General features: G+C 38.8%; 54 protein-coding genes. 31 read left to right on the top strand and 23 right to left on the bottom strand.

Annotated elements, in window-relative coordinates:
- The first annotated feature begins 232 nt into the window (after positions 1–232).
- The 4 genes from AKG98_RS14670 to AKG98_RS14655 all read left to right on the top strand — a co-directional run bounded on the left by AKG98_RS14670 (position 233) and on the right by AKG98_RS14655 (position 6,240).
- A complete protein-coding gene (locus tag AKG98_RS14670; protein ID WP_067047260.1) occupies positions 233–1,267 on the top strand; it encodes an efflux RND transporter periplasmic adaptor subunit in 1,035 nt (344 codons plus the stop codon).
- 1 nt (position 1,268) lies between these two features.
- The gene (locus AKG98_RS14665) at positions 1,269–2,384 is read left to right on the top strand and encodes an efflux RND transporter periplasmic adaptor subunit (protein ID WP_067047256.1); all 1,116 of its coding nucleotides are present in this window, start codon (positions 1,269–1,271) and stop codon (positions 2,382–2,384) included.
- Positions 2,384–5,446 (top strand): efflux RND transporter permease subunit, encoded by a 3,063-nt coding sequence (locus AKG98_RS14660; protein WP_067047253.1) that lies wholly within the window; start codon positions 2,384–2,386, stop codon positions 5,444–5,446. The genes AKG98_RS14665 and AKG98_RS14660 overlap by 1 nt, the downstream gene beginning before the upstream one ends.
- Positions 5,447–5,664: 218 nt before the next feature.
- The gene (locus AKG98_RS14655; RefSeq protein ID WP_198155539.1) at positions 5,665–6,240 is read left to right on the top strand and encodes a hydrolase; all 576 of its coding nucleotides are present in this window, start codon (positions 5,665–5,667) and stop codon (positions 6,238–6,240) included.
- Between the two features lie 93 nt (positions 6,241–6,333).
- Here the strand turns inward: AKG98_RS14655 and AKG98_RS14650 are convergent, their stop codons facing one another.
- Positions 6,334–7,230: a LysR family transcriptional regulator gene (locus AKG98_RS14650; protein ID WP_067047250.1), complete on the bottom strand. Its 897-nt coding sequence runs from the start codon at positions 7,228–7,230 to the stop codon at positions 6,334–6,336.
- A 198-nt stretch (positions 7,231–7,428) separates the two neighbouring features.
- Here AKG98_RS14650 and AKG98_RS14645 point away from each other — a divergent pair, with 198 nt between their 5' ends.
- The 4 genes from AKG98_RS14645 (at position 7,429) to AKG98_RS14630 (ending at position 10,026) form a co-directional block, all read left to right on the top strand.
- On the top strand, positions 7,429–8,016 hold the full coding sequence (locus tag AKG98_RS14645) for a cytochrome b (protein ID WP_067047247.1): 588 nt from the start codon (positions 7,429–7,431) through the stop codon (positions 8,014–8,016).
- Positions 8,017–8,077: 61 nt separating this feature from the next.
- Positions 8,078–8,665: a YceI family protein gene (locus AKG98_RS14640; RefSeq protein ID WP_067047244.1), complete on the top strand. Its 588-nt coding sequence runs from the start codon at positions 8,078–8,080 to the stop codon at positions 8,663–8,665.
- Between the two features lie 310 nt (positions 8,666–8,975).
- Entirely contained in the window at positions 8,976–9,593 is a 618-nt protein-coding gene (locus AKG98_RS14635; RefSeq protein WP_067047241.1) for a GDSL-type esterase/lipase family protein, read from the top strand.
- A 196-nt stretch (positions 9,594–9,789) separates the two neighbouring features.
- Positions 9,790–10,026: a TIGR02647 family protein gene (locus tag AKG98_RS14630; RefSeq protein ID WP_067047238.1), complete on the top strand. Its 237-nt coding sequence runs from the start codon at positions 9,790–9,792 to the stop codon at positions 10,024–10,026.
- Positions 10,027–10,121: 95 nt separating this feature from the next.
- Here the strand turns inward: AKG98_RS14630 and AKG98_RS14625 are convergent, their stop codons facing one another.
- On the bottom strand, positions 10,122–11,663 hold the full coding sequence (locus AKG98_RS14625) for a wax ester/triacylglycerol synthase family O-acyltransferase (RefSeq protein WP_067047233.1): 1,542 nt from the start codon (positions 11,661–11,663) through the stop codon (positions 10,122–10,124).
- A 588-nt stretch (positions 11,664–12,251) separates the two neighbouring features.
- Here AKG98_RS14625 and AKG98_RS14620 point away from each other — a divergent pair.
- Genes AKG98_RS14620 through AKG98_RS14610 form a run of 3 tightly spaced genes read left to right on the top strand, consistent with a single transcriptional unit; the run spans position 12,252 to position 13,738 of the window.
- Positions 12,252–12,479 (top strand): DUF6500 family protein, encoded by a 228-nt coding sequence (locus AKG98_RS14620; RefSeq protein WP_067047230.1) that lies wholly within the window; start codon positions 12,252–12,254, stop codon positions 12,477–12,479.
- A gap of 46 nt (positions 12,480–12,525) precedes the next feature.
- On the top strand, positions 12,526–12,963 hold the full coding sequence (locus AKG98_RS14615; protein WP_157534144.1) for a GNAT family N-acetyltransferase: 438 nt from the start codon (positions 12,526–12,528) through the stop codon (positions 12,961–12,963).
- Positions 12,964–12,997: 34 nt separating this feature from the next.
- On the top strand, positions 12,998–13,738 hold the full coding sequence (locus AKG98_RS14610) for a carbon-nitrogen hydrolase family protein (RefSeq protein ID WP_067047224.1): 741 nt from the start codon (positions 12,998–13,000) through the stop codon (positions 13,736–13,738).
- Here the strand turns inward: AKG98_RS14610 and AKG98_RS14605 are convergent.
- Entirely contained in the window at positions 13,735–14,562 is an 828-nt protein-coding gene (locus AKG98_RS14605; RefSeq protein WP_228140315.1) for a 4'-phosphopantetheinyl transferase superfamily protein, read from the bottom strand. The genes AKG98_RS14610 and AKG98_RS14605 overlap by 4 nt on opposite strands.
- A gap of 86 nt (positions 14,563–14,648) precedes the next feature.
- Between AKG98_RS14605 and AKG98_RS23015 the strand changes: the two genes are divergently transcribed.
- Positions 14,649–14,720, top strand: coding sequence for a hypothetical protein (locus AKG98_RS23015; RefSeq protein ID WP_228140332.1), 72 nt, complete (start codon positions 14,649–14,651; stop codon positions 14,718–14,720).
- A 66-nt stretch (positions 14,721–14,786) separates the two neighbouring features.
- Here AKG98_RS23015 and AKG98_RS14600 read toward each other — a convergent pair whose 3' ends face one another.
- The 7 genes from AKG98_RS14600 to AKG98_RS14570 form a co-directional block, all read right to left on the bottom strand.
- On the bottom strand, positions 14,787–15,677 hold the full coding sequence (locus AKG98_RS14600) for an energy-coupling factor transporter transmembrane protein EcfT (protein ID WP_067047218.1): 891 nt from the start codon (positions 15,675–15,677) through the stop codon (positions 14,787–14,789).
- Positions 15,678–15,706: 29 nt separating this feature from the next.
- Positions 15,707–17,401 carry an ABC transporter ATP-binding protein gene (locus AKG98_RS14595; RefSeq protein WP_067047216.1) on the bottom strand — a complete coding sequence of 565 codons (1,695 nt, stop codon included), beginning with the start codon at positions 17,399–17,401 and terminating at the stop codon, positions 15,707–15,709.
- 6 nt (positions 17,402–17,407) lie between these two features.
- Complete coding sequence (locus tag AKG98_RS14590) at positions 17,408–17,956, bottom strand: ECF-type riboflavin transporter substrate-binding protein (RefSeq protein ID WP_067047213.1); 549 nt, start codon at positions 17,954–17,956, stop codon at positions 17,408–17,410.
- 259 nt (positions 17,957–18,215) lie between these two features.
- Complete coding sequence (locus tag AKG98_RS14585; protein ID WP_067047210.1) at positions 18,216–18,911, bottom strand: LipL32 family surface lipoprotein; 696 nt, start codon at positions 18,909–18,911, stop codon at positions 18,216–18,218.
- Between the two features lie 287 nt (positions 18,912–19,198).
- The gene (locus AKG98_RS14580) at positions 19,199–20,407 is read right to left on the bottom strand and encodes a hypothetical protein (protein WP_067047207.1); all 1,209 of its coding nucleotides are present in this window, start codon (positions 20,405–20,407) and stop codon (positions 19,199–19,201) included.
- Between the two features lie 382 nt (positions 20,408–20,789).
- Positions 20,790–21,431 (bottom strand): TetR/AcrR family transcriptional regulator, encoded by a 642-nt coding sequence (locus AKG98_RS14575; RefSeq protein ID WP_067047204.1) that lies wholly within the window; start codon positions 21,429–21,431, stop codon positions 20,790–20,792.
- 9 nt (positions 21,432–21,440) lie between these two features.
- Positions 21,441–23,045: a wax ester/triacylglycerol synthase family O-acyltransferase gene (locus AKG98_RS14570; RefSeq protein ID WP_067047201.1), complete on the bottom strand. Its 1,605-nt coding sequence runs from the start codon at positions 23,043–23,045 to the stop codon at positions 21,441–21,443.
- Between the two features lie 496 nt (positions 23,046–23,541).
- On the opposite strand from AKG98_RS14570, the gene AKG98_RS14565 reads away from it, so the two are divergent.
- The 3 genes from AKG98_RS14565 (at position 23,542) to AKG98_RS14555 (ending at position 25,052) form a co-directional block, all read left to right on the top strand.
- Positions 23,542–24,030 (top strand): C40 family peptidase, encoded by a 489-nt coding sequence (locus AKG98_RS14565; protein WP_228140314.1) that lies wholly within the window; start codon positions 23,542–23,544, stop codon positions 24,028–24,030.
- Positions 24,031–24,033: 3 nt separating this feature from the next.
- Positions 24,034–24,576: an inosine/xanthosine triphosphatase gene (gene yjjX / locus AKG98_RS14560; protein WP_198155551.1), complete on the top strand. Its 543-nt coding sequence runs from the start codon at positions 24,034–24,036 to the stop codon at positions 24,574–24,576.
- A 212-nt stretch (positions 24,577–24,788) separates the two neighbouring features.
- A complete protein-coding gene (locus tag AKG98_RS14555) occupies positions 24,789–25,052 on the top strand; it encodes a hypothetical protein (protein WP_067047193.1) in 264 nt (87 codons plus the stop codon).
- 9 nt (positions 25,053–25,061) lie between these two features.
- Here AKG98_RS14555 and AKG98_RS14550 read toward each other — a convergent pair whose 3' ends face one another.
- Entirely contained in the window at positions 25,062–25,976 is a 915-nt protein-coding gene (locus AKG98_RS14550; RefSeq protein WP_083543977.1) for an EamA family transporter, read from the bottom strand.
- 153 nt (positions 25,977–26,129) lie between these two features.
- Between AKG98_RS14550 and AKG98_RS14545 the strand changes: the two genes are divergently transcribed.
- Entirely contained in the window at positions 26,130–27,572 is a 1,443-nt protein-coding gene (locus AKG98_RS14545; protein WP_067047190.1) for a PLP-dependent aminotransferase family protein, read from the top strand.
- 32 nt (positions 27,573–27,604) lie between these two features.
- Here AKG98_RS14545 and AKG98_RS22310 read toward each other — a convergent pair whose 3' ends face one another.
- Positions 27,605–27,745, bottom strand: a complete 141-nt coding sequence (locus AKG98_RS22310; protein ID WP_228140331.1) for a hypothetical protein — start codon at positions 27,743–27,745, stop codon at positions 27,605–27,607.
- Between the two features lie 78 nt (positions 27,746–27,823).
- Between AKG98_RS22310 and AKG98_RS14540 the strand changes: the two genes are divergently transcribed.
- Positions 27,824–28,411, top strand: a complete 588-nt coding sequence (locus AKG98_RS14540; protein WP_228140313.1) for a tetratricopeptide repeat protein — start codon at positions 27,824–27,826, stop codon at positions 28,409–28,411.
- A 76-nt stretch (positions 28,412–28,487) separates the two neighbouring features.
- Here the strand turns inward: AKG98_RS14540 and nrfA are convergent, their stop codons facing one another.
- Positions 28,488–29,927, bottom strand: coding sequence for an ammonia-forming nitrite reductase cytochrome c552 subunit (nrfA, locus tag AKG98_RS14535; protein WP_067047188.1), 1,440 nt, complete (start codon positions 29,925–29,927; stop codon positions 28,488–28,490).
- A gap of 636 nt (positions 29,928–30,563) precedes the next feature.
- On the opposite strand from nrfA, the gene nrfB reads away from it, so the two are divergent.
- From nrfB to AKG98_RS14495, 8 genes are all read left to right on the top strand, one after another.
- Positions 30,564–31,169: a cytochrome c nitrite reductase pentaheme subunit gene (gene nrfB, locus AKG98_RS14530; protein WP_067047184.1), complete on the top strand. Its 606-nt coding sequence runs from the start codon at positions 30,564–30,566 to the stop codon at positions 31,167–31,169.
- Between the two features lies 1 nt (position 31,170).
- Positions 31,171–31,857, top strand: a complete 687-nt coding sequence (nrfC, locus tag AKG98_RS14525) for a cytochrome c nitrite reductase Fe-S protein (protein WP_067047180.1) — start codon at positions 31,171–31,173, stop codon at positions 31,855–31,857.
- Positions 31,854–32,822, top strand: a complete 969-nt coding sequence (nrfD, locus tag AKG98_RS14520) for a cytochrome c nitrite reductase subunit NrfD (RefSeq protein WP_067047177.1) — start codon at positions 31,854–31,856, stop codon at positions 32,820–32,822. The genes nrfC and nrfD overlap by 4 nt, the downstream gene beginning before the upstream one ends.
- A gap of 81 nt (positions 32,823–32,903) precedes the next feature.
- On the top strand, positions 32,904–34,778 hold the full coding sequence (locus AKG98_RS14515) for a heme lyase CcmF/NrfE family subunit (RefSeq protein WP_067047174.1): 1,875 nt from the start codon (positions 32,904–32,906) through the stop codon (positions 34,776–34,778).
- Positions 34,768–35,322 carry a DsbE family thiol:disulfide interchange protein gene (locus AKG98_RS14510; protein WP_067047173.1) on the top strand — a complete coding sequence of 185 codons (555 nt, stop codon included), beginning with the start codon at positions 34,768–34,770 and terminating at the stop codon, positions 35,320–35,322. Before AKG98_RS14515 ends, AKG98_RS14510 begins: the two co-directional genes overlap by 11 nt.
- Before the next feature lie 29 nt (positions 35,323–35,351).
- The gene (locus AKG98_RS14505; protein WP_067047170.1) at positions 35,352–35,798 is read left to right on the top strand and encodes a cytochrome c-type biogenesis protein; all 447 of its coding nucleotides are present in this window, start codon (positions 35,352–35,354) and stop codon (positions 35,796–35,798) included.
- 310 nt (positions 35,799–36,108) lie between these two features.
- The gene (locus AKG98_RS14500; protein WP_067047167.1) at positions 36,109–37,050 is read left to right on the top strand and encodes a triacylglycerol lipase; all 942 of its coding nucleotides are present in this window, start codon (positions 36,109–36,111) and stop codon (positions 37,048–37,050) included.
- Between the two features lie 2 nt (positions 37,051–37,052).
- On the top strand, positions 37,053–37,931 hold the full coding sequence (locus AKG98_RS14495) for a lipase secretion chaperone (protein WP_067047164.1): 879 nt from the start codon (positions 37,053–37,055) through the stop codon (positions 37,929–37,931).
- Here AKG98_RS14495 and AKG98_RS14490 read toward each other — a convergent pair.
- Positions 37,915–38,814: a LysR family transcriptional regulator gene (locus tag AKG98_RS14490; protein WP_067047161.1), complete on the bottom strand. Its 900-nt coding sequence runs from the start codon at positions 38,812–38,814 to the stop codon at positions 37,915–37,917. The genes AKG98_RS14495 and AKG98_RS14490 overlap by 17 nt on opposite strands.
- 111 nt (positions 38,815–38,925) lie before the next feature.
- Between AKG98_RS14490 and AKG98_RS14485 the strand changes: the two genes are divergently transcribed.
- Entirely contained in the window at positions 38,926–40,056 is a 1,131-nt protein-coding gene (locus tag AKG98_RS14485; RefSeq protein WP_067047158.1) for an MFS transporter, read from the top strand.
- Positions 40,057–40,078: 22 nt separating this feature from the next.
- On the opposite strand, the gene AKG98_RS14480 is transcribed toward AKG98_RS14485, so the two are convergent.
- The gene (locus AKG98_RS14480) at positions 40,079–40,993 is read right to left on the bottom strand and encodes a LysR family transcriptional regulator (protein WP_067047155.1); all 915 of its coding nucleotides are present in this window, start codon (positions 40,991–40,993) and stop codon (positions 40,079–40,081) included.
- Between the two features lie 89 nt (positions 40,994–41,082).
- On the opposite strand from AKG98_RS14480, the gene AKG98_RS14475 reads away from it, so the two are divergent.
- A complete protein-coding gene (locus AKG98_RS14475; protein ID WP_067047153.1) occupies positions 41,083–42,021 on the top strand; it encodes a DMT family transporter in 939 nt (312 codons plus the stop codon).
- Between the two features lie 57 nt (positions 42,022–42,078).
- On the opposite strand, the gene AKG98_RS14470 is transcribed toward AKG98_RS14475, so the two are convergent.
- The 3 genes from AKG98_RS14470 to AKG98_RS14460 all read right to left on the bottom strand — a co-directional run bounded on the left by AKG98_RS14470 (position 42,079) and on the right by AKG98_RS14460 (position 47,350).
- Positions 42,079–42,462 carry a hypothetical protein gene (locus AKG98_RS14470; RefSeq protein WP_198155538.1) on the bottom strand — a complete coding sequence of 128 codons (384 nt, stop codon included), beginning with the start codon at positions 42,460–42,462 and terminating at the stop codon, positions 42,079–42,081.
- Between the two features lie 60 nt (positions 42,463–42,522).
- On the bottom strand, positions 42,523–46,044 hold the full coding sequence (locus AKG98_RS14465; protein ID WP_067047148.1) for a proprotein convertase P-domain-containing protein: 3,522 nt from the start codon (positions 46,042–46,044) through the stop codon (positions 42,523–42,525).
- A gap of 388 nt (positions 46,045–46,432) precedes the next feature.
- Positions 46,433–47,350, bottom strand: a complete 918-nt coding sequence (locus tag AKG98_RS14460; protein WP_067047145.1) for a DUF368 domain-containing protein — start codon at positions 47,348–47,350, stop codon at positions 46,433–46,435.
- A gap of 364 nt (positions 47,351–47,714) precedes the next feature.
- Here AKG98_RS14460 and AKG98_RS14455 point away from each other — a divergent pair, with 364 nt between their 5' ends.
- The 3 genes from AKG98_RS14455 (at position 47,715) to AKG98_RS14445 (ending at position 51,884) form a co-directional block, all read left to right on the top strand.
- Positions 47,715–49,052 carry a sphingomyelin phosphodiesterase gene (locus tag AKG98_RS14455; protein WP_228140312.1) on the top strand — a complete coding sequence of 446 codons (1,338 nt, stop codon included), beginning with the start codon at positions 47,715–47,717 and terminating at the stop codon, positions 49,050–49,052.
- Positions 49,052–50,011 carry a chromosome segregation ATPase gene (locus AKG98_RS14450; RefSeq protein WP_067047141.1) on the top strand — a complete coding sequence of 320 codons (960 nt, stop codon included), beginning with the start codon at positions 49,052–49,054 and terminating at the stop codon, positions 50,009–50,011. Before AKG98_RS14455 ends, AKG98_RS14450 begins: the two co-directional genes overlap by 1 nt.
- A 115-nt stretch (positions 50,012–50,126) precedes the next feature.
- The gene (locus AKG98_RS14445) at positions 50,127–51,884 is read left to right on the top strand and encodes a hemopexin repeat-containing protein (RefSeq protein WP_067047138.1); all 1,758 of its coding nucleotides are present in this window, start codon (positions 50,127–50,129) and stop codon (positions 51,882–51,884) included.
- Positions 51,885–51,949: 65 nt separating this feature from the next.
- On the opposite strand, the gene hxpB is transcribed toward AKG98_RS14445, so the two are convergent.
- On the bottom strand, positions 51,950–52,615 hold the full coding sequence (gene hxpB, locus AKG98_RS14440; protein WP_067047135.1) for a hexitol phosphatase HxpB: 666 nt from the start codon (positions 52,613–52,615) through the stop codon (positions 51,950–51,952).
- Positions 52,616–53,059: 444 nt separating this feature from the next.
- Between hxpB and AKG98_RS23010 the strand changes: the two genes are divergently transcribed.
- A complete protein-coding gene (locus AKG98_RS23010; RefSeq protein ID WP_369814930.1) occupies positions 53,060–53,440 on the top strand; it encodes a cupin domain-containing protein in 381 nt (126 codons plus the stop codon).
- Between the two features lie 460 nt (positions 53,441–53,900).
- Here AKG98_RS23010 and AKG98_RS14430 read toward each other — a convergent pair whose 3' ends face one another.
- The 4 genes from AKG98_RS14430 to AKG98_RS14415 form a co-directional block, all read right to left on the bottom strand.
- Positions 53,901–54,794: an alpha/beta fold hydrolase gene (locus AKG98_RS14430; RefSeq protein ID WP_067047132.1), complete on the bottom strand. Its 894-nt coding sequence runs from the start codon at positions 54,792–54,794 to the stop codon at positions 53,901–53,903.
- Positions 54,795–55,098: 304 nt separating this feature from the next.
- Positions 55,099–55,581, bottom strand: coding sequence for a hypothetical protein (locus AKG98_RS14425; protein ID WP_067047129.1), 483 nt, complete (start codon positions 55,579–55,581; stop codon positions 55,099–55,101).
- Positions 55,571–56,431 carry a transcriptional regulator gene (locus AKG98_RS14420; protein ID WP_067047126.1) on the bottom strand — a complete coding sequence of 287 codons (861 nt, stop codon included), beginning with the start codon at positions 56,429–56,431 and terminating at the stop codon, positions 55,571–55,573. The genes AKG98_RS14425 and AKG98_RS14420 overlap by 11 nt, the downstream gene beginning before the upstream one ends.
- Positions 56,432–57,161: 730 nt before the next feature.
- Positions 57,162–57,671 (bottom strand): methyl-accepting chemotaxis protein (locus AKG98_RS14415; protein WP_304438688.1); only part of this gene is annotated, 510 nt, incomplete at its 5' end.

Here is a 57,671-nt window from a genome sequence, read left to right as displayed (position 1 = left end):
ACACTCTGTTTAACATTGAGGTATTTTTGAATCATTTAATGGTTTCCATTGTCTGTATTAAGCATTTTATTAATCGACGTGATTTTATACGCTTGATATATGCATATGGTAGACAAGTCGTTGTAAATACTATTTACAAGGCTATTATTGAGTAAGAGTTTAATGTGACGCCTTGCCATGTTTTAACGTTACTTGAAACACGTAAGTGTCAGTGTTTTATTGGAGATAGTATATGAAGGGAATTTTAGCAACTACAGTTATTACCAGTTTGCTATTATCTGGCTGTAGTGAGGAACAGGTTGTAATACCTGAACCAGACTCAAGGCCTGTTAAGTTACAAGCGGTTGATGTCGGTATTAAAGATACATTTCGTACCTTTCCTGGTGTGGTTGAAGCCGACGATAAAGCGGTACTTGCATTCCGTGTTTCAGGTCTTTTATCATCGATGGATGCCAGCCCCGGCGACAATGTTGTAAAAGGGCAAAAGCTTGCTAGTTTGAACCAAGATGAGTTTTTATTACAAGTCGAACAGGCACAGGCAAATTATGAATTGGCTTCGGTACAGTTTAAACGTGATGCTAAATTGCGTAAAACCAATGTTGTTTCTGAATTAGCATACGATACCTCTAAGGCTAAGCGCAACCAAGCGCAAGCCGCGTTAAGCAAACAAGAATCCAACCTCGGTTATGCGACCTTGGTAGCCCCTTATGATGGTACCTTATCCTTATCCTTAAAGGAAAATCATGAATATGTAATGGCGAAAGAACCTGTGATGCATATTCAGCGTGCGGGTATTATCAATGTAACATTCCAATTGCCTGAACAACTACTTGCGCGTTTCAATAATGAATATAGTCGTAATCCTACCGTTATTTTCGATACGATCCCGGGCGAAGCATTTCCTGCTCAATTTAAAGAAATCGATACCGAAGCAAATGCAACAAATTCCAGTTATAAAGTAACCTTGTTTATGGACCGTCCTGAAGGCAATAACATTTTACCTGGGATGGCGGGTTCGGTTCGTATTGCGCTTCCAAAAGGCAGTGTTGGTACTATTTCACCGCAAGCGTTAATGAGAAAGGGTGATTCATATTTTGTATGGCAGGTAGATGATCAAGGCATTGTGCATAAGCGTGAAATCGAATTAGATGAAAATAGGCGTGTCACGGAGGGCTTGAACGATGGTGATAACGTTGCGATCTCGGGTGTAAATCAATTGCGCGAAGGTCAGAAAGTGAGACCGTGGATCAAGGAACGAGGACTGTAACATGAAAAAGCTTCTCTCTATTGTTACTGCGCTGAGTGCGATAACAATATTACAAGGTTGTGAAAAACCAATTGTTGAGCCAAGACAAAAAGTGCAGTTAGTTAAAGTAGATACCGTGCAATTAGCGGAAGAAACGGCGAAGTTATCGTTTCCTGCGGTTGCGGTTGCGGCGGATAAATCAAGTTTGTCTTTCCGATTGCAAGGCGAGGTTACATCGGTGACGGTTCGTCCCGGTGACCGAGTAACTCAGGGGCAAATACTTGCTCAAATTGATCCGACGTATTACCGTTTAGAGGTTGACGACGCAAAAGCTGAATACGCCATTGCAGATAGCCAATATCGTCGTTCGGCAAAACTTGTTGATCCAGGTTATATTGCGCCGTCTCAATTTGATGAGCTTAAAGCGCAGCGTCGTATTGCTAAGGCAAGACTGGATATTGCCAAGTTGAATTTAAGTTTTACTACGTTGAAAGCACCGTTTTCAGGTGTTATTTCACATATACCAATTCAACAGTTTGAAAATGTGCAAGTGGGTCAGCAGGTGATGAATATTCACAGCACAGCGACGGTCGATATTCAATTACAAGCACCGGACATTATTTATTCTAAAAGTTCAGCGGTACAAGTTGAAGCCTCTAGACCTGGCGCTAAGATCATTACGGCTGATGGCACTGAGTATGAAGCACATTTAAAAGAATTCACTACAGAACCCGATCCTAAAGTGGGCTCATTTGTCATTACACTTACGATGCCAATGCCTAAAGATAGATTTATTCTTGATGGGATGGCCGTTGAAGTGCGGGCTGATGCTCAAAAGCTAAATATTTATAAGACCAATGAACCGTTTATTCCGCTCGAAGCGATTTTAAATGAAGATGGCGATGATTTGAATTTAACGCAAAAATTTGTTTGGATTGTGAACAGTGATAATACAGTGAGCAAGCGTCAAATTGTGACAGGTAAAGTGGTCAATGACGGTGTTCGTTTAAGTTCGGGCTTATCAGTTGGTGATAAAATTGTGGTTGCTGGTGGTAATCGTTTACGTGAAGGTCAATCGATTAAAATTTTCGATGATTTAGTCAATAATTCAACGGATACTGAAGAGGCTGGACAATAATGAAGCAAGATATCGCCGCCTATTTTATTAAAAATAAAGTGATCAGCTGGATGATCACGCTCATCTTCTTAATTGGCGGTACGATGGCCTTTTTTGGTTTAGGTCGATTAGAAGATCCTGCGTTTACAATTAAAGACGCGATGGTCGTGACATCTTACCCAGGTGCTACGCCATTACAAGTTGAAGAAGAAGTTACTTATCCGCTTGAAAAAGCCATCCAACAATTAACGTATGTTGATGAGGTGAATTCTATTTCTAGCCGTGGTTTGTCACAAATTACGGTGACGATGAAGAACAATTATGGCCCTGATGATTTACCACAAATTTGGGATGAGTTACGCCGAAAAGTTAATGATATAAAATCCCGTTTACCGCCTGGTGTAGCTGAACCATCAGTGATTGATGATTTTGGTGATGTATACGGTATTTTGTTGGCGATAACAGGAGATGGTTACTCTTACAAAGAGCTGAATGACTATGTTGACTATTTACGTCGAGAAATCGAATTGGTCGACGGTGTTGGTAAAGTATCCGTATCTGGCGTGCAGCAAGAACAGGTATTTATTGAAATGTCGATGCAACGTTTAAGTAGTTTGGGCATTTCGCCAACAACTATTTACAATACGTTGGCAACGCAAAACTTGGTATCCAGTGCTGGTGCGGTGAGGATGGGAACGGAATATATCCGTATTCACCCAACGGGCGAGTTTACCGATGTTGACTCGCTAGGCGATTTAATTATTACAGAAAATGGTGCACAAGGACTGATTTATCTACGTGACGTAGCAACGATTAAGCGTGGTTTTAAAGACGTACCCGATAACTTAGTTACTTTTAATGGCAAAGTCGCATTAAATGTGGGCGTGTCATTTATTTCTGGTGTTAATGTTGTCGAAATGGGTAAAGGGGTTTATCAACGTCTCGCAGAGCTTAAAGAGCAGCAACCAGTTGGTATCGATATTGATATTGTATATAGCCAACCCGATGAAGTTGATAAGTCAGTAAAAGGCTTCATTATTAGCTTAGGTCAAGCGATTGGTATTGTTATCCTTGTTTTACTTTTATTCATGGGGGTACGTGCAGGTGTTTTAATTGGACTCATCTTGTTGCTGACTGTTTTGGGTACGTTTGTATTCATGAATATAATGGCAATTGATTTACAGCGTATTTCACTTGGTGGATTGGTTATTGCATTAGGTATGCTGGTGGACAACGCCATCGTCGTGGTCGAAGGGATTTTAATTGGGGTACAAAAAGGCCGAACGCGTTTGCAGGCGGCAACCGACATTGTCACGCAGACTAAATGGCCTTTATTAGGTGCAACGGTTATTGCTGTTACCGCATTCGCTCCTATTGGTTTATCACAAGATTCAACGGGTGAATATACCCAAACACTATTTAGTGTTTTACTTATCTCGTTGATGCTTAGTTGGTTTACGGCAATATCACTGACGCCATTTTTTGCCGATATGTTCTTTAAAGGCATGAAAGTCGATGCCGGAAGTGAAGGCAATGACCCGTACAAAGGGGTTGTCTTTGTTGTTTATAAGCGCGTATTAGAAGCATGCATGAAAAATGCGTGGGCAACGGTATTCTCATTAATCTTAATGTTAGTGGCAAGTTTGTATGGTTTCACGCAGTTAAAACAATCGTTTTTCCCTTCGTCAACCACGCCGATGTTTATGGTTGATGTGTGGTTACCGGAAGGTACTGATATTCGTGCTACTAGTGAAAAGCTACGTGAGTTAGAAGTGATGGTGAGGGCCAATGCCGGTGTATCACATGTATCTTCAAGCACGGGTAAAGGTTCTCAGCGCTTTATGTTGACCTACGCACCAGAGAAAAGCTATGCAGCGTACGGTGAGTTAATTATCCGTGTTGAAAACTATGACGATGTCATGCCAATATTACGTAAAGTGAGTGGGCAACTTGATTCACAGCACCCTGATATTGAATATAAACTAAAACGTATTGAGTTAGGGCCTTCGTCAGGTTCGAAAATTGAAGCGCGTTTAGTCGGGTCTGATCCAACGGTATTACGTGGCTTAGCAAAGCAAGCTATTGATATTATGCGTGCCGATCCAGGGGCATTTAACGTGCGTCATGACTGGCGTGAACGTACTAAAGTGATTGAGCCTGTATTTAACGAAAGTCAGGCTCGTCGATATGGTATTACTAAATCAGACGTTGACGATTTATTGCAAATGGCATTTTCTGGTCTGACCGTTGGTATTTATCGTGACGGTACAAACCTGTTACCCATCATTGCTCGATTACCTGAAAAAGAACGTGTGGATATCAGTACGCTTGAAGGTATGAAGATCTGGAGTCCGGTATTAAAAGGTTATGTACCGCTACAACAGGTGATATTAGCCGTTAATATTCGTTGGGAAGATCCAATTGTAGTGCGTAAAAATCGTAAGCGTATGCTAACTATATTTGCAGATCCCGATCCTTTAGGAGATGAAACTGCAGCAACGTTGCAAAAACGTATTCAACCGTTAGTCGAAGGTCTCGATTTTCCACCGGGTTATTCACTCGAGTGGGGTGGTGAATATGAATCGTCTTCGAAAGCGCAAGCATCATTATTCCAATCGATGCCTATGGGCTATTTGTTTATGTTCTTAATTACGGTCTTCTTATTTAATAATGTGAGAAATGCGGTGATTGTATGGGCAACCGTACCTTTAGCTATTATTGGTGTGACAACTGGATTACTTGTTCTTAATACACCATTTGGCTTTATGGCTTTGTTGGGCTTCTTGAGTCTGTCAGGTATGCTGGTTAAGAATGGTATTGTATTGCTTGATCAAATTGAGATCGAGATCCACAGTGGTAAAGAAAAGTATCAAGCGGTTGTTGATGCAGCTGTTAGCCGTGTTCGTCCTGTTTGTATGGCGGCAATCACAACGGTATTAGGTATGATTCCCTTGTTACCTGATGTGTTCTTTAAACCTATGGCTGTCACTATCATGTTTGGTTTAGGATTTGCGACGGTGCTGACACTGATTGTTGTACCTGTGTTATATCGAATGTTCCATCGATTAGATATTCCGGAATAAGTGAGTAAATAATAGCGTTATATATTATTAATTTGATAAATCAGATAAAGGTCACTTACGCAATGCTGAAGTACAAACGGAATTAGAAGAAGCGCTTGCTAGGTTAAAATAATAGCCTGCAGATAGCTGATATAAAAAGTCGAGTGAGATACTCGTTGTTTTATAATGACGTCACTCGACTTTAACGACAAGAGCTTTATTATTTATGGGGTATTCGAATGGAAGCACCTAAACGTGACTGGGGGAATAATATGAGAATCCATGTACAAGATACTGTATTTTGTTTGGTTGACGTGCAAGAAAAACTTTTTCCACATGTGGTAAATAACGATGTTGTTGAAAAAAACCTGATTAGGTTAATCAAGGGGTTAAAACTTCATGATGTGCCTTTTATTATTAATGAACAGTATAAAAAAGGCCTTGGTGGTACGATCCCCGCGTTACAGGAATTAGTTGAATCAGCCCCTCATTTTGATAAAACGTCTTTTTCATGTTGTGGCAATGAGGCTACGCTAACAGCAATCAAAAACACGAATAAAAAAGTGGTTATCGTTGCAGGAATCGAGACGCATGTTTGTGTACTACAAACGTGTTTAGATTTACTTGAAGAAGGGTTACAGCCTGTTCTTGTAACAGATTGTGTGAGCGCGCGTTCTGAATTTGATTCGAAAATGGCCATTGAAAGACTAATACAAGCGGGTGTTATCCCTACGACTTATGAATCAATCTTATTTGAACTTACTGTAAATGCTAAAAACCCAATCTTTAAAGAGATTAGTAAATTAGTTAAATAAACATAGCGTAATAATACAAGCAAGTCTTAACATATTTATTGACGCGATTCGTTTAGCCGGAAGTTCTCGTTTCCGGCTCAATTTATTTCCACATTATTTATTCTCTAGCGCTGTTAATTTCTTCAATCGTTCATGCAAAAATGCATAAAAGCATTTGACTCGCGCACTGTGTTTTGAATCTTTATGGTATACGAACCACATGGCTTCTTCTGATTGAGGTGAATTCAACTGCACTTTAACCAGTGAAGGGTAGAATTTGGCTTGATGTTCACCCATAGGTCCAATCCCCATTCCTTCAATTACTGCTTGGTTCACATCTGGAAAGTGATTGCTTTGAAATGCAATTCTGCTTTTATCTATATTATCCACGATATGGCGAACAAAGGGGATTCGGTATTTGTCGGCAGTGGGTAAAACCCAATAGTGCTGATTGTATGAACTGTTTGTTGTGGGTTTACCAAATGCTTGTATATACTCTGCTGACGCGAAATAACTCGTTTTAAAGCGGGTTAATTCTTTAACAATCAAATCTGCTCCATCTGGTTTTGGGCCAACTCGTAATGATACATGAGCGGCACCAGATTCGAGTGGTACGATATCGTCAGTTGAGAGCACCTTGATCCTGATCGCAGGGTGAATATCTCTAAAGGCCTTTAGCGCTGGAGCAAGTTGTGCTGAATAAGAGTTGATGGTTGATATACGTAATTCGCCACTGATATTACTTTCAATATTTTGTAACTGGTGTTCTAGCTTGCTAAATCGAGCAATAAGACCAGGTAATTCTTCTATCAAGATCGCACCAGCATCCGTGACTTTATAACCGCGTTGGTGGCGGAAAAATAACTTTATCTCAAGTGCCGACTCTAATTGATTGATGCGTCTAAGCACGGTTGCATGGTTAATACCCAGTGATTTACCTGCCTGACTTAAGCTGCCATCAATAGCGACTTGATAAGCTATTTTATAATCATCCCAAGAAATATTTTTCATATCTAAATTCTTTTAATTATGTTTACAGGTTGATAAATATTCAACTTAAACAGGCGGCTATATTGGCCGCTGCCAATGGGCTTATTTAATTTAATGTAAAGGTTCTGTGCATATTTGCACAATAGTTTCGCATTAATCGTTATTTTTTAATAGCTAAAACCTGATTATTATATACCGACTGATTTGAAGGATACATAAATGTTAAAAAATACTAAGACAGCTTATGGCTGGATATCGATTTTGTTGCACTGGGTTATGGCATTAACCATTTTTGGTATGTTTGGCTTAGGCTTATATATGGTCGAGTTAACTTATTATGATGCTTGGTATAAAGGCTCACTCGATTTGCACAAGAGCATTGGTATTTTATTGCTTGGTTTATTATTGGTTCGCACGGTATGGCGTTGGATCAATATCAGCCCAGATAGCGCAGACGAGCATGCGAGTAAATTTGAAATAACGAGCGCACATTTAGTTCACCTTGGATTATACCTACTCATGTTTACATTAATGATATCGGGATACTTAATTTCGACAGCTGATGGACGTGGTATTAATGTGTTTGAGTTCTTTACCGTACCTGCAATTCCATTCTCTGTCGATAATCAGGAGGATATAGCGGGTGAAATACATGAAATTTTAGCATGGGTGTTAATCGTGCTAGCTGGAGTACATGCCATCGCTGCAATTAAACATCACTTTATTAATAAAAATAAGACGTTAGTACGTATGTTGAAAGTACAGCAGACAGAAAAAAATAACAGTAGTGCTTTTATCGGATCGTAATTCGGATAATAAGTTGTCATGAAGACATGAAATATTAAGGTAAATTCAAATGGAAAATAGAATGAAAAAACAAATTTTAGCCGTTGCTATTACAGCAAGTTCACTTTTCGCTGTTGTAGCGCCAAATGCCGCACAGGCTGCAGATTATAAAGTGGACGTAGCTGGTGCTCATGCCTCAGTGCAATTTAAAATTAAGCATTTAGGTTATAGCTGGTTATGGGGCCGTTTTAATACTTTTGATGGTGGTTTCTCGTATGATGCGAAAACACCAAATGCGTCGCAGATCAATTTTGTTATCGATACTGCTAGTCTAAATTCAAACCATGCCGAACGTGATAAACATTTAAAAAGTGATGACTTTCTTGATGTGAAAAAGTTTCCGAAAGCGACATTCAAAAGTCAAAGCATCAAATTTAGCGATGATGAAAATGGGACTGTAACAGGGGCATTCACCCTAAAAGGCATCACTAAAACAATTACATTCCCGATTGCTAAAATTGGTGAAGGTTCTGATCCTTGGGGCGGTTATCGTGTTGGTTTTACTGGTGAAACAAGTCTTAAATTAACAGACTATGGTATTACTACAGATTTAGGTCCTGCATCAGCCTATGTTGATATGATCTTGAACATTGAAGGTATTCGTCAGTAAGTCGTTTGGGTATATAAGCCAGTCTGATTACAATAATAGAAATCAGGCTGTATTTTCTCCTGATGCTTTACTTTCTGAATTACCTTTTGGTCATTCGTTGGGGTGGGGAAGAATTTATCTGTTTTATTGAAGATCAAGGCGATATATCCACTTTACAGCAATTAGAAAAAACCTGGACGGTGATAAAATAAACGCCAGTGAGCGTAACCAAATTAGCGCACTAGATTAAAGTCTCGAATATACTGTTAACTATTATATATTTGTAGTAGTTTCCATACATAATTAAAGAATATTTTCGGAGCTAGGGTATATGGCGAGCATAATTTGTTTTGGTGATAGTATTACACGTGGTGAAAGTGATGCTGACTATGGGGGGTGGGCAGACCGTATTAAAACGCGTTTAATTAAACAATTTATGGAAACGGGTAAAGATAAGATAAGTGTCTTTAACATGGGCATTAGTGGTGAAACGACAAATGGTTTAATCCAACGTTTTCAACATGAGTTTTTGATCCGACAAGCCGTGGATAAACAGGACACAGTGCTGTTTGGGTATGGCGCCAATGATCTTGCTAAGCAAGACGGTAACTACCTTGTTGATATTGAAACGTATATTGACAACATAAGCCGCTGTATTGAGTTTTCACTTGAGAAGGGTGCTAATGTTGTTCTGATTAATGTCACGCCCATTGCAGCCCTGCTTGATGGTATTCCGAATGTAAATAACCGCATTCGTAATGATGAAACCATTCGTCGTTATAACCAAGCATTGTTGGCTTTGTCGGTGAAGTATAGTGTCGATTTTATTGATGTTTACACGCCATTCAATGATCGTAAAGAAATCTATTTAACAGCCGATGGATTACACCCAAATAGCGCGGGGCATGAGTTGCTATATCAAGTAATAAGCTCGTCTTTGTTATCGTAACCTTAATATTTAAGTATTAAATAGACAGTAAGTGTTTGTGCAATAAGGATGATTGCATAAATTATGACCTATAGGCCTCAATTTTTAGTTTTATTGGTGGCTTTGTTGATCTAGCCCTATTTCCTCTGTTATTAATTTGCAATCTTCTTTGAAGCCCCTATTATGAAACTATCTCTATTAAAAAAAGCGAGCAATTATGACTAAAAATTATTCTGATACACTGTTTGAAGAAATGAAATTACTGGCTAAATTCCCAACACAATCTCAATTAGAAGGTATTAAGATTCATAATGAAGCTAGCTCCTCTATTATTAGTGCTGCGAAATCACTTTTTGATAAAGGCCTTATTTCACAAGAAGACGGTGGGTATTTAACCGATAGCGGTATTGAAACAGCAAATCACCTACACAGCGTTTTAGCACCATTAAGCTAAATAAATAATGCTATTATCTAAAGCAGTTAGTCGCTGTGATATAGGCTACTAACTGCTAACTGCAATTTTCTCTATTTCCCCACTGATTTACTGATCTAAGCTGTTTCACATAATCGAGAGTCTTCAATATCAACGTCCGGTCGAGGGCTTAGTATCGATGCGTTGTTGACCATATTACTAATGATTTCAATGCTTTCTTTTTTTATATCGTCACTATGCTGTGACGATGATAATAAATGGATATGATCTGACACCGTCTCAATGGCACTGCCTAGCACTTCATTTTCAAGAACTGTAAAAGCATCATTAATATAGGTAGCTAGTTCTGTTAAGTCTGGTAACGCAGAGCGACAAGCAACAAGACCAACATGAATAGAGCCGTTGTAGCTATATAGCGTAATGTTTAGAGACATGCCCGGTGGTAGTACTGAAATTGGGAAGCACTTATCCATTTTAGCACCCTTCATATATAACGCTGTACTTGGTCCAGGCACATTAGATATGAGTACATTACCCATTGGCGGTAATATTGTGTCCAAGTGCAGTAGTTCACTCGCAGCGGCTAGACCTTGGCTTGCTAATGTATAACTCGTTAATGCTTCTTTAGTTAATAGTCTCGCTTCACTTTTTAGTTTTAAACATGACTCTTTGACTGTCATTAAACGTTCAAGTGGATACTCACCGGCATAGGCTAATTCGACTAAACTAATTGCAACCTGATTGTTAGACTCTTTATCTGAAGCATCACGTAAACTTATCGGCATTTGTGCCACTAACGGCTTTTTAAGGACTATGTTACGTGTTTTTAAGTAATTGTGGATCGCCATATCACAAACAGTGACAACAACGTCATTAATTGTTGCTCCCGTTATACGGCCAAGCGTTTTAACTCGTGAGAGTGATAATGATGTCATTGCCGCGCGACGTGCACGCTTTGGACTAATAGAAAATGGGGTTTTAGGTGCCATAAAAGGTGTCGGCATATCTGCTTTGTATATGTTTGCAGCTTGAAAAAGTAGTTTTGTTGTTAGCTTAGTCAGTGATGGAATTGATTTTACGTGGCTAGTGACTACTTTTGACGCCTCAGATAACAGTGATAATGTACTTTTTGCTGTTCTCTCTCTTTGTGGGCGATCCACAGCCCAGAACGCCGTCATTGGCGATTCCGCATTTTTGCTCAAATAAGCCATCAATAGTTGGTTTGCTTTTGCACCGTCAGTAAATGCATGATGTACTTTAACGTAGATAGCAAATTTGTTATCTGCTAAGCCGTCAATTAAGATCATTTCCCATAATGGGCGACTACGGTCGAGTAATGTTTCATGTTGGTGTTCTACAAAACTGAGCAATTGATTTTCATTACCAGGTTGTGGCAGCATTGCGAAACGTACGTGATATGACAGATCGATGTTTTTATCTTCTTGCCAGAAATATTGACCCGTGATCTGTTTTTTTAGCTTTAGGTTAAATGGTGTTTTAACATCTTGCTGTGACATTAAGTTATCAAATAGGTCTCGACTAAAGTTGCCTGGGTAATTTTCTGGTGTTGAGAATATTTGTAATCCTGCTACGTGTTTTGGACTAGTAACCGTTTCTGTGTATAAAAATCCCATATCAACTAACGTGAGTGCTTGCATAGTCATTTCCTAATGTTCCTAATATTCGTAATGTGATTGATAGATTGCGCCCGATTAAGTCGTACCGCACATATCATCTCATTGTGATGTTATGACTTACTGTCACGGATGTTAAAGTTATATGTATAGTACGATGATACTCATAAAGAGATACGACATTGTGACATACATTTACGCAAATGAAATATTTTCACGATTTATTATAGTACTTTAATTGCTTTTAACTTTTTGATTGTTAATGTTTTAATGTGTTTTTTAGATTCACAATTGAATGTTTGTAGCAAGTTTTTTGTTATTGCTGAAGGTAGATTGGCATAATTAACTGTATATATTTGTTAATGATTACATTGTTATCGGTAACTTTATTGGTGGTTAGATTTTAATGCTATTGAATGATTTTAATAAAATGATGTAAATTCTTTGATTATTTATTAATGAACTGGAAAATTGAGGTATTAATAAATTGTATAAATATTTATAATTTATTGAGATATTGACGTTTTTAACCCCTTTGAGTAGTAAGCTGGGATTATTTTTAAACCGATGTGGTATTGTTTATTTCATTATTGATGGATATAACTAGGGTATATGAGAGAAATATTAAGAAATAAAATAATCGCAATTTGTGAAAATAAAATAGAAAAAAAAGGGACAAATGTTGGTCTCTCATTTTATGCGTTCTTTGCGAATAAGAATGATGATCCAGCGCTATTAATGGAATCTGCACAATGGTGGATCATGACACATAAGTTAGATCACTTTGAGAAAGCGGTGAAAATAAAAGCGCTGGTGGAATCAGAAGTGACTAACGAATGAAGGCTGTTACGTATATCGAGGGAGATTATTAACATGGGGACGTTTCGTGACAAATATCAGAATGGCAAGGCTACAAGATTCAGATTCAATTAATGCACTATCTTTACATCTTGGTTACGAGATCGCTACGCAACTTGTTGCTGAAGAAAGACTTCAGTGTTTAATTGATTCATCGAATGATGACGTATGGGTATTTGAAGATGCGGGTATTATATTGGGTTGGATTCACGTCTATAAAGCGCATCGATTAGCGTCAGCGGCATTTTTTGAAATTGGTGGTTTAGTCGTTACTCCTGAAGCAAGGAATAAAGGTATTGGCCGACAATTAGTAGAGTTTGCTTGCGAACAAGCTCAGAATCAGAACATAGCGTTAAGGGTTCGCTGTAATGCTAAGCGTCAAGATACACATGAGTTTTATGAAAGGATGGGTTTTATCACGACGAAATCCCAGCATGTTTTCGAAATGTATTTAGGTGATGATTAATATTATTTATGGATCTATCTATCAAGGAAGGTTAATGAAAAATACAAAAATTGCTGTCGCGCAAATCTCTTCGGTTGACGGTAATGTAGCGGAAAATATAGCTGTTCATATGAATGCTATTGAAAAAGCTGCATCTGTAGGTGTTTCATATATTGTATTTCCTGAGTTATCACTGACAGGTTACCTGCCTGAATGTGCCTCCAATCTTGCTTTTACTGTTGACGATAAGCGTCTTCAACCACTCATTGATATTGCAAAATTAAATAAGATAACAGTAGGGGTCGGTCTACCGCTGTTAACGACGGGACTGCCGCATATTGGTTTAGCTATTATTTATCCAACAGGACGAGTAGAAAGCTACGCCAAAATGAATTTACACTCTGGTGAAGAGACATATTTTTCAGTTGGCGATAAGCGACATAGCTTTCAACTGAATAATATAACGGTCGCTAATGCTATTTGTGCTGATACTAATCATATTGAACATGCTAAAGGGTATGCAGCACTCGGTGCTGATGTATATATGGCGAGTGTGTTAATCACGGCGGGGGGTTATGACACCGATACTCAGTTGATGAGCAGTTATGCTCGAGAGTTCAATATGCTCGTAGCAATGGCTAATCATAATAGACCTACCGGTAATTGGAATCCAGTAGGCAAGAGTGCGATTTGGACAAAGTCAGGTCAACTCATTTGTGCTGATGAAAGTCAAAATGCACTTGTTATTGCTGAACGGAAGGGTAACGACTGGATAGGCCAAGTAATTAACCTTTAACCCATCATAGTGTTTACATCAGGGTTAAAGCTTGTCGTTTCAGTCGCTTTAATGAGTGGTATTGAATTAAAAAATCGCATTTTATAATTTGTATCTTGATTATTATTCGTCGCGCGAACTGACAGTGCTACACGGTGAATATTATTGGGATAAAACAACCAACTACGCCAGATATTAGCATCGTCCACACGGTGAGCTGCAAAGCTTAATTTAATGTTTTCAATACAGCTGACGTTTTCCTGCTGGTGGTTATCCGGTAGGGTGAAACTAAAGTCTTTCAACGGGATCGACAAACCTAACCCCCATGCCTTGATGTAAGATTCTTTTAATGTCCAATAATCAAAAAAACGACTCGCTTGCTGCGCTATTGGTTGAGCGAGTAAATCATCGACTTCAACTTGCGAGAATGAGTGCTTCGCAATACTTAATACATCACTTGTTCGACTGGTATTTTCTACATCACAACCAATATCGTCATTAAGCATTACCGCGCAAATGATCATATTGTCGGTGTGGCTGATATTAAAACGTAATGGCAGGGGTGGGTTAACAATCTCTGGCTTATCCTTTTCACCTTTGACAAACGTCCAGTCAGCGGGTTGCACATCAGCATAACGTGATAACAAATCACGGACAAAGGCGCGGGTGACTAGCGCACTATGACGGTCTTTTTCAAAATGAAACCGTTGCTGCTTTGTCGTTTCTTCTGGTGATAACAGACGACTATAAGCACGTAATAATTCAGGCCGTTGGATTCTTTTCGGGTCTACTGACCACAGGTGAATTTCATTCGTAGCTAATGTTAGTTGATCTGTTGAAAGCACTATTTATTCCATTGAGTGAAGAGGTGTAAGCTAATTTAGCTATCTTATCATGATATATATAATGAACATAAATCAACCTTGATTTTGTGTTGCTCCCAATGCTGGCAATATTTATCGTATTGGCGGTCGTTGGCTTAATCAAATTAAGGCATGAGTAAAGGGAAGATAGAGCTAAAAGCCATCAACAGCTTTTAGCTCGTCATTTTATCTAGAAAAAGTACTAGCTAGAATGGGTACCAGAACAACTCTGTTGCCATAACACGTTTGATAATGGCTAACGTTACTACCAAGGTAATTAACCCCATCACCGTGTAATCTTGCTTGGTCATAGGTTTTAAGCTGTACCACGTACGCATCTTGTTATGACCAAAACCACGTAATGTCATCGCATTCGAGATCTCGTCAGCGCGATCTAAGCTTGAGAAAATTAATGGGCCTAAGATCTTGGCTACATTTTTAATACGCGATAGCACAGATACATTTTTCGATAAATCAACACCACGTGCCTGCTGTGCATGCATGATGTTAATAAAATCATTCTTCACATCAGGTAAATAGCGCAATGTTAAGCTTACAGCATAGGCAATTTTATACGGTACACCAAGGCGGTTTAAGCTTGCTGCAAATTCAGTCGGATGCGTGGTAAACACAAATACCAACGCAATTGGGAACATACTGAAATACTTCAGTGTTACCGTCAGCAGGTAATACAAGGTTTCTTGTGTCAGGGAATAATCACCCCAGAGAGATAATAAGACGGTACTTGAACCTATATACTCAACGCCTTGCTGTGGTGCTAATAAGAACATGAACAATGCGTTGATGCTTAATATACTGCTCGTGGCAATCAATAACGGTTTGTAAACAGGGAAGGGCACTTTGGTTAATTTAAGTAACGTACAGCCAGTAATGATCAGCGCGAGAATAAGGCGTAAATCAAAGGTCGTTAACACCACTGTTACCCAAGCTAGAAACAAGACGAACTTAGTGACGCCATTAAGTTGGTGCAGGGCTGAATTGGTATTGACATAGTTAATACCAAAATCGATTTTTTTAGTTTTATTGACGTTACTTTTGTTGTTATGAAAAGTATTCTTTATCGTGTTTTTATTCATATTGTTTTTATGGTTCGCATTGCGCTTAATTATGAAGGCGTCACTTCAGATTTGATAAATTGCTGCATAAAACTATCTGTATTTTTGATACCAACAGCATTTGCAAGGGTATACAGGCTCGTCACTTTTAAGTTTGCACGGTCAAGTAGCGCAGGGTCGCTGAATACTTGAGAAACCGGGGCATTGGCAATTAATTTGCTTTCTGCAATAACAATCGAACGCGTGGTGTATTCTAACACTAAGTGCATATCGTGAGAGATGATAAGGACAGTAATACCTAGCGTTTTGTTTAGCGTCTTAATAAATGACAGCATCGATGTGTAGTTACGATGATCTTGCCCTGCGGTTGGTTCGTCTAAAATAAGTAACTCAGGTTCTAATACTAAGATAGAGGCAATGGTTACGCGTTTTTTCTGACCATAGCTAAGTGCTTCAATTGGCCAGTGACGATATTTAATTAAGCCGCATAAATCCAGTACGTGTAATACTTTTTCTTCAACAAATGCTTCGTCATGGCCACGGTTACGTAGACCAAACGCCACTTCGTCAAAAATCATATGATTAGAGATCATGTGATTTGGATTTTGCATCACAACGCCAATTTTTTGAGCGCGCTCAAAGATAGATAAGTCGGCAATACTTTCACCATTAAACTTAATACTGCCGGTATCTGGTGCGATAACGCCCATGATCAGTTTGGTGATGGTTGATTTACCCGAGCCGTTTTTACCTAAAATAGAAACAAATTCACCGCGATTAATGCTAAACGAAATACCTTCAAGAGCATTCTTTTCGCCAGTATAAGAATAGGTTAAATCATTGATCTCAAGTAATGTGTCGTTTTTCTGAGGTTGAACAATAGAGGCTTGCGCATGAAACCAATTGGTTAATGGCGTTTGGTATTGTTGTAGATCCATCTTTTCAATATAAGCAGGATTATCAGTCACTACAATAGGGCAGTTCGCTGCTTTTAATGCTGAGATATACAGTGGTTCACGAATACCATGAACCTGTAGTAACGGCGAAGCAATTATTTCGTCCGGAGACATATCAGCAATGATCTGGCCACGTTCCATTAATATCACGCGGTCGACATGGCGGTGCAGTACATCTTCGAGACGATGCTCAATAATGATAACGGTTTTGCCTGTATCTCGATGTAGCTGATCGATAATTTCGATAGTGGCTTTACCCGTTTTTGGATCAAGGTTAGCAAGGGGTTCGTCGAATAACAAAATGTCAGTATCATCAACCAAAATACCCGCTAATGATACACGTTGTTTTTGACCACCTGATAATGCATACGGTGAATGATCAAGTAACTCATCAAGGTCAACCATCGCGGCGGTTTTCTGCACGATAGGCAACATCTCAGCTTGAGAAATCATGTTGTTTTCAAGCGCAAATGCAATATCTTCACCAATGCTCAAACCGACAAACTGGCTGTCGGTATCTTGTAATACAGTGCCCACTGTCTCGCTATAATCTTGCATGCGTAACCTTGACACCGGCGTACCATTGATGGTTAAGGTGCCAGACATGTCACCTTTTATCGCATGCGGAATCAGACCGTTTAAGCATTGTCCAAGGGTAGATTTACCACTACCACTGGGACCAATAATGACGATTTTCTCTCCTTTCTCTATCCTTAGATTTATGCCTTTTAGTGTCGCTTTATCCTGCGAAGCATATTTAAAAGAGAAGTCAGAAAATTCGATAGTCATTGTCGATTAACCCTCGGTCAAGTTGCGGCTTTGTTTCTTACGTTTTGCAAACGCAGTCAGTAGAATGTAGCCAACAATACCAATTAATATTGTATTACCTGTAGCAATGATCGTTAATTGCGTCATGATTTTGCTGAACGGTTCTGCGTAAAGAATGGTATCGAGTAGTGCTGATACACCATAGCCGACAGTATTACCGATTAAGGCAAGCACAACAAAGAGTGCCATATCTTTCATCGAGAATTGACCTTTTTCTAAACGACCTTTTGTCAGTTTAGGGAATAAGCCGATTATAAGACCAACAATACCTGAGCCTAATACCCACGTTAACCAAACACCCCAGCCAGAGAATAAATCAGTAACCCAATGACCGATAAAGCCTACTAAAAAACCAACTAATGGACCAAATAATACCGAGAAGAGTGCAAGCACTGCCATCGCAGGCTTAAGTGTGGTATTTGCAAATACCGGTATACCGAACATTGGTAACCCGCCGATGCCATATAAAGCAGCACCAATCGCAATCACAACAACAGTTTTAGCTGAAAGATTCATATAAGCCTTGGATATAAATTAACACGGAAAATTTAAGGTGCAAATTGTACAGGAATACAGGCTATTAAGGAAATAAAGTTAAAGTGGTTTTCTTTTAACCAGCATTTAGGTTATTAGTTTGTGTGGGTGTGGGTGTGTACATTGTGCTTAATCGTTGCGAATAGCTACATACAGGTAAAAATATAAACGGCGCAAGAGGCACCGTTTAATTACATTATTTCAGGTTATCATGACGACTACCTAGTTAATTAAAAAAGGATTAACCTTCTTTGTTAACGAGTTCATGTAATTCTTCCAAAGAAGCTGCGATTTTAACACCTGGAACGTTTGTACCAATAGTTGCTTCAAAAGAACCTTCAACCGCTGAGCGGAATGAAGTGAATGAGATGCGGTATACACCACGAACAAGCGCTTTAGTTGGGCTGTTTACTTCAGATACTTGACGTAATAATGAGTTATAAGAAGAACCACTTGGGTTAGTTGGTAATTCAGAAGTATCGTCATTATAGTTTAATGCTTGAAGTACTTTACCACCTTTATTGATTTTTGCATTATCAACAATGTTTAGGCGATCAAGTGTAATATATGTATCAAAATACTTATTTGGAGCAGATTGAAGACTTGCTTCAAATGTGCTCTGTACGAAATCGCCTTCAGCTGGAGTTGCTTCAGCTGGAGATATCATAGATACACCAATTTCGTCAATTACAGCAGGAACCCATGCATATAAATAATATGCTGGTTTACCTTTAATTTTACCATCTGGCGTTACGCTATCATCAACATAACCAAAATAATTAGTATAGTTAATATATGGTGCACGTACTTCCATACCAGCTATACCTTCTTTATTAGAGCTTTTTAGGTGTGGGCCAGTAGACATACAACCTGAAAGTGTAATGATTGCTAATAATGGTAATAATGGTAATAATTTAGTTGCAATTCCTTTTTTCAAAACTCTATCCTTAGATCAATATATAAATGAGTCGCCAGTATATAGTGTATTTATTCAATACATCACGATAATTGATTGATTTAAAACTAATTTAATACCAATTAATCAGTGGAAATCAGACCTGACGCCAATTTTTAATTTATAAACCTAGCACTTGCTAATGCTTCGGGATTAATACTAAAGTGATACTTTAAATAACGACTCTCGTCATGCAATCGCATCCTAATAAGTGATGGTTTCTAAACCATCACTTATTATCTTACGGGTAACTTGGGAGGGGCCAGACGTTATCTATTAGTGTATTTAGCAAGATAGAAATCAAAATTATTATTAATGAAAGTACTATAACCAACATAAACGTCGTTACCTTTACGGACAATACTACCTGTGCGTTGTTGCACTTTGTATCCGGTATTCGCAACCGCAATTAGTACTCCATCGTTAGTATATTTTTCATTATGACCATTACCAACAACAAATATCCCCCCGTTATCGTCAAGGTTAATTGCACTAATTTCACCTTGTTGATTACTCACATGCCAAATAATATCGCCGTTCGCTTGCATCTTAATGAGATCTCTATTTGACGCATCTGAAAACGCGATAAATAATTCATCTTGTGCATTCTTTTGGAGAATAACAGGGCCTGGTAGCGCATAACTGTCCTGATTACCATATACGTTATTACGCCACAATAGTTGACCGTTAGTATCAATGGATTGGATTTGTAGATCACGCTCTTTAGTCATGATGATAGAAATAACAGAACCGTCAGCTAAAACCGTGGTTGCAGCTTCTGCAAATGTGTCTTCAGTTTGTGCTTGTGTCCATTCTAATTGACCTAATGCATTGTACTTACTCACGCCTTTACGGCCAGAAACATACATATTATTATTCGTATCGAGTTCAATATCCCAAGCCTGTTGATCTGGATGTTCGATGTTTAATTGTTGTTCACCGTCAGTGTTAAAGATCTGAGTATTAAGCCCTGTTACATAAAGTTTGTTATTTTTAAGCTCAAGATCTCGAACGTCATATTCATTACTGATTATTTGTTCCCAAATTACGCTTCCATCGGTAGAAAACTTAGCGAGTAGTGATGCGCGAGGTCCTTGAGCATTGTTTTGTAGATAGGCTGTTGCAGTGATATAGATGTTGTCTTCATCATCGATAACCATCGCCGTTATATTTTCATCACTGCGTGATAATCCGTGAGTCACATCATGCTCAACCGTCCAGAGTGTGTTACCAGATGTGCTGTATTTTACTAATAGCATGTTTTGAACTCGATCACTGCCTATTTTAATCGTCTCACCAGCTTGGATTATGTTACCGGCACTATCGATCACTTGCGCAGACAACCATTCTACTGTTGTTTCTTCTGTTTTACTGTTGTCGTAAAATTCAACCCAATCAGGTGCAATGAAGGTGATATCACAACCACTTAAGGATAGGGCCGCTACTAATAAGCTGGTTTTAAATATCGAATTTTTCATTGAAATGTCCTTATTGAATTAAAATGTTGAATGAATTTATTAGTGTGACAACAAACAGCACTAAAGAGAGTCTTTACTCTAAAAGTTCGTATACAATAGCAATAAACAAGAGTTGTGACAACGATCTGAAATCCATTTAAATCATGTGGTTATATCGTTTAAGATGGTGGTTGTGTATAAAGTTGTAATGATGGTTTTATGTAGTGATTTACGGTGTTATTTGCGTGAAAGTGACTGATTGGCGTCTTTAATAAAAAATATTGTAAATTATGTACGCTTGGTGAGTGATTCATCTCGAAAATAAAGAATGCTTATACTAAAAAACCTAGTGAATTAATCATCACTAGGTTTTTATTTAAGTAGATCTCGCAAGGTTCGCTACTTAGCTAAACAAACTGGTTGCTTCAACAGGGTTTTGCTCAACTTCATGTAAATATTTTTCTTTAGACTCGTTAGAAAAATAAGGTTCAACTAACATGATAATACGCAATACGATACGCTGTGTAATTTCTTGAAGATCATAATCTTCTTCAGCTAACTGTGTATCTAATGAGTTCGTCGCAATTAAACAGATCGTATCAGCCATCGAGCTTTGCTGTGCTTCCGTCATCTTTATTTCACTGTTTTCATTTAATGACACGAGCATTTTTAAGAAAAAACTGTGATGGTTATGAACTAAACGCATAAAGCGTCGTTTTAGCAATTTGTTTTCATCAAAAATAACTTTCATATCACGATAGAAGAAGGAATATTGTTGAATCAAACCCACGTACACATTTAAGTATGCCCAGTAATCTTCAAATGCTTGTACATCATCTTCATAAAATGACATAAGTTTATTGATTGCGGCTTCGTATTCGTAGAACAACTCGGTGAGTAATTGTTCCTTGCCATTGAAATGATAATATAAATTACCAGGGCTGATCTCTAAAGCATTGGCAATTTCAACCGTGGACACTTTGACGTGTCCGTATTGGCTGAACATTTCTAAACTACACTGTAATATCCTATCGCGTGTTTTCATCACTTTTTCCTAAACTGATGCTGATACAGTTTTAGTCTCTGTATCAGTAGAAATAATGTCGGTTGGTGGTGTATCAACACGGCTGATTTTTGGTTGCTGTGTTACCGGCGGAGTTTCAATATCGGTAGTATTTTGTGCGTCTGCTAATATTTGTTCGATCACAGCTAAGCTTTCTTGCTTAATATCGGAGTTAGCATTTGTCATTGCTAATAGTGCAATTTGTTCTGAAACCGAGATGGATGCACTTTTTAGTACTTCGCTTTCAAGTTCAATAAATGCTTTATTGATATAATCAGCAAGATCCGCTAGATCAGGCAGCGCAGAGCGGCATGATACTAAGCCAACATTGATCAATCCGTTGTAGCTATATAATGTAATGTTTAAAGACATTCCTGGTGGAAGTACCGAAATAGGGAAGCATTGTTCCATTTTCGCACCCATCATATATAGGGGGTGTTGTGGGCCTGGAACATTTGAAATTAGCACATTACCCATTGGCGGTAATACGGTATCTAAATTGAAAAACTCGCTAACGACAGCAAGGCCTTGGCTTGCCATTGTATAGCTTGTTAGTGCTTCTTTTGTCAGTAGACGTGTTTCATTTTTTAACTTGATACACGAATCTTTAATTGTCATTAAACGTTCAAGCGGTGATTCACCATGATACGCTAATTCAACTAAGCTGATTGCAACTTGATTGTTGGTTACGGTATCGCTAGCGTCACGTAAGCTCATTGGCATTTGTGCAACAAGCGGTTTTTTAAGTGTAAAATTCTTGCTTTCAAGATAGTTATGAATAGCCATATCACAGATGGTGACAACTACATCATTGATTGTTGCGCCTGTCATTTTACCTATGCGTTTAACACGTGTTAGCGACAGTGCTGAAACAGCAGCACGGCGCGCCCGTTTGGGGCTCACAGAGAACGGTGTTTTAGGCGCCATAAACGGTGTTGGCATATCCGCTTTATACACATTTGCGGCTTGGAAAAGCAATTTGGTCGTTAGTTTAGTCAGTGATGGGATTGACTTAACTTGGTCTGCCAGTTTCTTGGACGTTTTTGTGAGTGATGAAAGCATACTATCAAGTTGTTTTTCTTTCTGCTCGAGTTCAATATTCCAAAATGCTGTCATTGGCGCATCAGTATTCTTACTTAAATACGACATTAATAGTTGATTGGCTTTTGCGCCGTCAGTGAACGCGTGGTGTGCTTTTAGGTAGATAGCGAATTTGTTATCTTCTAAGCCATCAATCAGAATCATTTCCCATAAAGGTCTATTTCTATCTAATAGTGTTTCATGCTGATGTTCAACAAAGTGAAGCAGCTGACTTTCATTGCCTGGTTGCGGTAGCATTGCAAATCGTACATGGTAAGAGAGATCAATATTGTCATCTTCTTTCCAGTAATATTGTCCAGTAAGCTGTTTTTTCAGTTTTAAATTAAACGGTTTCTTAATTTCATCCTGCGACATTAAGTTGTCGAACAGATCTCGAGTAAAGTTGCCTTCATAATTTTTAGGCGCTGTAAAAATTTGTAATCCGGCTACATGTTTAGGACTGGCAACCGTTTCTGTGTATAAGAAACCCATATCAACTAGCGTTAGTGCTTGCATGTTATCTAATCCCTATGCAGTAAATCCATAAAATAGAGTGTTTAGATACTTAGCTCTACTTCTTTAGTTGTCTATAACTATATGGGTATATGTTAGTCCCTTGTTTTACATTTGTAAATAGTGACAAAGTGTTAACTTAAAGCTTAAGCGTATGAAAATAGTATTAAATGTACTATTTTTCGTGTTACATCTTATTTTTAATTGGCGATTTGTTAAATCTTAATTCGGTGGTTATATACTCCGAAGACAGTATATAAAAAGGGTTAGCTCGATAGTGTGAATAATACCGCGCTGTGTTAGCGGTAACATCGGTTGGATTTGTAACATTTCAAGGTGTCTGGTAAATATTAATAATTATTTTATTTCAGTATATTGACGAGCTGTTTAAGTTGGGATACCTGCTCGATCTATAAATCGCGTTATAAGTTGGTTGTTTTGAAACAATGAGTAAAGGTAGAATGCGAGGACGAAATGGGCCGTAATGGATGATGTTGTAGTGTTTAAGTCTTTTTTGTGTTCTATGTTGTTGGTGTTAATTTCAGGTTGTAGTCAGCAGGTAGCAATAAAACCTTCAGATCCGATGATAGAAATTAATCGACCAACACCGGAACTCGACTATGTTCAACGTCAGTTACTCGCACAATATAAAGATTGGCACGGGACGCCTCATCAATGGGGTGGAATAAGTAAGAATGGGGTAGATTGCTCTGGCTTAGTTAAGCTGACGTTTAAACAGCTGTTTTCTATCTATCTTCCTCGAACGACAGCGAAACAAGTTAAAGTCGGGTATTCGATTAAACGCCAGCAATTACGTACCGGTGATCTCGTGTTTTTTAAAACGGGGATAAATGTACGCCACGTCGGTATTATGGTTGATGAGTTTCAATTTTTTCATGCATCCAGCAGTCGTGGGGTAATCCTATCTCGTTTGGATAATCCATATTGGAACCGCCACTATTGGCAATCAAGAAGAGTTGATTTATAAATGATGGAACAGAAATTAATTAAAGTTATGGTTGGGTCTAAAAATCCAGTGAAGGTAAATGCTTCACGTACTGTTATTGCTGAATTGTATCCCGAGCATATTGTGGAATGTGATGGTATCGACGCACCTTCGAATGTCCCAGACCAGCCCATGAATGCCGCTGAGACACGTGAAGGGGCTATTAACCGCGTTAAATATTGCCAACAGAATGCAGATGCTGATTTTTATATTGCAATCGAAGGTGGTGTTGATTTACTCGACGATGGACCTGCAACATTCGCGTATGTTGTTATTGCTAATAAAGAGCAACAGTCGGTAGGACGTAGCGCTGCGTTACCATTACCTGCACCCATTTATCAATCATTACTAAACGGGGAAGAGTTGGGACCTGTGATGGATAAATTGTTTAAGACCGTCAACATTAAACACAAAGGTGGGGCGATTGGTTTGCTAACGAATGGGCATGCAACCCGCGAAAGCAATTATACCCAAGCACTGACATTAGCAATGGCCCCCTTTTTATACCCTGATCTTTATAATCAGTGATCTTTAATCGCTCATGATTTGTGTCGCTAATATTCTTATATAAATAGTCACCTTATATACGCAGTTACTTTGATCTAGCCATCATTTTAGATTGTTATTTAAACGCTTTGTAATTTAGTGTAAATAAACACAATAATCGCTATTGATAATCATTCTCAATTGGGGTTATTATGAATATATGGAGCTATAGCGCGTTTATAAGGGACTAAATCATGTCTTCTAAGGTTAATTTAAGTATATCGAGTTCGAAACTTGCAGAGTTGATTCAGGCGGGTCATCTTTGTGCGGCAGATTTTAACTGTTTAGACCCTGAGTCTAAGCAGCAAGTTTGGCAACTCTGTTTATGGAGCTGTAATAAACGAGTGCATTGCACTAAATCATGTACGCAGCAGTGTAATAGTGGTTATTGTGAAGGAACTAAAACGGGTCCAGCTACGATTGAAAAATCAACATTAATCACCGTTAATGCTGATTAATCGTTGAGATTAGGACTGTAATTCTTTAAACCGTAATCGTTTTATGAATGGGGCTATTAACGGTGTGATTAATGGTAACAGCACGCCTGCAATAATGAGCGAAAAGGCAATCATCTTATTTATGCCTAATTGTTCGTCATAAAAGATGACCGATCCTAATAGTGCAAAGATAGGCACTAATAGTTTAAATGGACTCATCATGCTGAGCGGGTATTTAGTGAGCATTTTGTTCCATACCCAATAGCCTAATAATGTTGTTGGATAGGCCTGAAACAATACCGAGCCAAAAGCGATGGGATTGAGTGCCATGCTTAATTCGCTATAAAGGTGAACTCCATTGACCATATATGCCATTGTAAATAACGGCAATGGTGCAAACAGGCAAGACCAAGCCACAAAAGCAAACATATCTTTAATATCCAACTTTTTAACCATTAAGCTGATGACGCTCATGCTTAGGGCCCCAACGAGTGCAAATACAAAACCGATGAAGGTAACAGAACCATCAGTAATATTGGCAACGAAGACAAGCCCTAGTAAGGTCAATGCGAGCCCTATTTTTAAACTCGTATTAATGCGTTCTTTTAGAAAAACGATACCCATCAGCACACTAATAAATACGCTGAACTCGAGTATCAAACTTGCTGTGCCAGCCGACAAGCCAGAATAAATAGACATTGACATCATTCCCCATAGGCCAACCCCAAACGTAATGCCATAGAGTGCGAGATAACGCCACTTGACATCCGGCTTACGAACAAACAAGACCGCTGGAAATGCGGCAAAGGTGAAACGTAGCCCTGTTAAAATAAAGGGGTCTATGTTGTCCACACCCGCTTTAATCACGGAGTAATTGAACCCCCATAGACAAGTTACCGCGACAATGATGATTAAGTGAATAGGTGATATTGATCTTCCGTGCATATGAATACTCCGTTGTTTTATTGTTTGACTAGTATGTTGTTTTCACAAATAATAAACAGATGCAGTTTTTGTTAATTTTTAGAGTACAGTTTGTTTTAAAGGCACCAGTTAGATTTGATAGGGTCCAGTTTGGATTTTGATGGGGAGGGAAGGATGACCGCACGTTATATTACAATTTCAGATAATATTATTAACGACATTGATAAAGGTATATTACTTGTCGATAAACGAATGCCGTCGTTACGGCAGTTTACCCAGTTGCATAATGTAAGTATGACAACAGCAAATAATTGCTATCAGCGTTTACTCGACTTAGGTTGGTTGCATGCAAAACCGCAAATTGGCTATTTTATTACTCAGCCTTTGAATAAAAAAAATACCCCAACATATCCTCAATTCAACGCTCAAGTTGCGACGCCGAAAGTTGGTCAATCCATTGTTCAAGGATTACGTGGTCCATTTTATACCGCGCAATTGCCTGCTGACTTGTTACCTCAAGACATTTTGAATCGTTGTTTACGACGTGCTAACCAAAAGGTTGGTTCAGATCTGTTTGCATACCCCGACTATCAAGGTGACATGAAGTTACGTACCGCATTAGCCGATCATTTTACGCAGCAACACTTTCCTTTAACCGCAGAAAATTTGGTTGTTACCAATGGTTGTATCGATGCTGTGCGTAGTGCCATTGAAGTCACGACTAATCCTGGGGACACGGTAGCGATCTCATCACCTTGTTTTAATGGTTTATTGAACTTACTTGAAAATATGGGACGATTAGTGCTTGAGATACCTTGTTATCAATCACAGCTAGATTTAGAACAACTTGAATCTTTACTCAAAGCTAAGCGTATTTCTGCGTGTTTATTTAGCGCTAACCATATCAATCCACAAGGGTTTTGTTTAAGTAATCAACAAAAACAACGTATTGCGGAGCTTGCTGCTGATTACCAAGTGCCTGTTATCGAAGATGACATTTATCTGGAGTTAAGTTATTCCAATACTACGCCCTTACCAATTAAGTATTGGGATAAATCTGGCTGGGTATTGTGGTGTAGTTCGGTATCGAAGACGATTGCTGCAGGATATCGTTTGGGATGGTGTGAGCCTGGGCGTTTTTTTAATGCGTATTTACACTTGCGGAGTGTACAGTTTTTCGGTGTTAATAATATTGTTCAACATACGGTATGCGAGTTTATTAATACGGGGCATTATGCAACACACCTTAAAAAATTAACGGCAACCCTAGCTGCACATGCTCGGCAGTACCATAGTTTACTACGGGAATTACTCCCCAAAAATACTAAAATCAGTGTTGCCGAAGGAGGCATGGTTATTTGGTTACAACTCGATAATATGGATAGTCAAAGCGTATTAAATGAAGCGTTGAAAAAAGGCATATCGTTTCGTGCGGGGAATGAGTTTTCCACGCTTGAGTATTATCAAAACTGTCTAAGACTAAACATAGGCTGGCCGATTGTTAAAAATGAGAAAGACAGTGCTGAAAAACAAGAAAAATCGTTGGCGTTGCGAGCACAACTGATTTGCTTGTGTGGACTTATTAATGAGAATGTCACGTTAAGAGAACAGCATTAATTACAATTAATGCTGATGTATTAAATGGTTCTCTATCCTTCATTTAATACATCTGTTGCTGTGCCGCTGTAAATCTCGGCAGCCAATAATATGGATTCATGAAGGGTAGGGTGGGCATGTACTGTATGCGCAATATTGTCTACCGTGAACTTGTTGTATATCGCTAAACAAATCTCACTATTTAGCTTTATAAATAAGTAATAATAGGTAGATCTGTTAAACTGTTCGCATCATTATCAATAGATGAAATCATGACTATGAATAGACGTTTGTGGACGCCATTAATATCTTCTGTGCTGATTGTAGGTAGCTTAGGGGGTTATTATTTATTGAGCGATTATCTGCGCTTAGAGACGCAGCAAGCGGTAATCGCTGCAGCCCCTTTCGAGCAGCTTTCTGTGCTAGAAATAAGTGATAAGCGTATTTTAAAACTTCAAGACAAGCTTTATGATGATAAGCAAAATGCGACGCTCTGGTTTCAACTTGGTAATGCCTACCTGTATAACGGTGAATATGATAACGCTTTATTAGTATTTGATTATTCAATCAGGTTAACACCTAGTCCTACGGCAACGCTGTATTCAGCAAAGGCTTCTGCATTATATTATGCGGGTGGTCAGCATTTAACGGTAGAGGTTAAAACACTACTTGATCAAGCATTATCACTCGAACCCAATAATCAAACAGCATTAATGATATTAGCGTCAAATGAGTTTATGAATGTGCGTTATCAACAAGCAATCGACCTTTGGGTACAGTTGCTTGACTCTGATCAGCAAGGGTTAGATAGAGTTTCAATTATCAATTCAATTAATCAAGCTAAACAATTTATTCGATAACAACCGATTACATCGTATTTATTAAATATAAGGATGCCGACATGATGTCGGCATTTTTGTTGTACTTTACGAATTACTAATAAGTCGCTTCACGTTCTTCTGCTTCAGCTTCCCATTGTGGTACAAGTGTTTTCAAGAATTCAGCTTTCTCTTTTTTCATCTTGTCCATATCCATTCCCAATGCTTGTTGTGCTAAGGCTTTGGTTGAGATATCTGGGATCTCGATTGGATCTGTAATTCCTTTCTTAGCTAGTAGGCGAATTAATTGAGTTCGTGCATCTGTCGCACGGTCTAACGCTGTGCCTAATATCCGTAAAGCAACTTCTGGCGCATGCATATGTACACCATGAGAGGCAATCGCATAATCCCAACGCCATTGTGCATGACGGATATTGAGTTGGATCTCATCCATTTCCGCTTGTGTTGCCCCAGCTTCCCATGCTGCTTTTGCTTCGAAATGGGCTGCGATGATTTGCTTTTCGGCAAGGAGTTTCATCTCTGTCACTTGCTGCTTACGTGTTTTAACAACGTCCTGTAGCATCTCTTTACTCTGTGTATGACAATTTGCACACGTATCTTGGAAACGGTCAAATGGGTTGCCTACTTTATGGTCGGTGAACACAGTACCATCCGCATTTGTTACTTTGGGCATATGACAGTCAACACACGTTACGTTGTTTTTTCCGTGAATGCCTTCGCGCCATGTTTCATAACCTGGGTGCTGTGCTTTTAGCATTGGGGTTTTAGACACTGCATGCGTCCAGTCTTTAAAGCCAATCTCGTCATAGTATTCTTCCATTTGGTCAACTGAGGTACCTTTATCCCATGGGAATTTCACGGCTTTTGTTGGACCTGTGAAATAGTACTCAACATGGCATTGCGCACAAACTTGCGCTTGTTGATCAAGGCGACCTTGCTCTGCAAATGGCTTATTAATCGCTACCATCGCACGTTCAACGTGTGGACGAGTCAGTTTCAGCGCGGGTTCACCATTTTTAAATGCGTCGCTACGGGTATCATGACAATCGGCACAACCAATTGCATTGACCACTTCAGCGCCACCTTTGGCCCATTTACCTGAAAAGTAAGCATCTTCACCATTTTCTTCAATAAAGCGTGCTACGTCAGGGCTTTTACAACTCCAGCAAGACATGACCATTGGGCCATTCTTTGCATTCGTTGGTCCACCTGTGCGTAAGGTATTACGAATGTCATCAATTGCATAGAAATGACCACGGGCTTTATTGTAATCTTTAGAAAAACCATAACCCGCCCACATGATGACCATATTGGGATCACCCTGTAGTGCATCTTCTATTTCTTTACTTTCACTGGTCGCTTTCCAGGTATTGTACTGATCCGGATGTGCTTGTTCGAATTTTTCATTACGAGGTTCTAATTTTTCTGATACTTGATCAGCAGCAAATACAGTACTACTGCTAGCACCAAGCAATAACGTAGCAAGCAGAACTGCCACGCCTGAGGCTGGTTTCAGAGTTTTATATACACTAACCATGTTGTCTCCAATTATTAATTATTTAGATTGACCAAGCGTTGTGAGAGTGGCAATAAATAAGAATTGGAAATGTAGTTATATATTTTAATTTAATCTTTTAATATCAGGATTATTATATATAAAAATATAATTACGTTATTTAAAATATCTCAAATTTACCTATATAAAAATACAAATCGAACATTACCATCATATTTATTGTTTTTGATCAATATGTTTAAAGCTAAGTCTTGTGATGCTAAATTAATAATAAGAATAGAGTTTGGGAATAGCCGCTATACACTAGATGACACACGTTGACATTTATTTACATTTTCTTGTAAACTCATATCTCCGGTAAAACAAAGGCTTGCAGCTTTGTTGATGTATATCTCAAATATGGCAATAACTCGTTATGGGTATGAGTTATTTGTTTTTAATTTGTCTATTTTAAAATATAGTTAACTCGTTAAGCGTTGTGGCTGGCATTGTAAATAAGAATTATTCTTAATTAGAATTAGTGTTACTCAGATAAATGAATAATTTATAAGTTGAAATGTTTTATTTTTAAATTTTCATCTGAATAATTAAACTAACGAAAATTAAAATGTATTTTAATTAAAGTACATTTTTATAATTCTCATAGAAGGATGCAAAATGGGTAATGTAAAATTAGCCATACGTACAACGATTAGCTTTCTGCTGTTCATATGTATCTATGGTTTTAATTTCAGTGTTACTGCAAAGTCGCCAAGTCACCCGGTCGTTAATGCGAATAGTGATAGTCGACACGAAGTGACATTTATTCGTGACAGTGATTACGCTTGTACGCAATGCCATAAGGACTCAAAAGAAACACGTCTAGGTACGCATGGTGAAAAAGTCGTAGCAGAAATAGGCAGAGACCTTAAATGTGTTGAATGCCACAATACGATTGGTCCAAACCACCGTGAAAATCCCTCGCAAGTCACTAAATTCTCAGCTGCTCAATCTGAAATAGGCACACATAAAAACCTGCTCGATTTTGACGCTATCTTAAACGCCACGGGTAATTGCACCAATTGCCATACCCCAGAGAACTTGCAAGAAAAAACCTGGGTACATGATGTCCATGCCAAGAAAGCCACTTGTTCATCTTGCCATGTGATTCATGCCGATGGTGAAAAAGAAGGCATGCAAGCGCTAGAGCGTAAGGCTCAAATTGCGCAATGCGTCGATTGTCATAAAGACTTTAACTTGAAAAAAGAAGATAAGGGAGAATGACATGGCCTGTTCTAGACGAAATTTATTAATTGGTGCGGGTGCGGTTATTTTTACTACTGGCGTGTCTAAAGTCGCGTTCGGTAAAAAATCGTTAGTTGCCACACAAGTTGATGGTAATAAACGCTACGGTATGGTTTTTGATGAAACGGCTTGTATTGGTTGTACTGCGTGTACAGAAGCATGTCGTGAAACCAACAATGTGCCAGACGGTGTATCACGTTTAAAAATAGAACGTAGTGCACCGATGGGAGAGTACCCTAATGTTGATTACACATTCAGTCGTATTTCTTGTCAACATTGTGATAATGCGCCTTGTGTCACTGTTTGCCCAACAGGTGCATCGTATGTAGATCTAAAAACAGGCATTGTTGATGTACATAGCGATAAGTGCGTCGGTTGTGGTTATTGCTTAGCGGCTTGTCCGTATAAAGTGCGATTCTTCCATCCGGAAACTAAAGCTGCAGATAAATGTAATTTCTGTCGTGATACTAATTTAAAAGCCGGTAAATTACCTGCCTGCGTTGAATCATGTCCGACTAACGCATTGACCTTTGGTGATCTAAACGATCCGGCGAGTGAGATAAACAAAGTGATTGCCAGTAATGCCGTTTATCGTTCGAAAGTGGAGTTAGGTACCGAGCCAAAACTGTATAAAGTGGCGGATACAAAAGGGGAAATAAAACGATGAATACATTTGTAAGTGCTTTTACGTTTGATTCTTTGGTCTGGGACTGGCTTATTGCGATATACCTGTTTTTAACTGGGATGTCGGCTGGTATGGTATTAATTTCGATTCATTTGAAACGTAAAATTATTGAAGGTAAAGCGTCAGCCAATGGCATCATTAAGGCGACGGCTATTCTAGCGCCGCTTGGGATCATTACAGGTTTAACCATCTTGATCTTTCATTTAACCAAACCCTTATCATTTTGGAAGATCTTAGTCTTCTTTAACCCAACCTCGGTTATGTCGATGGGCGTGATCTTATTCCAAGTTTATATGATCGTTTTATTTACTTGGATCGCCATCATGTTCAAAGACGAATTAGCGGTATTACTGCAGACGCTATTCAAAGGTCGCTTTGACTTTGTTAATCCAATTGTAGATAAACTCGCAAAATTTGAGAATGCACTAGAGCTACTTTTAGCGCTGCTCGCTATGATGTTAGCGGCTTATACTGGCTTTTTATTATCGGCATTGAAAACGTATCCGATGTTAAATAACCCTGTATTACCCGTGTTATTTATCTTTTCTAGTGTGTCATCGGGGGCGGCGGCGTGTTTACTGCTTGGTATTGTTGGTTTTAAAGAATCATTCGACAGTAATTGCGTTAAATGGATCCACGGTATTGAACGTCCGGTGGTGGTGTTTGAATTGTTTGTATTGCTCACGTTTTTTACTGGCCTTATCTTTGGTGGTGGCCAGAAGGAAGTGGCCGCGATGGCTGCGATTGGTAGTGGTTTTTGGGCTTCATGGTTCTGGTACGGTGTAGTTGGCGCAGGTATGTTGATGCCATTAGCGTTAAACTTTTTTGTGCCAGCTCAGTCGCGTCATAACAAAGTGTTTGTATTGTTAGTGACATCACTCAGTCTTGCTGGTGTGTTAATGCTACGTACATTTATTTTGTATGCGGGACAGATGACGGTCGTTTAACGAGTGTTTTAATTACTTGAGTATAAAGTAAGAGGGTTCATTAGGGCTCTCTTTGTTTTCCTATTATTAATGGATCCATTTATGATCCCAGAAATTGCATTATTTTCGCTTATCCTTGGTACCTTCTGCGCTATTTTAGGTGCCGTTATTCCCTTGTTTGGCATTGTGACTAAACAACCGCAACTTAGCCGTTATTCATGGCCATTGAGTTACGGCGCATTTATCGCGGTGACTACGTCGATTGGTCTGCTTGCTTATAGTTTCACTGTGGATGATTTTTCTGTTAGTTATATTGCTCAACACTCTAATTCACAGTTACCTGTCTTTTTTAAGATTGCCGCTGTATGGGGTGGGCATGAAGGGTCATTGTTATTTTGGGTGTTTTCTCTGTCTGTATGGTCTGCGGCTATCGCTTTAGTTAACCGTCATCATAATCAGGCTTTTATCAGTCGCGTATTAATCGTTTTAAGTTTATTAACGGCGGCGTTTGGATTATTCACTTTGTTGGCTTCAAACCCGTTCTCACGTTTGTTTCCTGTACCAATACAAGGACGAGATTTACATCCGATGTTACAAGATATTGGCCTTATTTTTCATCCGCCATTATTGTATATGGGGTATGTTGGGTTTTCGGGATCGTTTGCTTTTGCGGTCGCTGCGTTAACGATGCCAGATATTAATATCCCTTGGCCACAGTGGAGCCGAACTTGGACGCTTGCAGCTTGGGTTATGCTAACGGGGGGGATCGCACTTGGTGCTTGGTGGGCTTATTATGAACTGGGTTGGGGTGGCTGGTGGTTTTGGGACCCCGTTGAAAATGCGTCATTGCTGCCCTGGTTAACAGGTACCGCATTACTGCACTCATTGATAGCCAGTGAAAAACGTCAGGCCTTGATTAACTGGAGTTTACTACTGTCCATATTTACATTTAGCTTAAGTTTGCTAGGTACATTTGTGGTTCGCTCAGGGATCTTAACATCAGTGCATGCATTTGCAGTAGATCCAACACGTGGACTCGTGCTGTTGGTGATCTTGGCCATTTGCGTGGTGGTACCATTAACCTTGTTCATGTTGCAAAGCGGTAAGATTAAACCTTTACGATTACGCAGTATGGTCAGTCGAGAAGTATTGTTTTTAATGCTGAATAGTTTGCTGGTGGTTGCAACATTATCGGTATTACTCGGGACTTTTTATCCGATGATATTCCAAGTATTTAATCTTGCGAGTATTTCGGTTGGTGCGCCTTTCTTTAATACCGTATTTGTCCCCTTGGCATTGTTGTGTTTTGTGTTAATGAGTATAGCCCCCTTTATACATTGGAAAAAGACCAACTTTAATGGCATAAACATGAAGTTGGCATTAGTTTGGGCATCTTCTGTTGTCGTCGGCTCTGTGGCTAGTTATTTATTTAATGATAGCTTGTCAGTGTTTGTATCTCTGGTATTGATACTGTGTGCTGCTGTGGTTATGTCGAGTTTATTTGGCGGCGTGAGTATTCGCCATTTAGCCATGACTGTTGCGCATGTTGGTGTCGCTATCACCGCTGTTGGGATACTGTTTGTCAGTTACGAATCGACGGAAGTAAGTGCCAAAATGAGCCCTGGTAGTTCTGTAGTTTTAGACGATATAACCGTTAATTATATAGAGACTGAGTGGTTGATCGCGTCTAATTATACCGCAGAGCAGGCGGTACTTGAGGTCGTTGATAAGGACGGGCATATTGTGCAATTGAAACCACAAAAACGCCATTATCCGGTCCGAGTGATGAACATGAGTAAACCTGCGATTAATTCTAGTTGGCTGCGTGATATCTACATCACCATGGGTGAGAAAATAGACCGTCACTCATATGCGATTAGAATACAAAATAGGGCGTTTATTAATTGGTTATGGACGGGAAGTATAGTGATGATGATTGGTGGTCTGTTAGCAATAGGACAACGTTATGCTAAATAATAAATTAAAGTTAATACTGCCTAGCTTGTTAGGGTTATTGTTTGTTGCCTTGATGATGTTCGCGTTAACGTCACAAGAGGGTAAACGAGTGACCTCCTCGGTTTTAGTCGGTAAACCAATCCCTGATTTTACTGCCCGCAGCTTAAATTCAGATACTAATTTGTTAGATAACAGGGTATTGCAAACTGACAAAAAATTCACTTTGTTAAATGTCTGGGCTTCTTGGTGTGCTGTTTGCCAAAGCGAACATGATTTTTTAACGACACTAGTGATTAAAGATGATGTGCGTATTGTTGGATTAAATTACCGCGATGAAAGAGTCGATGCTAAGCATGTATTAAGCATGCTGGGTAATCCTTATGTCGTAAATATCTTTGATCCCAATGGTAAGCTCGCCTTGGATATGGGGGTTATCTCTACACCTGAAACCTACCTGTTAGATCGCGAAGGCATTGTACTATATCGTTATTCTGGAGCATTAGATGCGGTGGCTTGGCAGCATTACTTTAAACCATTAATACAGCTTTTAATTAATGAAAAGTAAGTGAAAAATCAATATAAGGACGAAGTAAAATGAAGTTGTCATCGGTGTATTTGTTTATTTTTATCATGCTAGTTGTATCGCCTCTATCTGCACAGTTACAAACAGAGAATAACATATCATCGAGTGTTGAATCACAGCAATCGGTAGAAATATTTGAGTTTAATTCTGTTGGTACTCAAAATCGGGCCATTAACTTAGCACGCCAATTACGTTGCCCTCAATGCCGAAACCAGAACCTGATGGAGTCAAATTCCCCGATAGCCAAAGATTTGCGACTTAAAGTGTATTTGATGGTAAATGAAGGGAAAACCGATCGACAAGTGATAGATTTTCTGACTCACCGTTTTGGTGATGTGGTTTTGTATAAACCTAAATTTGAACCAAGAACTTACGTGTTGTGGCTTGGACCCTTGTTTCTTATTATGTTATTTGGTTGGTGTGGTTATCGTAAAGTAACTGTATCAATAGCTAATTAATTTTATTCTACTTATATATTAATTCTAAGCCTTGACTTACCTAGAATTAAATACCCATTAAGTGATGCCGGCAGGTTGGTTATATTGTTTTTTTTATAATCTAATCTCTAATTAGATTAAAATTCCACATTTAAAATCAAACGCTAAAAATCAAACTTTTATGTACAAATACATTGTCTTAATTTATTGATCTTAATCACATTTATTAAACGTGACTACCTGTAATGTTTACTTGTTTTTATTCAGTAAAACTCAGTTCTGGCTCTCTGAACTGATTTGTTAACTTAAATTTAATAATAAGGATAGATAAATGAAACGGATTTTTACATTTTTCACTCTATGTTTGATTGTATTTAGTAGTCAGGCTAAAGGCTTCATGAATAGTTCGAGCTATAAGGGCTACACAGAAACGAAATATCCCATCGTTTTAGTCCATGGGCTGTTTGGTTTTGATTCCATTTTGGGTATTGATTATTTTTATGGTGTTACCCGTGCTCTAAGTAAAAGTGGTGCTGAGGTGTATGTGGCTCAAGTTTCTGCGGCGAATACTACCGAAGTTCGTGGCGAGCAGTTATTAGCACAGGTTGAACAGATTTTAGCTGCGACTGGCGCAGATAAAGTTAACTTAATTGGCCACAGTCATGGCGGACCGACAGCACGTTATGTCGCATCTGTAGCGCCACAATACGTGGCGTCAGTTACCAGTATTGGTGGTGTGAATAAAGGTTCACGTGTTGCAGATATTTTACGTGGAGAGGTGCCAGAGGGTTCGGTATCTGAGAAAGTAATAGCTTCTATGGCTAATGGTTTAAGTAAGTTAATTACTTTTCTTTCTCGTGGAGGGAAGCTACCACAAGATTCGGTTGCTGCATTAGAAGCGTTAACAACTAAAAATTCACTAAAATTTAATGAATCGTATCCAGAAGGTGTTCCTACAACCGCATGTGGTGAAGGTGATTATGTTGCTGGGAATGGGGTTTACTATTACTCATGGAGCGGTAGTGCTAACTTTACTAACTTGTTAGACCCAATGGATTTAGCGCTTACTCTGACTGGTAAGGCTTTTAATGTTCCAAATGATGGCCTTGTTTCTTCGTGTAGTTCACGCTTAGGTAAAGTAATTCGCGATAATTATAGAATGAATCATATGGATGAAGTTAACCAAACTTTGGGTCTTCATCATTTATTTGAAACTGATCCAAAAACTTTATATCGTCAACATGCTAACCGTTTAAAACTACAAGGTTTATAGAAATGAAAAAGATCGTATTAACGCTGGTAGTTTTAATCGTAGTCGTTACTGCGATCTTTATCTATACGGATAACACGAATAAGCAAATACAAGCGCAATCGTTCCAATCAAAATCGCAGCAGGATACCGCGATTGATTCAAAATTTGATCGCGATACATTTGAATATTTTTTATCGGGATTAGGTGAGGTTGAGTTGGATGATTTACAAGCGAAATTTATACAGTTTAATTCGCAGCGTCCTGCTGACGCACAAATAGATAAGGTATTATTTCAGCAATATATTAACTATAAAACCTATTTACAGACACTAGAATCTAATGCTAGCTCTGCTGAATTTGGTTTAGAGGATCTGATGGCGTTAAATGATCAATTACTTGCTGCTCAGCTTATTTTTTTTACAGCTGAACAACAAAAAGATCTGTTCGCAGAAGAAAACCAACTTAGAACGATGACATTGAAAAAACTAGAACTCCAGGAAGTCGCAGCGTCGGAAGAGGAGTTTGATGTACTATGGCAACAAGAATTACAGTTACTTCCTGAAGAAGAACAGGTGGTGTATAAAAATGCGGCCTTAATGGGGTCGTTAGCAGATACGAAAGGGTTGGATACGCAAAAAAAGTATTTAATACGTCAAGAGCTAGTCGGAGCTGAAGGGGCACAACGTTTAGCTGAATTAGATGAAAAAAATAATGCGTTTAGTACTCAGCTTGATGATTATTTCGTTGAGCGCCAAGTGCTAATGACGGATGACAACTTAACGGATGAAGAGCTTGAACTCGCGATAACAGACTTACGTGAGGTCAGTTTTTCTACTGCACAATTGCGTAGGATTAAAGCGTTGGAGCGCATTCATGATAGTGAAACTAATACGGATTCATAGTCATTACCTTACCACTGCATTCAATGAATGCTTTTGCGGTTGGTGATAACAATAATTTTTTATAATGTAGCTGGGTGAGTATCGTTGGTGACGAACCGCTTATTGGCACAAAAGTGCAGCCTTGTGTAAATAATGCAGAGGTACAATACGGTGCAATCCCAACCCCTAACCCTGATGCAACCGTGGTTAACAATGTTTGCATGTGTTTAGGCTGCCCTACGATATTGGGAGAAAAATTATTCTCCTGGCAAAGGCGAATGATGCCATCGAATAATGAAACGGCTTCATCTCGGTTGAATAATATGAATGCTTCGTCTTTTAATTCGTAAAGTGATAGCTGATTTTTATTTGAGAGTGCGTGATCATTTGGCAGTATCACAGTGAGTCTATCTGTATAAATAGTCTTGCTATCAAAATTGCTTGTTAAATTATCAGGTAGTGGTCGTGAAAAACCGAGGTCTATCTGATTAGCTGTAAAGGCGGTGATCTGTTGAGAAACGGTCATTTCAAATAATGTGATGTCGACATTGGGGTAATGTGATCTGTATTCTTTAATCAGTTGCGGAAGAAACGTTAAACAAGCCGACGGTAAATAACCAATCTTTAAACTGCCTATTTCGCCTCTCGCTATTTTTTGAGTGCGCAATTTGGCCCCCTCAACTTGCGCTAAGATCTCGGTAGCTTCCTTGAGTAACTGTTCACCTGCGGCTGTGATTTTGACATAGCGCGTATTGCGAATAAATAGCGCAGTATCGAGTTCTTCTTCTAAAGACAAAATATGCCTACTTATCGCGGGTTGTACGGTATGTAATTCTCTCGCCGCGGCTGAAAAGTTCTTTAAAGTTGCTACTGCCACGAAACTCTTTAGGGATTTCAATTCCATCACTTATACCAAATCACTATCACTGTAATAGTATTATATCATTTATCTTATAAATGATTTTGGCTTATGCTCTTCGCTCGTATTTCATAACGCCAAGACAAATGATATTTAATGAACAAATTATCTAAAGTGAGCAGCTTTACGCTGTTATGTATTTCATGTTTAACCATTATGGTGGGTGCCGTGATCGCGCCAGGTTTAGCAACCATTTCACACGCTTTAGGTGTGTCTAATTATGCCAGTTTATTAGTCACTTTACCGGCATTAGGCGCCGTATTATTTGCGCCATTTTCGGGCCGATTAATCGTTAAGTTTGGCGCCTATCATGCGACGGCCGTTGCGCTATTCTTGTATGGTGTTATCGGTTTTTCGGGGCTATGGTTATATGGACCGACAGCCATATTTATTAATCGGATACTGCTTGGTGCTGCTACTGCCGTCATCATGGCCGGAGGGACAATGTTGATTTCGCAATTTTATGTTGGGAATGCTCGATTAAATATGATAGCTAAGCAGGGGATGGCTATTGAGTTGGGTGGGGTTATTTTTCTATTTATTGGTGGCCAACTCGCAATATTAGGGTGGTACTGGCCATTTAGTTTATATCTGATGGCTTGGGTATTTTTAGCGATGTTATTGCTTCTCGTCCCTCTGCCATGTACGGAAAATGATTCAGCATTATCGTTGACAGGAGCATCTACGAATACGGTCACATCAATGCGAGAAGTATACCTTTCAGCTGTGATGGCAATGGTGTTGTTTTTTACTTTAATTATTATATTGCCGCTAAGTATGAACGAGTCTGGCTATACCGAAGATCAAATCGGGCTGTTTTTAGCGTTTATTTCGTTAGTCGCTGTGATTGCCGCACATTTTATGCCGCGTGTTAGCTTACGCTGTGGCGAGCATTATACGTTAATGATTGCTTTTGGCTGTTACGGCTTGTCCCACCTTGTATTTTACAGTGGTGAACAATTTATCTTTTTGGTCATTGGCGGGATATTTTCAGGAACGGGATTTGGGTTATCAATTCCATTACTTAATCACATGACGGTAGAAAGAAGTCACCGAGGTTCAATAGGTAAAAATTTATCCTATCTTGCAATGGCGATATTTACCGGTCAGTTTTTAACGTCATTCATGGCATTTATACCGGGCAGTTCCAGAGACATATATGTTGTTTCTGCGATTATCGCTGCACTTTATTTGGTTTATTTTAACTTTAAATCTAATCGGGTGTGAGAGGTGTATTCGCTATGTCACTCTAGTTCGCTGAATACATAGCTGGTTGCTCTGCTTTCCAGTCGAACACATGCTGAATAAATGCCTGAACTCTAGCAGGCTGTTTATCTCTATCTCGGTACATCAAAGTAACCTGGCGATCTTGGCCTGACCAGTCTGGTAGTACTGGCACCAGGCCATGGCCCTTATGCTGTTCTCCATTAAAGTAATAAGGTGGCATCCAGCTGATTCCCATCCCTTCTTTAACAGCATCCCTGACTAACAACACATCATTTGATTTAAACGAAAACTCAGTACTGATCTCATAAACCTCGCCAGTTTGCTTATGACGCATAATCCATCTGGGGGAGGTACTGACTGACAACAATTTATGATCCAGTAAATCTGAAGGGTGATTAATAGTGGGGTGTTGGTCCAGATAAAGGGTCGATGCACAAAGAGCAAATGAGCTTTGCCAGAGGTCACGGGCAATCCAGTCTGGTTCCTGAGCATCTCCAACTCGGAATGCGACATCGACTTGCTCGGCGGTGAGATTAATCTTTTCGTTCTGTACCTGTAAATCGATACTGATGGACGGATGTTTCAGGTAAAAATCGTAGATACAGTGTTTGAGCCAGGCCTGTGTCATATTAATTGGCGCTGTAATTTTAATGTGTCCCTCAAGTTGCTGACGGTCAATTTCAATAAGTTGCTTCACATTATGTAATCCATTAATAAATGGCTGACATAACTGACAGTAGCGGATGCCATCACTGGTTAGGGAGAAATGATGAGCACTCCTTTCGATGAGCCTGCAATTGAGTTGCTGCTCCAGCCGTTTTAGTCTACGACTGAGGGTAGCCAATGGTATGTCTAGTTTCTTTGCTGCAACGGTCAGGTTTTGATACTGAGAGATTTGTACGAAAAGATACAAATCATCCAATGAATGATTTCTCATTTTTGATAACTAAGCTCTTAAATCTGTCTATTAACAAACAATTATGCAATCTATATTCTGTTCGCACAAGTCATTAGATAGGTAACACAATGAGAAATAATTATAAAATCTGGCTGGGCGCGGTATTGGCTATTTTTTTCTGGGGGAGTAACTTTAATGCTATTAGTGCGTTAAGCCCAGAATTAACCCCTATCACAGCGGCAGCAATTCGTTTTTCGATAGCGGTGTTAGTCCTTCTTATTCTACGCTTATTATCGAAACGCCCTGAATCGGTACTGTCAAATAAGGATAAAGGCTATTTGCTGTTACTCTCTATTATTGGGGTGTTCATCCAAAATAGTGCCTTGTTTTTGGCGATGCGGTATACTTCGGCTGTCAACGGGTCTGTTATTATGGCTAACATGCCACTCGCTGGTCTGTTGCTTTCGGCACTATTATTACGTACTCGGATCACCTTTTATCATATCGTTGGTATCTGTATTAGTCTGTTTGGTGTGTTGTTGGTGATCACCGATGGAAACTGGCACCAGATATACTTGAGGAAGGGGGATCTTCTCGTTGTTTTAGCCTTAACTGGTGGTTGTTTATATACAATTCTGGCGAAAAAGTGGGTACCACATGTACCTGTTCCTCAGTTTGTCAGGTGGACATTGGGGCTAGGACTAATACAAATGTTATTAACTGCTTGCTGGCTTGAATCCCCTATTGATGTTTACCAAAGCATGACACTGAAAGATCTCGTACTACTGTCTTACATGGGGATTTTAGGTACTTTAGTCGCTTACTTTTTATGGATGAAGGCAACTCAAACAATTGGACCACAGAAAGTAACATCTATGTTTAACCTTATCCCTATGTTTACTTTACTCATTAGCATGTCCATGGGCACCCAGCCTCATCTATTACAGTTAACTGGGATTCTCTGTATCACTGTCGGAGTTATTTTTGCCAATGCTTACCCGTCACTAAAACGGATATTTATATCGTTTAAACCGCAATATACTATCAAGCCCAGTAGCTTAAAGTAACATTGATATAAAGGGCTCCGCTTCTAATTATGTAGAAGTGGAACCACATGATTTATACTAATCTTCATTCGTTTTTAAATAAGGATCTATACTCGGTAGGAATACCCTATATATATCAGTATTTTTTTTGTTTGTTGATGTGGCAAAGCCTTTACTTGAATAAAACCATTCATTAATTGTTGTATTTGAGTCTTTAATAATTATTTTTGCTTCAAATGTAGGTCTACGCTTTGTAAAGATACGACCTTTTTTAGATAAATTCATTTCTAATTTTTGTATAATCGAAGGATCAACGAGCTCTTTTATTTCCTTTCCTTTTAGGTTGTATATGGTCACTGTTTTAGTCGACGCATTAACAACGGAATGTGTTGATTGACACGCTGTTATTAGGATTGAAAAACATAAAAGAGGGGTTAGTTTCCAATATTTTTTTTTCATCATTCACCTTGTTCTATCTTAATCAAGGCACTGCAAAGAGACAGTACCTTGGCTTTTTTGCCGTTATTTGTTACGTCTAAATAATGTAAGTAAGCCGAGAGTTAGTATACTAAATATCCCAAAGCTGCCTCCACTCGTGTGTTCTTCTTGCTTTCCTGGGTGTGGTGGTATCGTATTGATACTATTAACGTTGACTGTCATACGCTTAGTTGATGTTGAATTTTGTGGATCTGATACCTTTATCTCAAATATGAGTTCAGTAGAAGTCGACACGTCAGGAGCAATAAAATTGGTTTTGGCTTTGTCTGCATTTATCAGCACAACATCGGGACCTGAAATCTTTTTCCACTTAAACGTTAGTGCACCATGTTCAGGGTCAGTGCTATTACTTGCATCTAATACAACATTTTCTCTTTCGTGGGTTGAAATGTTTAGATTAGGGATATTTACCACAGGTGGTTGATTTACTTCAATAAGCTTAGGCATGACGTTGACTGTCATACGCTTAGTTGATGTTGAATTCTGTGGATCTGATACCTTTATCTCAAATATGAGTTCAGTAGAAGTCGACACGTCAGGAGCAATAAAATTGGTTTTGGCTTTGTCTGCATTTATCAGCACAACATCGGGACCTGAAATCTTTTTCCACTTAAACGTTAGTGCACCATGTTCAGGGTCAGTGCTATTACTTGCATCTAATACAACATTTTCTCTTTCGTGGGTTGAAATGTTTAGATTAGGGATATTTACCACAGGTGGTTGATTTACTTCAATAAGCTTAGGCATGACGTTGACTGTCATACGCTCAGTTGATGTTGAATTTTGTGGATCTGATACCTTTATCTCAAATATGAGTTCAGTAGAAGTCGACACGTCAGGAGCAATAAAATTGGTTTTGGCTTTGTCTGCATTTATCAGCACAACATCGGGACCTGAAATTTGTGTCCAATTGAATGTTAGTACACCATGTTCAGGGTCAGTGCTATTACTTGCATCTAATACAACATTTTCACTTTCTCGGGTAGAAATGTTGAGATTCGGAATATTTATCACAGGTGGTTGGTTTGGTGGCGTCTTACAGTCAAAAGCGCTTGAAATGATCTTCCAACTGATTAATTTACCTGTGCTTATTGCTAAATCATCAATAGTATTTAATGTCCAAGTACCGTTTGTGTTTTCCCCTTGAAATACAGAGAGACTTTCAAATGGTGTTAGTGTTAACGGGTAATTACCTTGTATATTATCACTGGTATCACGATAGTCACTGGCTTTCAACTTAACTTGGGTACCATGAGGAGAAGTTAAGAGTAGTGTTATATCCCCTGAATAAGGATGAGATATGTTAACCTCTACTGAGATGGCACTATTTGGTGCACTATTTGTTAACGTTAGTTGATCATTGATACCTGAATTATCATTATCTGGTATGGCTTTATTGGGGGTTGATTGTTGGGAAACAAGCTTTCCAGGTTTTCCTGTAGGAATCAAGAAACTAAAATTATGGGTCCTTGGACTATTGTTATATTGATATTGGGCAGACAGTGTAAGTGGTATTTCTGCACCGCAAATATGGTTATGTGGAATTGTAAATTGATAATTTTTTAGGTTATTATCTATAGAGTTAGCGATTAAGTCAGGGTAACGGCTTGAAGGTTGATTAATATCTATATTTGATGAACTAGATAATGAGCCAATTATACCAGATAGTGTAGCAGGTGACTTATTATTCAATGGAATTTTTATATTAACTGTTTCACCTGGTTCGGCAGTTACATCGTTACCTGCACTGAGGATTATAACGGGTTTAGCCTTCATGGCTTCAAGTATATTTACTTGGCTGAAGTGTTTAAAGAAAACCCTCGCGTGCGGCTTAGAAGGGAAGAGTTTTTGAGCTGTGCTTACGATTGAGTTCGCTAGATCTGGCATCGTTAAACCCTGGCCCAATCCAAATTGTGATTCTAATATAATAGTATCAATTTCGGCTCTGGGGATCCCGAGATCTAATAGTTCTAAGTGAGCTTGTGTAAGCGGTGTAGACCATAGTTCATCACCGTTTTGTCCATTTACTCTGGTATGGGCTGGATAAGTTTTTGTTGGGTCGTAACGAAATGTGGTTCTGTCTGATCGACGTCCGCCCCATGATATCCCATCCCATGAGAACACTTTTCCAGGTTGAAAAGTACGCCCGTTAGTCGTTGAATAACGGTAAGAGGTCGCCCAGTAATCACCAAATCCCTCACCCATTGCACCAGTATCACCGCCAGACCATTGATCATTTATAGAATTATTAATGGCATGTCCATATTCATGAAGAATAACATCACTATCTTCATTATCATCAACGCCACCATGGCCAAATGATAAATGATTTGTTCTTGGAGAGAAGTAAGAATTGTCTGCTCCTTTGGCACCGTCTGTATCAACAGCAATCGCATTGAACTGTATACCTTTTTCTCCTGAATATCCTAAGCTTTGAATATAACGTTGGCTTTGATCTATGTGATAGTAGGTCATCGCATCATTAAAAGCATTATCACCTCGTTTGGCTGTCCAGCTTCCATTTTCTGTTGTACTTGGTTCTGTGTTTGGAGCATCCCTGTCTACGATTTTAACCCATGGTCCACTTAGGTGATAGCGCCCATCAATTAAGCTTATTTCGTTAAGCTGCCTTGTTACATAAACGGACGAGAATCTATTTTCCGAAGAATAATCTCTAATCGTATCATCTTTTAAATCTATAACTGGATTAGAGGAGAATACTAAAGCTTGGGCATTTATAGATGTTGATATTGCATTATAAGCGTTAGATTTATTATTCTGATGTAGTTCCGTTAACGCGTCATCTAATGCTTTATGCTGCTTATTTATTGGAAATGGAGACCATTTCCCATTATTTGAATTTGAGTTGGCATTTTTATTAATAGGTAGATCAATACGCGTAACATTTATAACGCTATTGTCTCTTGCGTTAATATTAAATTCCCAATCTCCTTGTGGATTTGAGATCGAGATATTCACTTTATAAGAAAGCTGAAAGGTTGTTCCCATATTTAAATATGTTAATTGGGATGTTGGCTTGATATGTAAAATTCCAGATGCTTGTAGAAACTCCCACGCCGTTTTTATTGCCATATCAGCACTTATATTCTTCTTACTATGAATACTGCTGTTTTTAAAGACTGGATAAGTATTATTGTAGACACGAGTAATTTTATTATTGTTATTAACGGATACAATTATTGTGCTATTTTCAACTGGGATGCCTTTTACAAACTGTTTAAAGTAAAAATGCTTAGATATTAGGCTTGATTTGGTTGAGGTTAATTTCAAGCTATTAATGATTGATTCAATCTGGTATCGCTTTTTATTATCCTTGAGATATTGGAACGCTATATCCTGCTGATGTATTGGTAAACCATTTGTATAGGCTGATTTATTTGTTTGCTGTATTGGATTAACGTCTAATTTGACAGAACTACGAAAGTCATTATGTGTCGTATTGGTTGCAAGTTCAGCATAGGAAGGTACTGATAATATTAACGAGAGCGCTGTTGCTATAACCGTTTTTTTTTTGGATAAATCCATTTTATCTCCAAGTAATCTGTGAGTTGTTTTTATTATTGTTATGATTCTTAGCTATATTTCGCGAGAGAGCGTACGAGAAGTACTTATTTGAGATAAACTCTATTTTACGAGCTTTCGATTACGAAGATATCAATTATTTCATAGGGAAATTACACTTAAAACTATTATATTTCAACCCTGTTATGTATTTAGTTCTTGTTTTATCACAATATTTAATCATCGAGTATCCTACATATCTTATTTTTATCATGATAGCTTTTAAGCAAAGAACAAATATCAAAGCAGTCATTAATATATTGTGAGCTACGGCAGGATCAGGGATAACTGTTGTGAATGCGACAACATGAACTGCCGCATTCATTTTTCACTCGATATTGAACTTATATTTCTAAGATGCTTTTTCTGCGGTCTTTTCTAACGCCAAGATAAGTATAATAGCTGCAAGCATCGCCACGATAGCATACGCTAATAATGCTGGCTGGCCTGTCACTTGCTCGAAGCTAAATGGTGAAAGATTACGTTCTAATAATGGCACTTCAAGGCCACTCGAATTAGTTCGCCACGTTAACGTTTCTTTCCATGGCCATACTTTACCAAGTGTACCAATCATGAGTCCGGTTAAAAACGTTAATGCGATATCGCGGTAGTGTTTTAGTACCCACGTCAGCACGTGCGAAAAAGTCAGGATACCAATGGCACAACCTGCGGCAAACGTACCTAGCGTAACAATGTCGATAGACTTGGCAGCAGCAAGAATTGGTGCATACATACCTAACATCAACAGGATAAAACTACCTGAAATACCCGGTAAGATCATTGCACAGATCGCAATAGATCCTGCAAGTAAGATATTGATCGACGTTGGCTCAAGATTAAGCGGTTGCAGCACGGTAATGCTATAAGCAAAACCAATACCAGTGATGAGAGCTACAAAGCGGCTGACTTTCCAGAATTCGACCTGCTTAAACATGTGGTTTACTGAGATGATGATTAAACCGAAGAAGAAAGACCACAGTGGAATAGGGTGCGTGTTGAGCATCCAAGTTATAACACGCGCTAACGTAAAGATACTCGTTAGGATACCTGCCAGTAACATGATCAAGAATGTACCATTGATGTAATCAAAAGCCGCTTTTAGACCATCCTTTCTGATCATACCGATTAGGCTTGGAGTAATGCGACTAATACTGCCTAACAGAGTATCGTAAATGCCGGTAATGAAGGCAATTGTACCGCCTGACACGCCAGGGACAACGTCTGCTGCGCCCATCGCCATGCCTTTTATAAAGATAGAAACTTTACTCATGATTCTCCGTATAATTTATTGATTAAAGGTCAAATTTAACAGCATTATAAACTGTTTAAGTGAAAAAATGTCATTATCGTAAATACATTTTCCATTTCGTATAAATAGTCTTACAGTCCTCGTTATTTCTTAATCGAAACTTATATAGAAAGCGATATAAGTGTGATCCGTGGCCGGTTTAAGGTGAAGTGATAAAGCGGATTATTTTTGTTGTTACTTTGGTGTTTATTATCAGCGATCACGCTTTTTATCTATGTTTATGCTTAATTGTGATCCGAACTAAATATTTAATATTATTGTATTTTAAATGTCATATTCTTAACTTAACCTCATATTCGCTATAATAACAATCAAAGGATTTGATGTGAATATACTAAAAAATGTAATAACAACAACTTGCCTCACTTGTGTTATGAGTGCGTCTGCACTTGCCGACAGTGATATCTATCTTACTAATAACTCTAACCAAACTATGTCTATTCAAGTTAACCACACCGGTTCAGATTTACTTGAAGAAGGCGCGGAATGGAAACAACATGTACAGACACTTAAACCATGGGAAACTAAAATGGTATTAAGTTTTAATCGCTGGGAAGGGGTTAAGTCTGGTGATACTTATCAGTTCGAAACACTTGTGACTAATGAAAATGGCGAGTCGCTGTCGTTGCTACAACAAGTGAAAGGATATTGGTATAAATCAACACTTGATCATGGTGCAAGTGCCAATGATGTTGCGCTAAATTGGGCGGATGATCGTGATACTTACCGTTACCAGTCGGAATATAACAGTAACAGCAAGAGTACTGAAATCGCGTTTAAAGCGAGTGCGACTGGCCGTTATGATGATATTTATTACAGTATCACACCGCAAAAAATTGATGAACAGCCTGTAGCAGACGCAGATACACTCAAAGTCATGTCATATAACGTCTGGGCTCTGCCTGTGATTGCAAAGCACATCGGTGACCGTTTTCAGGAAATACCGAAGCATTTAAAAGGCTATGATGTACTCATGCTACAGGAAGTATTTGCTTCTGGTCGTGATGCATTTTTGCGTGATCTTGCTAAAGAATACCCGTATCAAACGAAGATGTTAGGTTCTCCTCGGATTAATGTTTACGATGGCGGTGTGACTATTGTGAGCCGCTATCCAATTGTTAATGAAGGGCAATACGTCTATCCCGATTGCTCTGGTACAGACTGCTTTGCCGACAAAGGCGTAAATTATGCTGAAGTGATCAAAAATGGTAAGGCGTACCATGTATTAGCAACGCATACCGCGTCGTTTGATACTGATACCGCACGTGAATACCGTCAACGTCAATTCCGTCAGATGCGCGATTTTGCACAAGCGCAGAATATCCCAGCCACCGATACTGTTGTCTATGGTGGTGATTTTAATGTGAATAAGCTTAAATTCCCAACTGACTATAAACAGATGTTTGCGAACCTTAGCGCTGATGAACCGCAATATGCGGGTTATACAGAGTCAACGTTCGACCCGCGTATTAATGATTATGCAGGAAGCGCACTATCGGGTGGTGAAAATATCGAATATCTTGATTATGTTGTTGTCAGTAATGAGTTTGCTAAGCGAAACGAGAACATAAACACAGTGAAAATACCGCGTACAACGGTTGCTAGTTTATGGAAACATTGGAATTTATCCGATCATTTTCCTGTTAAAGCCGTGATTCGTTAATGCGATTACCATTACTATTAATAAGCGTTGCCTTTATTGGCAGCGTTTATTTCTTCATCACCAATGAAAATGAATTGAATGCAGAGAAACAAGAAAGTGCCATACCCGCATTATCTGAAACCGTTAATTCAACAATACAACCGATAGGCATTGCATCGAATCAAGCTAAAGAACAGATGCAAGTTAATGAAGATATGCCCGAGCCTGATACCTTATTGCAAGATGCACAAGGTCAAACGCTAATGACGGCGATAACGTCATTTTGGCAGCAATGTAGAAGGGAAAATAATTGCGATGAATTATTAGCCAAACAGCAGTTGCTACTTGATGATGATCGTTATCAGTTGTTAGTTAACTTTCCTGTGTACCAACAGGAAGAGCAACGTTTGATGGGGGAATCGTTAATCAGTCAGGATGCAAGTTTGGCGGACAAAATTGCCAATGTTAAAGCGATTAGAGAGCTGGTGTGGGGTAACTATGCAGCGTTGTTATTTCAGCAGCAAGACGCTTATTATGACTACCGTTTATCGTTAGCGGATCCTGATAGTCGATTTAACCAGACTCAGCACTCGGATGATTTTATCAATGAATACAACGCTATGTTGGCAGAGCGGGGTGATGACTTAGATAGCTTTGCGTTAAGTTCTGATACTGCCAAGTATGAAGAGGCGTTGCAGTTAATTCCACCGTCTATGCCTGAAGATGAAACAGCTAGAATTAAGGCTGAACTGGCTTCGCAATATCTTACCGCTAACGAACGACAATCCATTGTTAACCGAGAGCAGCAAGTTGATAAGCAAGAGCAAGAAATAACGGATTACCAGCAAGGATTAAATGAACTTGAGCTAACACTTGTTAATGAACGTGCAACGTCAAAGCAAACAATGAATGATGAAGATTGGCAGGTTTATAAAGCGGAACGTTTATATCAATATCGTCTTAACTTTTTTAGTCTTTAGTTTGTATTAAAAAGCTTAATGAAAAAGTCATGTTTCTTTCATGTTAACGGCGCAGACTATATTAACATCTGGGCTATACCAGATGTCATTTTGTGAAGTTAACAAGGAGATGACCATGCAGAAGACGATGATAATTGCGTTATTAACCGTTGGGGTAGGGATGCAAGTACCCTCTGTGTTAGCGGCCAATAAAGCCGTGTTATTGGGTATTGATGGGGTGCAATGGGAAAAAGTACAAGCTTTAAATACCCCAAACTTTGATCGCTTAACTATCAACAAAGCGTATACGGGTGGCATGAAAGGTTATGACAATGAGCAGTTAACATCAAGTGGACCTGGCTGGGCGACAATTTTAACGGGTGTTTGGGTTAATAAACATAACGTTGATACTAACAGTGCTGGTTTGGCTAATGCCGATTTCCCCAGTATTTTTAAACGTATTAATGATGCAAACCCGATATTAACTCAAGCGTCATTAGTGCATTGGTCTCCGATTAATACGCAGTTTTTCACTCAAGATATTACTAATGTTGAGCGGGTTGAAAGTGGCATCAGTGATGCGGATGTAACGTCTGCGACAATGAGTGAAATAAATAAAGGTACTGATTTTGTATTTGCACACTTAGATGATCCTGACCATCATGGGCACAGTACGTGTTTTGGTAGCGCTTATAACAAAAGTATTATTACTGCTGATCAGCAATTGGGTGAAATCCTAGACGCAATTGAAGCGGCTGAAAAACAAAGTGGCGATAATTGGCTGCTAATGGTAACGACAGATCATGGTCGTGACAGCTTAGGTTGTGGTCATGGCGCGCAGAAGCTGAATCAAAAAACCATCTTTATCGGCAGTAATGAACCAGTTAATGCTGAGCTGACCGAGAAATCGGTTGGTGCAAATAATGATTTTTCAGGACTTTATGGTTACGCGGCACAAACGTCGATTGTACCGACTTTATTAACCCACTTGGGAATTAAGGTTGAGCAAGAATGGAAACTGGATGGTCCATCACTTATCGGTGAGTTAGGTGTTCGCAAATTAGTGGCAAGTACTGATGGTTATTTACAATGGATAAACGAGAGTGACGATGATATTCGCATTTATCGTAATGATATTTTGGTTGATGTCTTGCCTGCGCAAAATAATTCGTGGCAAGACAATGCGAATACTCGGTTGGGTACAGTAGATTATGTTCTTGCGAGTAACGCTAATCCAGTCGCGTTTCGAAATAATGTGATGGATGTTAATGCAGGGCTAAGTTGGAGCTTATCGCGAGGCTATTTCTTCCGCAGTGATACGCAATATGTGCGTTATAACAAAGTATTGGATAAAGCAGAAGACGGTTACCCGCGTGCTGTAAATGAGGGTAATTGGCCTGGTCTTAGTGCTTATAGTGAAAACCTTGTCGCCAGTTTCCATAAAGACAGTGACACAGCTTACTTTTTTACTCACGATGGACAATATTTATCTTACGACCTTAATACAGACTCAGTGAGAGACGGTTATCCGAAAGCGGTTGACGCGACCACATGGTCAGGGCTTGAAGCATATGCTGACAGCATAGTTGCGACATTACGTTGGAAAGGTAATAAAGTTTATTTCTTCCTTGATGACGGAAATTATCTACGTTATGACTTAGTTAACGATAGCGTTGACAGTGGTTACCCAAAACCGATAAATGATTCAACTTGGCCTGGTCTGGGTACTTATGCACAACAGATTACGGCGGCAATTCATTGGGATGATACACGCGCATATTTCTTCTTGGATGGTCAACGTTATATTCGTTACAGTATAACGAGTGATCGTGTTGATAGTGGTTATCCTAAACCGACCAATGATAGTTCATGGCCAGGTCTGTTAGGGATGTAATAGAGTCTAACGTAACAACCAAAACGAGATGCTGTTTTGGTTGTTTTTTTGAATGGATCTTTAAACTAGGTATAGTTTGCTATTTCTTTTAGATGGGAAAGGGTAAAATCTGATAACCGCCTAAGTTTAAAGTCAGATATTTCAAACTTGTCGTCTGTAAACTCTAAGTTCGGTGGTACTGCTATAGTTTTAATGTTTGCCGCTTTTGCCGCGATGATTCCTGTCACTGAATCTTCAAATGCGATACATTTTGAAGGATCAACTTTTAGCTTATTAGCGGTAGACAAATACACAGCTGGATGAGGTTTTCCTTTGGTTTCATGCTCCGAAGAAGAAATAGCTTGAAAGTAGTGAGCAATATCGAGTTTACTTAGCACTACCGATATTAATTTAAAAGGTGCGTTCGTTGAAAGGCCTATTTTTAGATTTTGATTTTGAAATAAATCTAAAATTTCTTTCACGCCCTCCATCGGTTTACCCTTTTCGGAAATCAAAAATTCCACGCGCTCAACAACCTCATTCTCGATTTGCTCTAAGCTTTTACCTGACCAAGGGAAATGACTATACCAAAACTCCGTAACTTCTCGTGTCGTCATTGATGCAGTATAAGCCGATAGTGAATCACAGACTTCAACTCCGACAGAAGAAAAAACTTGCTTCTCTGCTTCTTTCCACATGGGTTCTGAATCAATAAGAACTCCATCCATATCAAATATTACAGCTTGTATCATAGCGATCCATTTAGAGTCCAATAGAGGGGATTTGTAATTGACTTAATTTTATTTACGACACCTTACCAATATAATACTGCAAGTTAAACCCCATCGACGTCTCGATTGATTCTTGCAAATTATATGATATGAAAAATGATTCCTACTCCGCACATAACTAGCGTTATTACACGAAGCCAGAACTGGATATAACCTAGTTAGAATTATGGTACTAGCCGATATGCATATTTGTTATATTTTGTAGGGGATGTGAATAGATCTAGTTCATTCCTATTTACCACCAATTCGTTATGTGTAGTGAGATTAGAGATCTTTAATCAAATTGATACCTTCACAAATCAGATTTGGTGCCAAATGTCGGTGACCACGGGCAGCACAGATCCTACCAACAAAATGGCCATAATCATATTGAACCAGCGCTGATAAACCCTATGGTCTATTTGTGTGGTGTTGGATATCCCTTTTTCACGCCTGATCGAATCACCAAGTCCAAAGACGAAAGTCATTCGCTATGGTGAAGGAGAATCCGTATTTTCTAAGTGTAAAGACTACCAAGCTACTTTACTTTCCTCATGTCCGGCCAATGTAAGTCGTGATATATACTGGATTGAAGTAAGTCGAGGTGAACCTTTCTATTCAAAACCGCACAATTCTGGAGTAATAGAACACGTGATTATAACGAAAGGACGTGCCAGAGTAGGTTTAAAATCAGACTCTTACGTTCTCAGTGAAGGAGACTATATTACCTATCCCGGCGACTTGCCGCATATGTTTGAAGCATTGCAAGAAGGCACATGTGCCATGTTGATTTCGGAACACCGGTGACCAACCAAGTGAGTATTGAACTAACTTACACGTATTTAAAATGCTACATAGGTAGTACTTTTATTCTCGCTATTCAACTTAATCATTCCGATCTTTATAATTGCGTAAACATTGAATTAATGCCATTTTTCATTTTGTAACCTGCAATGTCGATACATTTAAACAGCTTGTTTTAGATAACGTTGAATTGCCTTTTATGACGTATCTAGCACCAGTGATGGATTTTCAGGTGTTAAGGGGGGTCATTATGGCAAGAATAGAAATAACACAATTGTAAAAATACTGCCTGATATAGGTAAAATAAAAATCACTTCATAAAACTTCAGCGATCCTATCGCTAGGCAATAATCCCTAATCTTGTTTAAGGTTGGGGATTATTTGTTATATTAAAGTGCTTACCTTATCAAAGGTGTGCTTATTAATGACCAACCAAACGATGTTCGGTGATCATTATATTTATCTATGTTAAATGCTTCAATCTACTGCGAAGGGACATTTTTTCTAACCAGGTTAAAGGGTGCTGCCATAGATGACTGGCTTTGCGACTAAAAAATTTCATGTGGCCGATCTCACTTAAATTACATGCTTCAGGCGATAAGGTCATTGTTTCTGCGTTCATATTTTTAAAAACGGTCAGCATATCAGCCACATTAGCATCAATGGCGATGTCATCATCGGTGGCATTCACCCATAAGGAAGGCATCGAGAGTGTGTCGTACAGGTGATTATGTATCGACTTACCAAAGGCTGTCTTTACATAACCCTGTCCATTACACCAATGACGCCATTCCTGAGCAACAGCTTTGGGCAAGGGTTCTCCCATGCCAAGCAACTGAGATTTCGTATGACCAAAAAGCAGGTTACTCATTGGGATGAACAGGTTCATAAAGAATTGTGCTTTTAAAGCATAAGGCATTTTCATATTCTTTAAGCGGCCAGAAGAACTGGCAAAGGTGAAGATAGAACTGAGATCTTTTGCGTTATGCATTAACCCGACCAGTTGACCACCGGCGCTGTGGCCAATCAGGTGATAAGGGCTGTTGGGATAGGTTGTTTTGAGAAATTCAAGGACTGCGGGCATATCTTGCTCGCCCCAACACTGCAATGATGCGGTGCTATCACTGACTTTCCCCGATAGCGACTGTCCAATGCCTCGATTATCAAAGGTGATCACAGTATATCCATGCTCGGCTAAAAAACTGGCGAACCCTTTGTAAAACTGTTGTGTTATTCCGGTTGCAGGGCCGATCAATACAGCCGCTTTAACCTCACTTTTGGGCTTGAAAAGTGTGGCTGAAAGTTTGTAACCGTCTTGGCAATAAACATCTACTTCATTTGTTAAAAAATCACTCATTTCAAGTCCATTTGTTAATGTAACATTCTAACAATATTGTACGTAAGGTCATACCAGTTGCAATACTTTATCTGAAAAATAAGGCGATTTGATGTTACAACGCAAGGGAGAAACAGAGGGATATTAGGTTTTTCAATCAATGCATAAGCCTAGGTGCCTACTGAATGCGGGTGGACTCTTTGTCAGCTTTGGCGTGAACTTGGCCAGTACTCGTTGTAATTTTCTCTTTTTTTATTTTTGTTAACTTAAAATTTGTTGAATTCTTTCAGCTATTCACTGAAAGAATTCGATGTTTTTTAAACGTTCACTCCTTTACCACAACTTGAATCGCTATCATATGGGGAGCCCATCCATTAGTAGCGACGATCATATAATCATTCTTTAATTCTTCAATTAATTGGATTTTTTGATAGCCAGCTAGTTTACGATTAGCACTGATATACTCATTATATAAAGGGATCTTGTTGTAATCTTTGATGTACGCTCGATTCTCTGTTTCATTAAAGAGAGTTACTGTATATAGGCCCGGTGCATTTTTATTTATTTCTCCAGTACTTTTAGCCTCAATGATATTTTTCAGCCCTGTCTCCGTAAATATGATATTGGACTCAAAGTTATTCTTCTTTACAAATATTTCAAAATGACGTGTTGCATTGTAAGATCCATCTGAAGAGTGGATGAACATTGCCCCATTAATTGCTGCCTTAGGGCCTGTTTTTAGGCTGACAATAATGGACGTCACCATAATAATGAAACCAAAACAAAAAAATGCAGTTTTAATGTTCATGATATTGAATTTCGTCCTTGATTAACTGAGTTATTAATTCTACATCATCACCACTATTTAACATGAAAATGACATTAATTGGTTTGAGATACTCTTTTAATATAACGAGAGAAAGTGTATTTCCTACGCGCATAATAACCAATCTCATGGGGGGATGCGTTTTCTGTAATTCCTCTATATAGGGAAGTAAGCGTAGTGAAACTATTTCCCCTCGTTCTTTGTTATCCCAAAACATGGTGAGGCTGGCACTATCAGTTATCGTTTCTGGAACTATTATCGATGTGGTATCAGGAGCATTGATGTCATGCTTTCTTATCGATGGATAAATGAAAGCAATAAGCAGACAAATAACACCACTAATAAATTGCCATGAGTGTAGCCAACTATATTTATTGCCTATTGAATGGTTAGCCACATCTCGTTGAGCTGCGTTCGAGGTATCGTGAGTATTCTTTTCTTGTTCACTTGTATCTGGCGATAATATTTTACCCTCAGCCTTTTCCTCGATTGGAGTACTATCAAAAGTAGGTTCATCTATGATCTCAACGACACAGCTGTCTAGCTTATAACCTATTTTGGGGATAGTTTTTAGATGTTTTTGATCTTTACCATTATCGTCAATCACATTGCGTATATTACTAATAGCTTGTGCGACTGAACCTTCTGATACATGTTTTCCAGCCCAAGCATATTCTAATAATTTTTGTTTATGTACAATATTTCCCGAATTTTCACATAATAGAAGCAAGACTAAAAAGTCGTGACTCCCTATGCGTTTTTCTTCATCTGTGATTGTGTTTTTCAACATGGAGTAATCTGAAATAAGAATCCATTGCTTTACTTTATACATAGACACGCCGATATGTTATTTATCATAAAAAAATAGAATTCATAAAAATAGGATTTAATTTTTCATGTGAATTAAGGTGTAGATATAGAGTGGGCATAGATTATTACAGAGAGCGCTAAATTGAAAGCATAAACCCTAAAAATCATGAGTTTGAGAACTTTTTGATAAATTTAAAGTTTAATTAATATGGTTTTGAGATTACATTGGGCCTTGTTGAGTCATCTGTATTGAGACTCGCCCATATAATTTAGGGTATATGCGAGTTAGAGCGGGTTGTAAAGCGCAACACAGTGGTTAGGTAACAACGAACTGACTGATAAATTAGTCAAACATGCGCGCCGTACTTTACTTAAGCAAGCTAACCCAGAAATCACGTTTGGAATACGGTCTGTATTATCTCAAGAAAAATGGCAGTCTAGCGCGTAAAGTTTTTTAAATTAGTGAGCGAATGCCTAGAACAGATAGAACGTAATCAAAGCTATAAGGTGATTAGTACCCGCGTATTTCACTTAGGTATACATAGATTAGCATTATTATTAATGGCCTATAAAGCGAGGTTAATCAGGAACAAGGGGCACTGTATAGCTTTGAATTAACGGTTAATGGATAGGTCAATTATATGTTGATGTAGTATTTTAAAAATTTAATGACCCAAGCGATACTAGTGTCGTTTGGGTCATTAACGGGACCGGGCTGTGAAGAAGGCGGTTGTTACTACTCTCAAGTAAAGTTAGCTGTTTAGCTTAAAAATACACACTGCATTGGTGAGTTTTTTCGATAGAGCAATGAGCTCTGCTGCCTTTTCTTGGTTCGATGAGGAGAGTGCATGAGTTTCTTTCGCTTTGTCATTCACTTCAACAACACTTTGATTAATTTCACCAGCAACAAGCGTTTGCTCCTCAGTAGCAGTGGCAATCAGAGTATTCATGTCCTCTATCTCTGTAATCGAGTTTGATATTTCGGTTAAAGATGCTTGCGCTTTTTGAGCGTTCTGCATTGTGATATCTGAGGCTGCGCGGTTAGTAAGCATCATTTCCATCGAACTGTTTGCTTCTTGCTGTAGTGAGGTGATGACATCTTGAATTTCGCTTGTACTTTGTTGTGTTCGGTTTGCTAAGTTGCGAACCTCATCAGCGACTACCGCAAAACCACGACCTTGCTCTCCTGCGCGTGCAGCTTCGATTGCAGCATTAAGAGCAAGTAGGTTAGTTTGATCGGCAATATCACGGATGACATCAAG

Source organism: Moritella sp. JT01 (assembly GCF_001574435.1).
GTDB lineage: Bacteria > Pseudomonadota > Gammaproteobacteria > Enterobacterales > Moritellaceae > Moritella.
The sequence above is the reverse complement of the archived record's forward strand: the minus strand, read 5'-3'. Positions and strand labels throughout refer to the sequence as shown.

Coding starts and splice junctions, on each gene's coding strand:
- AKG98_RS14500 (WP_067047167.1), top strand. CDS start 36,109: ATGAAACGGATTTTTACATTTTTCACTCTATGTTTGATTGTATTTAGT.
- AKG98_RS14545 (WP_067047190.1), top strand. CDS start 26,130: ATGACCGCACGTTATATTACAATTTCAGATAATATTATTAACGACATT.
- AKG98_RS14485 (WP_067047158.1), top strand. CDS start 38,926: ATGAACAAATTATCTAAAGTGAGCAGCTTTACGCTGTTATGTATTTCA.
- AKG98_RS14425 (WP_067047129.1), bottom strand. CDS start 55,581: ATGAACATTAAAACTGCATTTTTTTGTTTTGGTTTCATTATTATGGTG.
- hxpB (WP_067047135.1), bottom strand. CDS start 52,615: ATGATACAAGCTGTAATATTTGATATGGATGGAGTTCTTATTGATTCA.
- AKG98_RS14650 (WP_067047250.1), bottom strand. CDS start 7,230: ATGAAAAATATTTCTTGGGATGATTATAAAATAGCTTATCAAGTCGCT.
- AKG98_RS14460 (WP_067047145.1), bottom strand. CDS start 47,350: ATGAGTAAAGTTTCTATCTTTATAAAAGGCATGGCGATGGGCGCAGCA.
- AKG98_RS14610 (WP_067047224.1), top strand. CDS start 12,998: ATGAAAAATACAAAAATTGCTGTCGCGCAAATCTCTTCGGTTGACGGT.
- AKG98_RS14550 (WP_083543977.1), bottom strand. CDS start 25,976: ATGCACGGAAGATCAATATCACCTATTCACTTAATCATCATTGTCGCG.
- AKG98_RS14655 (WP_198155539.1), top strand. CDS start 5,665: ATGGAAGCACCTAAACGTGACTGGGGGAATAATATGAGAATCCATGTA.
- AKG98_RS14515 (WP_067047174.1), top strand. CDS start 32,904: ATGATCCCAGAAATTGCATTATTTTCGCTTATCCTTGGTACCTTCTGC.
- AKG98_RS14630 (WP_067047238.1), top strand. CDS start 9,790: ATGACTAAAAATTATTCTGATACACTGTTTGAAGAAATGAAATTACTG.
- AKG98_RS14490 (WP_067047161.1), bottom strand. CDS start 38,814: ATGGAATTGAAATCCCTAAAGAGTTTCGTGGCAGTAGCAACTTTAAAG.
- AKG98_RS14645 (WP_067047247.1), top strand. CDS start 7,429: ATGTTAAAAAATACTAAGACAGCTTATGGCTGGATATCGATTTTGTTG.
- AKG98_RS14670 (WP_067047260.1), top strand. CDS start 233: ATGAAGGGAATTTTAGCAACTACAGTTATTACCAGTTTGCTATTATCT.
- AKG98_RS14590 (WP_067047213.1), bottom strand. CDS start 17,956: ATGAATCTTTCAGCTAAAACTGTTGTTGTGATTGCGATTGGTGCTGCT.
- AKG98_RS14665 (WP_067047256.1), top strand. CDS start 1,269: ATGAAAAAGCTTCTCTCTATTGTTACTGCGCTGAGTGCGATAACAATA.
- AKG98_RS14420 (WP_067047126.1), bottom strand. CDS start 56,431: ATGTATAAAGTAAAGCAATGGATTCTTATTTCAGATTACTCCATGTTG.
- AKG98_RS14660 (WP_067047253.1), top strand. CDS start 2,384: ATGAAGCAAGATATCGCCGCCTATTTTATTAAAAATAAAGTGATCAGC.
- nrfD (WP_067047177.1), top strand. CDS start 31,854: ATGAATACATTTGTAAGTGCTTTTACGTTTGATTCTTTGGTCTGGGAC.
- AKG98_RS14575 (WP_067047204.1), bottom strand. CDS start 21,431: ATGAAAACACGCGATAGGATATTACAGTGTAGTTTAGAAATGTTCAGC.
- AKG98_RS14625 (WP_067047233.1), bottom strand. CDS start 11,663: ATGCAAGCACTCACGTTAGTTGATATGGGATTTTTATACACAGAAACG.
- AKG98_RS14470 (WP_198155538.1), bottom strand. CDS start 42,462: ATGATGAAAAAAAAATATTGGAAACTAACCCCTCTTTTATGTTTTTCA.
- AKG98_RS14600 (WP_067047218.1), bottom strand. CDS start 15,677: ATGAATAAAAACACGATAAAGAATACTTTTCATAACAACAAAAGTAAC.
- AKG98_RS14640 (WP_067047244.1), top strand. CDS start 8,078: ATGAAAAAACAAATTTTAGCCGTTGCTATTACAGCAAGTTCACTTTTC.
- AKG98_RS14570 (WP_067047201.1), bottom strand. CDS start 23,045: ATGCAAGCACTAACGCTAGTTGATATGGGTTTCTTATACACAGAAACG.
- AKG98_RS14540 (WP_228140313.1), top strand. CDS start 27,824: ATGACTATGAATAGACGTTTGTGGACGCCATTAATATCTTCTGTGCTG.
- AKG98_RS14580 (WP_067047207.1), bottom strand. CDS start 20,407: ATGAAAAATTCGATATTTAAAACCAGCTTATTAGTAGCGGCCCTATCC.
- AKG98_RS14480 (WP_067047155.1), bottom strand. CDS start 40,993: ATGAGAAATCATTCATTGGATGATTTGTATCTTTTCGTACAAATCTCT.
- nrfB (WP_067047184.1), top strand. CDS start 30,564: ATGGGTAATGTAAAATTAGCCATACGTACAACGATTAGCTTTCTGCTG.
- yjjX (WP_198155551.1), top strand. CDS start 24,034: ATGGAACAGAAATTAATTAAAGTTATGGTTGGGTCTAAAAATCCAGTG.
- AKG98_RS14475 (WP_067047153.1), top strand. CDS start 41,083: ATGAGAAATAATTATAAAATCTGGCTGGGCGCGGTATTGGCTATTTTT.
- AKG98_RS14430 (WP_067047132.1), bottom strand. CDS start 54,794: ATGAGTGATTTTTTAACAAATGAAGTAGATGTTTATTGCCAAGACGGT.
- nrfA (WP_067047188.1), bottom strand. CDS start 29,927: ATGGTTAGTGTATATAAAACTCTGAAACCAGCCTCAGGCGTGGCAGTT.
- AKG98_RS14620 (WP_067047230.1), top strand. CDS start 12,252: ATGAGAGAAATATTAAGAAATAAAATAATCGCAATTTGTGAAAATAAA.
- AKG98_RS14495 (WP_067047164.1), top strand. CDS start 37,053: ATGAAAAAGATCGTATTAACGCTGGTAGTTTTAATCGTAGTCGTTACT.
- AKG98_RS14595 (WP_067047216.1), bottom strand. CDS start 17,401: ATGACTATCGAATTTTCTGACTTCTCTTTTAAATATGCTTCGCAGGAT.
- AKG98_RS14445 (WP_067047138.1), top strand. CDS start 50,127: ATGCAGAAGACGATGATAATTGCGTTATTAACCGTTGGGGTAGGGATG.
- AKG98_RS14555 (WP_067047193.1), top strand. CDS start 24,789: ATGTCTTCTAAGGTTAATTTAAGTATATCGAGTTCGAAACTTGCAGAG.
- AKG98_RS14635 (WP_067047241.1), top strand. CDS start 8,976: ATGGCGAGCATAATTTGTTTTGGTGATAGTATTACACGTGGTGAAAGT.
- AKG98_RS14510 (WP_067047173.1), top strand. CDS start 34,768: ATGCTAAATAATAAATTAAAGTTAATACTGCCTAGCTTGTTAGGGTTA.
- AKG98_RS14505 (WP_067047170.1), top strand. CDS start 35,352: ATGAAGTTGTCATCGGTGTATTTGTTTATTTTTATCATGCTAGTTGTA.
- AKG98_RS14450 (WP_067047141.1), top strand. CDS start 49,052: ATGCGATTACCATTACTATTAATAAGCGTTGCCTTTATTGGCAGCGTT.
- nrfC (WP_067047180.1), top strand. CDS start 31,171: ATGGCCTGTTCTAGACGAAATTTATTAATTGGTGCGGGTGCGGTTATT.
- AKG98_RS14465 (WP_067047148.1), bottom strand. CDS start 46,044: ATGGATTTATCCAAAAAAAAAACGGTTATAGCAACAGCGCTCTCGTTA.